The following is a 57,671-nucleotide window of genomic DNA, read 5'->3' on the forward strand; positions in this document are numbered from 1 at the left end:
TTCGACATAGAAGCGTTTTCGAGAAGATTTTCGTTTGCTCTACTTTATATATCGAATAATTTAATTAATTTTTTACATTTATGTTTGAAAATTAGTTCGATTAGACTAGATAACAGACTTTATTCTGGGGGAAACCTCTTATTTTTATTAAAAATTGAAGTAATTTCGAAACGGCCCTGCGCCCATTCCCGCAGAATACGCCCTGCCAACCGATAAGGAGGGGCTATCAATGCTGAGAAAGCGGCTTGGCAAGGTGCTTCATTCGGTCGAATATTCTCTACATAGGAGCCGCGGATATTCAGGCCGGCCATAAGGACAGGCGAAAGCACGGACGATACTCCAGCTAATCTCGTTGAAGGGCTGACCCTTGTGTTCCTGACGTAAAAAAGGACCCGCTCAAGCCGCAATCCGCGGCTGGCGGGTCCTTCTTCATTCTTCATGCCGTCTTCGGTTACTTCAGGGTAAGCTCCAGCAGTCTGGCCGTTATTCCCGGTGGAATCGCGGCCTTAAGCACGCCCTCCTCCGCTCTCCACTCCAGACTGCAGCCGTGCTCACGGGGATAAATGCAGGAGACATCGGCCTCCCGGCCCGCGAGCTCCTTCAGATTAAGCTCGGCGGCAGGCTCATCCCCGCCGGTTCTCCAGACGGCGATGTACCGGCGGTCGCCCCTCGCAAGGCCCAGGCTGATCCAGCCGCTTGCGGCGTCCGCGTCCGGCAGCCCGAGCGGCCAGAACGGCAGCGCTTCGACGATGTCGCTTCGGAGGCGCTTGTACAGATCCAGCGCCTCCTTGACGAGTCCGCGCCGGCGCGGGCTGAGCTCCGCGAGATGGCCGCTCTGGTGGACGCGCAGCAGCAGCGCGTTCACCATGTTGAAGATGACCTCCTCGTCATCTCCTTCCCGCAGGGGATAAGACCACACCGCCGCCTGCTCCGGCGTCAGCGCGGCGGGCGCCCCGGCAGCGATCGAAGCGAAGTTCACATAATTCTCCTGATCGCTTGTCGACTGAATGCTGTGGCGGCTCAGCATCGCGTAGTCCATCCGCATTCCGCCGCTGGAACAGTTCTCGATGACCAGCTCCGGATACCGGGCGAAGACACCGTCAATCCAGCGGAGATAAGCACGGTTATGTTCAAGCAGACCGGCGCCGTAGCTGTCGGCGTTCGATTCCGTGCCGATGCCTGCATTGATGTTGTAATCCATCTTGATATAGCCGACACCGTATTCGTTCACCAGCCGGTCAATCACCGAATCGGCATGCGCGATAACCGCCGGATTGCGGAAATCGAGCTGATACCGGCTCCGGTCCATCACCCGCCGTCCGTGGCGCATGAAGAACCAGCTGTCGTCCGTGTCGGCCAGCTTCGGACTGTTGATGCCCATAACCTCGATCTCCAGCCAGAGGCCGGGGATGAGACCCTTGCTCCGGATGTAATCGAGCACGTATTTGATCCCTTCCGGGAAGCGTTCCTTGGAAGGGAGCCACTCTCCGACGCCGTCCCACCATTCGCCGGGAGCATACCAGCCGGCATCGATACAGAAGTATTCGCAGCCGATATCCGCCGCGGCATCAATGAGCGGCAGCAGCTTCTCCGTCGTGGGGTTGCCCCACAGACAGTTCATATAGTCATTGAAGATGACGCGCAGAAGGCGGTTGTCATCATTCGGTCTGCGGATTACGCGCCGGTAAGCCGTCAGCGCTCCCGCGGCCTCCCGGAAGCCGCCCATTGCCGATCCCACCGCCACAGGCACGGAGACGAACTCTTCGCCGGGCGCAAGATTCAGCCACCAGTGATTGTCATGCTCCGTCGGCCCGCCGGCTAGCAGTGTCAGCTGATCATACTGGTCGGTTAGCTCCCAGTGCCAGGAGCCGTTGTGCTCGATCTGCCAGAAGAGGCTGGAGCCATGCTCCTTGTTGGTCATAACCGCCATCGGCATGAGCTCCGCTGCGGACCAGGAGCCGGTATTGCTGGCAGCGATCCGCTTCGAGCCGCGGTCCGCCAAATGGGACATGCCGAGCTCGGGCAGCGTGTAGGTCTTCCACTGAAGCTCGCTGGACCAGCCGCTGTGGCCGAGCGTCACCTCCATCTTATCGCTGCGGTCGCCTGTCCCTTCCTTGTCCGCACCAGTGAGCGCGAAGGACGAGACGTACTCCACACCAACGGGAGCTTGCCCGCCGTTATGCAGAGTTGTCCAACAGCGGACAATAGAGATGCCGGTAAAGAACTGGATATGCTGAACCGCCCGAAGCCCGGTAACGGGGTCCTTGAGGGTGATTTCAAGCTTGCGGCCCGCTTCTCCCGCCGTGTCGCGGTGTCCGTCATATACCATGCGCAGGCCCGGATACGAAGCGCGGTGCGTACGTCCGTGATATTCCGCCCGGTCCTCGCCGGACAGCTGGACCTCCAGCAGACGGAAGCCCGGTTTATTCTTCTCCTGAATGCTGCCTTCCGTATAAGGAAAGGCGCCGAAATGCAGAAGACGGACATCCCCTTCGTGGATTTCCAGTTCCAGATGCAGCCCGTTCTCGGCAATGCTGATTCGTTCGCTCATGTATGTGACCAACCTTTCGCCATGTGAGTAGTGAATACGCTATCATGTCCGAGTTATTTTACAATAACCCGCTCACCCTGTCATTGTCACCTTTTACTCTATCTTGTCTAATCTTGTTGTGTCGAGCGGTTTATGCCAAAAGCGGGCCGACAGCCGGCGAAGCCGAAGCTTCGCGGTGCGCGCCCGCTTATCCTTAAAGAGGTGATGTGAGATTACCGATTACTGATTTCCGTTTATTGCGCAGAACCAAACTGAATCCATGCCTTCTGGATTTCATCGATCGTCTGGTCCTTCGACTTGCTGCCGCCGATATAGGCCTGCATCAGCTCGCCGAATTTCTGGTGGAACGTGTCGAGCGAGTAGTTAACCGACAGATCGCCGGATTTCTCGGTCTTGAGAATTTCCTCCATCTGCTTCGGCATATCCAGATCCGGCAGCGGAGCGTCCTTGATCGGAGGAATCACCTTTGCTACCCCGGAGAACCAGTTTTTGCCGTAATCAGAAGTATACAGCCAGTTGAAGAACTCGATCGTCTCTTTGGCTACCTTCGAGTCTTTATTGATCCGCAGCGCCTGGTCAGCGCCGGTAATGATGACCGCCTGCTCCGGTTTGTCGCTGACGGGATAACCTGCAATGCCGAGCTCAAAGTCAGGGGTGATCTTCTTGATCGCGTCTTCGTCCCAAGCTCCCTTGCCAGTCATGAAGGCCGCCTTGCCGGAAGCGAAATCGCTGATTTCCGCGTTGCTGTCGCGTTCGAGCGGTTTGTCCGTTCCGTGCTTGACGGTCGTATCGATAAAGTCAAAGAAGTTGTTGTACAGCACCGGATGATCCTTGAAGGTCGTCTTGCCCGCAATGAAGTCGGAGACGAGGGTCTTGGCATCAGTGCCAGCATCCTGCGCCGCAGCGTCCACAAAATGCTGGAAGACATGCTTCCATACCCACCATTCTTTATAGGCATTGGCGAAAGGCGTAATTCCCTTGGCCTCCAGCTTCGTGATGTCCTCGTTCAGCTCTGTCAGTGTCTTCGGAGGATTCTGGATGCCGGCTTCGGTCAGCAGCTTCTTGTTATAGATCAGGACGAACAGGTTGCCTTTGATCGGAAGTCCGAGCACCTTGCCGTCCGAGGAGGTCATATTGGCCCGCACGGCGTCCGTCATGGCGGCCGCGAGCGGCTCATTCGTCAGATCCGCGCTGTATTCCGCGAACGTGTCGATGTCTCCCCCGGCGGTCGTCTGGAACACATCCGGCGTGCTGCCGGCGGCGATGCGGGATTTCAGCACGGTGTTGTAGTCCGCCTGCATGATTTCCAGATTGATGGTCACGTTAGGCTTGACCTTTTTGTATTCGGCAATATAAGCATTGAAAGCGTCTGTGTACTCGGGAGAGGCGGTGAACATGTTAATGGTGACAGGCTTGTCGGAGTCAGCGGAGCTTGCGGCTCCGGAGCCGGCTCCTGCGGTTGCCGAGGCATTCCCGCCGCCCGTGTTGTTCCCTCCGCAGCCAGCCAGAAGGCCGCCTATCAGCAGCACACTGGCGGATAAGGCTATACTTTTCTTCAACATCTTGTTGCCCCCTTTTCCTCATGCATCTTGGTCTTCGAGGTCAATTCTAAATAAATTGCGACAAGATAAGAATGTAGATAAGTGAAGAGATAGGGGTAAAAAAGTGTAATTTTGAAAGCGGTTCATTTTTGTTCAGCCTGCTGAAGAGAGCGGTATTCCGAAGGCGAGCAATCAAAGTAATTGCGGAACGCCTTGCTGAAATAATTTTTGTCCCGATAGCCCAGCATTTCGGAGATTTCCTGGATTTTCAGGTCCGGATCTCCGAGCAGCTCCTTCGCCTTGTCCATTCTCACCTTCTGCACATATTCATGAATGCCGTAGCCGTAACGGGCCTTGAACAGCTTCATCAGATATTCCCTGCTCAAAAAATATTTGTCCGTGAACACGGAAATTTTAATATCTTCATAATAGCGATTGTCCACATAGGATTTGATCTGCTCCAGCACCTCCGGCGCGTTGCCTGAAGAGGTACGGGCTACATCACCATAATGAAGCTCCAGAATCCGGTACAGGAGCGACTCGAATTCCTCAAAAGAAGTATAGTCTCCGCCATAGCTGCCGCCCGCCGCTTCATTCGCGGCCGGACGGGTTCCCCGTTCGGCCGAAGCCCCCAACTCCAGCGCCACATCCTGAAGCAGGATTGTGAATTCCCGGAGCGCGCGGTCGGCGTCTCCCAGGGTGAAGGAGCCGGTCTCGCTCCATTTCCTGAGGTATTCGCCGATGACGCTCTTGGCCTGATTCAGCCCGCCGTTCTCCAGCGCGCCCCGGATCAGCGGCATCCGTGCAGTCAGCGATGGAACATCAGCAGCAGGCTTCCGGTCCGCCGCCGCCAAATTCGATCCCCCGTCCCGTTTCAGCAGATTGATGCCTTCAAGCGCTGCCTTCGCTTCCTCATAGGAAGAGGCAAGCTCCAGACAATCACCGCACGGCCCGCCGAGACCGATGAAGGCCACCGCGCCCAGCAGCTCCTTCAGCGCCGCAGCAGCCTGACTCATGTACCGGCGGGAGTAGTACGCCGCATCGCCCGCGCTGCCGGGAGCCATGGTCAGAATGACCGCGAAATCACGGTCCCCCCGGGTGCCGTGGGCTGCGAAGCTGAACCCCTCAATGCCGTCGTTGCCAATCCCGCCGATAACGTTGGTCACCGCGAAATGCAGCAGATCCCGGTCCCCGTTAAAGCGTACCCGAACAATCGCGTCCAGATTCATGATCCGGACGAGACCGGCGGCATACCGGCTTCCCGGTGTCCGGCCCCCGATCAGCGGGAGCAGGCCTTCATTGGCGGAGGCCTTGAAGGTCCGCCGAATGATCGACAGGTACAGCTTCTCCTTCAGCTTGGGCAGCGACATGTTGAGCGTGATGTTCCGGCTGATGAACTCGCTCTCCTTCCGGCGCTTGGCCTCCAGCACATCGACCGCCTTGCGAAGCGCCGCGTTCAGATCGGTCCGATTGACCGGCTTCAGCAGATAGTCCACCACCTTGGAGCGGATCGCCTGGCGCGTATATTCGAAATCATTATAGCCGCTGATCACGATAATCAGCAGGTCGGGAAACTCCCGCTCGGCGAGCTGCAGCAATTCGGCGCCGCTCAGCTCAGGCATTTTCATATCCACCAGTGCAATGTCGATCTTCCGGCTGCGCAGCATATCAAGCCCGGAGCGGCCGTCCACCGCTTCCAGGACCTGATCCACTCCAAGGCCCTTCCAATCTCCCAGAATTCGGATCGCTTCGCGCAGCGGTTCTTCGTCGTCGATTATCAGCACACTAAGCACGGTTAACCCCTCCCATCGGCAATTTCATGGACATGACGGTTCCGCCCGGTCCGCTCTCGATCTCAAGTCCCGCTTCCTCGCCGTACAGCAGCTTCAGACGCATATCCAGATTGCGGAGTCCGATTCCGCCGCCTGAGCCGTCCGGCTCTATTTCCCCGTGATTCTCCCAGGATTTGCGCAGCGCGCGTCTCACCTGTTCCAGCCGCTCCGGCGGGATGCCGGGGCCGTCGTCATGCACCGAGATGGCGGCTCTGCCGCCTTCGAGTCTTGCCGCAACTGTAATGGTGATCGGACTGGAAATCCGCTCCAGCCCGTGCTTGATTGCATTCTCGACCAGCGTCTGAAGCGCCAGCTTCGGCATGCTGAGCTCCATGAGGCTCTCATCCCAATCATAGGCCACCTGCATTCTGGCGCCGAATCTCGCCTTCTGCAGGGCCAGATAGCGTTCGATATGCTTCAGTTCTTCCCTGGCTGTCACCGTTTCTCTTCCGCTGACACAATAGCGCAGTGTTAAGGCCAGATTATCCACCATTTCGACGATATCCGCGCTGCCGCTCTTCAGCGCACGGGTTGAGATCGCCTGCAGGGCGTTATAGAGAAAATGGGGATTGATCTCCGCTTCGAGCGCTTTCAGAACGGCATTCTTCTCCGCGATCTTCAGCTTGAACCGCTCATTGATCAGCTCATTGGTCTTTTTCACCATTTTGTTGAAGTGCATGGACAGATAAGCGATCTCATCCTTGCCTTTCACCTTCGCCTCCGCATCGAAGCTCCCCTGGCCGAACCGTCTCATCTGTAGAGACAGTTCCTTCAGCGGCCGGGTGATCCGGGTGGAGATAACTCCGGTCAGCACAATGGACATCACGAGAAACAGCACGCCGATATTCAAGCTCCATCTTCGGGTAGTCGTGGCCGCCTCGTAGATCATTTTGTAGGGAATCGGCTTCACCAGCTTCCAGCTCTGAGACCTGCCGGTATTGGCGATGACGAGATATTTCTCGCCGCCATCCTTCAGAACAAAACGCCCTTCTCCCTTGTTCAGCGAGGACAGCAGACCCGATTTCACGCTGTGGTTGTAGAAGCCTTTGTCATCGACGATATACGGAGCATTATCCGGTCCAAGTAACATGAGATGCTCTCCCTCACTAAAGGGAATATCCTTCATGATTTCATTCGCGCCGGATGAATTGAAATAGAGAGACAGCACCGCTTCCGGCTCTCTCGTCACAATGGAGCGGAACAGGCGGTGGTAGCCCATGAAACTCCGGCCGGAATCCACCGGATAATCCGCAGATGACTTTCCGGCCGATATGCCGTCTCCCGCTTCCAGAAGGGATTGGTAAGAACGGTTGGACGAGCTTCCAAGCGCGCTTTTATACCAGGAAAGATTCTCGATGGAAGGATGATCGGCGACTCTCACTGTAATATTATAATTCTCCTTGGTGACCCAGTAATATTTATGTTCCTTGAGAATATAGAGATAAATCGTTTCCAGATCGCTCCGTGAAAAATATAAGTTCTTCAAATAACTCTCCAGATACATCTTGGAGGCGTAGTCCTCCGACTCATGCAGCAGCGCATAGTTGAATTCATCATAGGAAATCTGCGGCAGCGACAGCTGCTCGATTCCTTTCAGATAGCTCTCAAAATTGCGTCCGACCAGCAGCAGATTGTTGCCGGTACTGTCGATACTGCTGTTCACGGATTCCCTTCTCAGCATGCTGTAAGAAATAAAGGTCAGGGAAGATACGACCAGCACAATGATGATGGTGAATGTCAAAATCAGCTTATTCGCCAGCCTGCGGGTTACCGGCTCGAACCAGTCCTCCAGCCTTCGCAGAATTTTACTTCTCACTTGTGAGCCCCTTCTTTCTTCTGCATTCCGTTCACCTTTTTACCCCTAACTGTCCTCTTAAATCCATTTCTGCGGCAGCTAAAGGCACTCTATAATACAGCTATAGTCACCATATAGACTAACCCGAACGGTTAGGCGTGGCAAGATGTAATCGCATTCATTTCACTATTAAAAAGAGGTGCAGCCATGTTCAAATCCTTAGGCAAAAGCTTGCGGGGCAGATCAGAGTTCGGCCTGTTCACACTGCCTGTCCTGATCTGTATCGTCGTCGCCTTCTACATTCCGTTCGCCATGACCATCCGCTATTCCCTGACCAAATGGAACGGTATTTCGAAGCATCCTACCTTTATCGGACTGGATAATTTCAAGCAGATTTTCATGGGGGACTCCAATTTCTCAAGCGCCGCATTGTTCACTGTCAAATACGCCATTCTCTATATCGTGCTGGTCAATGTGCTGGCGATTGCGCTCGCGGTCGTGCTGGATATGAAGCTGAAGACGACCTCCTGGCTGCGGGCCGCTTTCTTTATCCCGTATATTCTTAGTCTGGTTATCGTAGGATTCATCTGGAAATTCATTTTCATGCAGGGCTTCAGCTCTTTTAGCGAAAGTACAGGCTGGGGGATCTTTGATTTAAGCTGGCTGGGGACGCCGGGACTTGCCTTCATCTCTATTCTGCTCGTCTCGATCTGGCAGTCGATCGGGTTCTACCTGGTCATATATATCGCCGGTCTCCAGTCCGTTCCGGATGATCTGAAGGAAGCGGCCACCGTGGACGGCGCTGGTCCTTTCCGGAGATTCTGGAGCATTACACTTCCATTGCTCGCGCCTTCGGTCACCATTTCGGTGTTCATGGCATTAACGAATTCGATCAAGGTATTCGACGTTATTCTGTCCCTTACAGGCGGCGGACCGGGTGGAACGACCTACAGTATCGCCTACGACATCTACCGTGACACGTTCCAGAACAATCTGTACGGCTACGGCACAGCCAAAGCGCTCATTCTGTTCGTGGCGGTGCTCATCGTAACGATGATCCAGTTGGCCTTCTTCAAACGCAGAGAGGTGGAAGCCTGATGAACAAACCCTATACGCCCAGCAGTTCGGCCAAGCTTCTTCAGACGCAAAGAGGTGAGAAAGTGAAGAATAAATCGTATTCGCCGGGCAAAATCGCGCTCGAAGTCGCCATGGTCCTTCTATCTCTCCTGTTCCTGTATCCGTTGTTCCTGACGCTCATCAACTCGCTCAAAAGCTTCAGCGAGGTTATGACGGACGTGATCGCGCTGCCCAAGCATCTGGCATTCGACAATTACTCCTATGTATGGAAGTTCATCAACTATCCGAGACTCTTTCTTAACAATCTGATCATTACGGTGACCGGGCTTGCGGGCATTGTTCTGGTGTCCTCCATCGCAGCCTACAAGCTGGCCCGGACCAAATCCCGGCTCAGCGGCTTCATTTACATCCTGTGCATCATGCCGATGCTGATTCCGTTCCAGTCCATCATGCTGACTGTGCTGCAGCTGGCCAAGAATCTTGGTCTCTCTGAGAGTACATGGGGACTCGGCCTGCTGTACTGGGGCTTCGGAGCGCCGCTTGCCGTCTTTATCTACCATGGATTCGTCAAGGGTATTCCCCGGGAAATTGACGAGAGCGCCACGATGGACGGCGCCTCCGGCTTCCGGCTGTTCTTCAGTGTCATCTTCCCGCTGCTGAAGTCGGTAACCACCACGATTATCATCATTGATGTTATGTGGATCTGGAACGACTTCCTGCTGCCGCTGCTCATGGTCAACGGATCGCCGGATACGAAGACGCTTACACTCGCGGCTTATACCTTTGTCGGCCAGTATACATCCGACTGGCAGTATGCAATGACCGCGATGGTCATGGCGGTGCTGCCTTCCATCGTCGTCTTCATCTTCCTGCAGAAATACATTGTCAAAGGTGTGGTAGCCGGAGCCGTTAAAGGCTGATCGCTCCTTGAAGCACAAAAGTCTCTCAACCGTCAGCCGGTGGAGAGACTTTTGCGTTATCGTATGCGGCCTGCCCGGAACAAGCCGGGAAACCCTGTTTAGAAATCCTGCTTAAAATACCTTCTTGTATTCCCTGTCTTCCTTCAGAATTTCTACCGCTTCCCGGAAACGCTGGGAATGCACGATTTCCCGCTCCCGGAGAAATTTGAGACTGTCCATCAAGTCCACGTCATCGGTCATGTTGATCAGCCACTGATATGTAGCCCGTGCTTTCTCTTCCGCCGCGATGTCCTCGTACAGATCGGCAATCGGGTCGCCTTTGGCCTGGATATAGGCCGCCGTAAAGGGAACTCCCCCCGCATTCTCGTAGAACAGCGCCGAATCATGATTCACGTAATGAGCGCCTAGCCCGGCCTCCTCCAGCTGCTGCGGCGTCGCATCCTTCGTCAGCTTGTAGACCATCGTCGCGATCATCTCTAAATGGGCGAGTTCCTCCGTGGAAATATCGGTGAGCAGCCCGATAATTTTGCCCGGGATCGAATACCGCTGGTTCATATAGCGGAGGGCGGCGGCAAGCTCCCCGTCCGCGCCCCCGTACTGCTCGATCAGAAACTTCGCCATGCGCGTATCGCATTTGCTAACCCGGACCGGATACTGCAGTTTTTTCTCATAGACCCACATGCGTTAACCTCCTTCTTCGTTACAGTCTCTACACCTGCCACGGCCAAGGCGGCTCGTTCCATTCCCACGGACATTTGGAGTAGGCTCGCCCGAAGTTCTGCAGAGGGCCGTACAACTCCTGAAACTGCTTGGCGCACCGCGTGCGTTCCTGAGTCAACTGGTTGAACTGCGTAATAGCCTTGAGATCGGTCGGGTGGGTATCCAGATACAGATTAAGCTCCACCAGGGCAAAATCCAGCGTCTGCAGCTGCTCCAGCATCTCATAAAATCGGGGATCGCAGGGGGTCGGTTCCATGGTTCAGTCGCCTCCTCTCTCTTGCGGGCAGTACGTGCTGGACAGCGCAGGCCACAGCGTACCCACCCTTAGCGCTTCCGGCAGAGAGAACTGCGGAAGATTCGGGGGCTGAAAGCCCAGGAACAGCTGTGGCGGAACGACGTACGTCTTACAGTGTATAGGCGGACAGGGATCGAACGGACCCGCAAATACCGGATAGACACGTTCCTGGGAGTTCGGCGTGTTCGGCATGCTCGGCATGTTCGACATGTTCGGCATGTTCGGCATGCTCGACATGTTCGGCATGCTCGACATGTTCGGCATGCTCGACATGTTCGGCGTGTTCGACATGTTCGGCATGCTAGGCATGCTAGGCATGTTCGACATGTTCGGCATGCTTGACATGTTCGGCATGCCCGGCATACTCGGCATGCTTGACATGTTCGGCATGCTCGGCGATTGCGTAATCATCGGCACTTCCTCCTTCGCTTCCCCGGCCGTGCCGGGTAGGCGAAAGCCGGGTTATCTTCGTATTTAATCTATGACCCTCTTCCCCCAAACAGAATCAGACGCACAAATAAACCCGGCTTTCACGTCATATGACGCGAAAGCCGGGTTTATGTAAATGTTATTCGGGAGTATGAGCGGCGTCCCGGATCTTAGTCGTCCTCTCCTGGCTCCTCTGCAGACTCCTCACCGGATGCAGGCGGCTCCCGGTGAATATTGATGCGGGTAATCCGCAGCCGGGTGGCTTCCTCTACCTCGAAGATGACATGGTCCAGAATCTTGCGTTTGCCCTTGGCCGGATTGCCCTCAAGCTCCTTGAACAGCCAGCCGCCGATGGAATCGACCTCTTCATCCTCAATCTGAATGCCGGTCAGATCGTTGACATCCTCGATCAGCATACGGCCATCCACTGAGTAGGAACCGCCTTCCAGCTTCTCGACGCTTGGGCGCTCATCCTCGAATTCATCATGCAGATCGCCGACGATTTCCTCCAGAATTTCTTCCGCCGTCAGCAGCCCGGCGGTTCCGCCATACTCGTCCACCACGAGCGTCATCTGGGAATGGTTCTTCTGCATCAGCCGAAGCGCATGGCTGATTTCGATGGACTCCGGTACGTTCAGAATCGGGCGTACCAGCGAAGCGAGATCGCTCTGCTGCTGCGGCGAAGCAAGCAGAAAATCGGTGATATGTACGAAACCGATAATCCGGTCCTTGTCCTCAAAAGCTACCGGATAACGCGAATGCTTCGTCTCCGACACGATTCTGAGGTTCTCTTCCACCGGCAAATTCGTGTACAGGCAGTCCATGTCGGTGCGGGGCAGCATCACCTCGCGCGCAAGCAGGTCGGAGAACTCGAAGATATTGTCCATCAGCTTCATTTCATCCTTGTCGATGACCCCGCTCTTGGCGCTCTGGTTCATCAGAATGCGGATTTCCTCCTCGGAATGCGCGGCCTCTGCCTCGCTCGCCGGTTCAACGCCGACCATCCGCAGCAGCCCGTTGGCTGACGCATTCAGCACCCAGATGAACGGAAAGAATACCTTGTAGAAGAACATAAGGGGAGCCGACAGCAGCAGCGCCGCGCCTTCTGTCTTCTGAATGGCCAGCGATTTAGGGGCCAGCTCGCCAAGCACGATATGTAGGAAGGTAATGATACAGAAACCTATAACTACAGAAACGGTAGAAATAAGCGCGTGGTCGGTAACCCCGAGCTTGAACATTAGCGGCTCGACCAGCAGTTCGGATATAGCCGGTTCGCCAACCCAGCCGAGTCCCAGCGAGGCGAGCGTAATGCCGAATTGGGTCGCCGACAGGTAGGCGTCAAGGCGGTGATTCACCTTCAGCGCATAAGCCGCCAGCTTATTCCCTTCGGTCTGAAGCTGGGTCAACCGGGACTGCCTCACTTTCACGAGCGAGAATTCTGCGGCCACAAAGACCCCATTTAAGAAGACGAGCACCAGAACGAGCAGAAGATTGAGTACTAAGCTTCCTATCTCAAATTCCGTATGCACCACGATAACAACGCCTCATTTCTACAAAGTGATCGCTTTTCTCGATTTAAAGTCCAGATTTGGATAGTACATATCTTTCACCAACAGATTAGGCCCGCAGCAACCGGCGGCGTCGCAATGACAGTTCACCGTCTGGTTCAGGTGATGGCGGTCCTGCCATTCTGCAAAAATATCGTCCAGCTTCCGCTCGGCAATATTTCCAAAGGCGGGAATGTCCGCAAAGTCTGTCACGAATACATCTCCGGTAAACAAATTGACGTTGACGCGATTCCGCCCGTCCGGATCGTTCCGGACCGTTACCTTCTTCTCTGATCTCAGGCGCCGAATCAGCTCCAGATCGCGTCCCTCTTCGCTGCACGCGAAGAAAGGCAGCGTCCCGAAGAGCATCCACATTTCCGGGTCGCGGGCGTCCAGCAGTGTGTGGATGGCGGCGGCTGTCTCGGCCAGGGACAGCATCGGCAGCGACGAGGCGAAGCTTGACGCATACATCGGATGAACCTCATGTCTGCGGCAGCCCATGTCGCCGATCAGCCGGTGGATTTCCGGCAGCTTCCGGTGCGTCCGGTAGTTGATCATCGACTCCGCCGAGATGAACATTCCGTCTGCGCTGAGCCGTTCAGCGTTCTCGATCATCGTGTCGTAGAGACGGTAAGCCGCCTCTTTGGCGACGGGATGACCGCTGCCCGCGAAGCCGACTTCGTGAAAATCGTCGCCGTTCACGTAATTGAATGAAATATGCATAACGTCCAGGTAAGGGAGCAGCTTCTCATACCGGGAATAGGGCATCGTCAGATTCGAATTGATCTGTGAACGCAGTCCTCTGCTCTTGGCATATTGAAGCAGCGGAACAATCACCCCGTCGACGGTGGAAGCCCGGAACATCGGCTCACCGCCGGTTATGCTGATTGTCTCCAGGTGCTCCGTCTCATCCAGCCGGTCAAGCATCGTCTTCAGCGGCAGCATTTCTCCTTCCTTCATGGTCAGACTGTCCCCTACCGCACAGTGCTCACAACGCATGTTGCACAGATTGGTGACGGTCATTTCCACGCTGGTCAGCGTATGTCTTCCATACTTGCGCAGAGAGACGATCGGGTCCCACGGATCATAGTCCGGCGACAGCTCGCGGAGCTGAGAGGTTTCGGATTGAATAGCTTTCATAGGCGTAACTCCTTCAGATGCAGTTGCTTATTCACATTATTAACCCAAAAAAGTGCCGGGTTCCTCGGTTTTACTTGATATCATACCACGAACGGCGTGAAAAACCCCAATTTTCCCAGAGAACAACAAAAGCAGCCGGAAGCGGGAACTTCGAAGACCTCTCCGGCGTAGGCTTCATTGTTCACGGTTCCCGCTGCGTGCAGGCAGCTTCCGGCGGTCCTTCCGCGCGGATGTTGTCATTCCCCGCCGCTATTCCATCACTCCGGAAATCACGACGGACAATACTTGACGAAGATCGATTTCATAAGGGACGATCGGCTCGTTATCCGGTCCCGAATTGACCCGCACGACCGGTCTGTGCGGAATGCTGGGGTCGATCTTGACGACGACCCCCCGTTCTCCGGTGCTGAGGTTGACGGTCAGACCGATCGGATAAATCGCCACCCGATCCCGGAATATTTCGAGCTGACTCTGCTCGTAGAGCGTTCCCGAGCCGACATACAGCGCCTCGACCGCCTGATGCGGCAGCATGGCTCTTTTGTAAACCCGGTTGGATGTCATGGCATCATAAGAATCGGCGACCCCGATCCACTTTGCATACTCGTGAATTTCCGGTCCTTTTAGGCCTCTGGGATAGCCCGAGCCGTTAATCCGCTCATGATGCTGCAGGGCGCAGTGGGCGGCAACCAGCGGGATGTTGGGCTCCTCCTTTAAAATGTTGAATCCGATCTCGGTGTGCGCCTTCATATGCCGGAACTCTTCGTCGTTCAGCATCCCCGGCTTCTGGACAATTTTGACCGGAATCTGGGTCTTGCCAATGTCATGAAGCAGCGAGCCAAGACCGAGCGTCCTAAGCTCGTTCCTGCTATAGCCGTGCGCGATGCCGAGAACAAGGGAGTACAGACAGACATTCAGGGAATGGATGTACAGATAATTGTCTGTTGTATGCATGTCGTGAAGCATGATCATGGGATCTTCCTGCAGGGACATGTCGTCCAGGATGGAGTCCATGATTCTGGAGAACTTTTTGTCCAGATGGTAGAATCCTTTCGTGATGCCCGAGCTGTTCGACATCTCCTGAAACTGGCTGCGGATCGCCTTCAGCGCCTGGGTTCGGGTCTCATCATGCAGCATCTCGGGAATCTCGATATCGTCCGTCAATTCATCATGTATGTATACATAACCGATATCCATGGTAGAAAGACGGCTAATCAGGGAAGAGGTAAGCTCCACACCGTCCGCGAGCAGCACCAGGCCTTCGTCGTTATATATTTTTTTGCCCAGCTTCATGCCCTCCTGAAGCCGATTGATAGGTACCAAACGCAAATGGGCTCACTCCTGCCTAACGGTAATAAGGTGCCTAACTGATATCCAACATCTCTTCCTCTACCATACCGTTACTGCCGCATGCGGCAAGGGAGTCGGGTAGGCCCGGCTGGCCGGGCGGCTTGCGGCCGCCGGGACCGGAATCAGCGCATAATGAACAGCCAGAAGAAGGCCGCGAGAAGGAAACGGTAAATGGCAAAATGGGTCAGCCGGATCTTCTGGATAAAGCGCATGAACAGCACCACCACCACATAGGCCACAATGAACGAGAGAACAAATCCGATAGCGAACAAACCGAGTGAATCTCCGGTAATTTCTTTGTAGGAATCCAGCAGTTCATAGCCGGAAGCCGCGCACATGATCGGAATGGCGATGAGGAACGAGAAGTCGGCTGATGCCTTATAGCTGACGCCGCTCAGCATCCCGCCTGAGATGGTCGATCCGGAGCGCGAGAAGCCGGGCCACAGAACGGAGATAATCTGGTAGAGACCGATCGCCAGCGCCTGGCCATAAGACAAGTCATCCATTTCCTGGGCGGTGATGCGGACTTTCCGCTTGTTGACCCACTCTGCCACGATCATCAAAATACCGCCCGCAACAAGCGCCCACACCACAGTGCTTGCGCTGAACAGGCTCTTGATAAAGTCCCGGGCGAAGAACGCTACGGCGAGCGCCGGTACAATCCCGAGCAGCACATGGATGAGGTTAAGCCGGGAACGCGGCACTACGCCTCCTCTATCGCGCGACCGTCCGATCCCCAGCAAATTCAGAATACGAGTACGGTAGACGACCGCGATCGCCAGAATGGCGCCAAGCTGAATCACGATTTCAAAGGTCTTCATCAAATCGTCCTGATCACTGAAGCCCAGAAGCCGCGCAGTCAAGATCATATGACCGGTGGAGGAAACGGGAATAAATTCGGTAATGCCTTCTACAATTGCCAAAATAATAGCTGTAATAGTATCCATAACGGCCTCCTAAACAATTCAATGTAGGGTTACCAGCCTGGCGGCGTATACCGCCGGCCGGCCAGTCAACCGGAACAGAAAGCCGAAACGCTCAGGGCGTTTCAGACTTCCATCTGGGGATACGGCATTCTTCGAGGCTGCCCGGTCTCTGCAGTTCGATCCGAAGCAGATCCCGCAGAAAATAAGGCAAAAGAAACCGCACGTCCTTCCCTTCGGCAATGGATTCGTAGCCAAGCCGGAAGGTGAACATGTCGATCGTTCCGACCGTGTACGCCTCTTCATCCGCAAGCGGCTGCCCTTCGACAAAAACTGCAACATTGTCATCATAAGGCATGGCGGCCGGATCGTACAAGATGCTTATTCCGTCAACCGCTAATCCGCCGAGATATTTGCCGCGAAATCCGTATCCGAAGATGGGCTTCTCCCTGAATTCGGCGCTGAGGCTCTGGCTGAGGGCGGTCTTGATCTCCCTGCCCGTCAGCGTCATGACGCATGTATTGATCGGAGAAGGGCACAGGCTGTGCAGCATGCCGGTTGTAATCTCCCCTTCAGGGAGCGGACCAAGCAGCTGGCCTGAGTTGACCAGGGAGAAGCGCGCGCCTGTAAACCGCCGGATCGCTTGCGCCAACAGATTGGCGAAAGGCGAATCCCCGCCGTTGTCGAGCTCAAGGCTTCGTCCTGTAATGACAACCGTCTCGCTCAGCGCTTCCCTGCCGCGTTCCAGCGACAGCTGCGCCGCTGCCGACACCCTTTCATCCCGGCCGGCGGGATCGACGGCTATGCACGATCCTTCCACATATCGGAAAGGCCCCCCCGGAGCTTCGCGTTCGAACACCAGACGCCCGAGATAGCGGCCGAATTTGCCCGCCCCGCATACGGCCGTTCCGCCGATCATCAGCGGCTCTTCCAGGAGATGATGCGTGTGCCCGCCCAAGATGGCGTGAACCCCCTCCCCCTCAAGCGATTCCGCCAGATGTTTGTCGGCAGGCAAGCCCAAGTGGGACAGGATTACGAGAAGGTCCACCTGGGGGGCGAGCAGACGGCACTGCTCCCGCAAGCATTCCTCCGGCTCCAGGGCGTCCCAGCCGAGCAGCGAATAAAAGGAAGTGAACGGAACGGTGGCGCCCGTCACTCCGATCTTCACCCCATCCCTCTCCAGGATGGCATGCTTCTTCATCCACTTCGGAGGCTCACCCGTGGCGCTCTCCACAAAGTTGCAGCATACAACCGGGCACAGAATTCCCGCATAAACGGCGGCCAGCATTTCGGCGGAGAAGGTAAGGCCTTCATTATTGCCGATCGTAACGGCGTCATAACCGGTAAGATTGATCATATCCATGTTGGCCAGCCCATGGGTTCCTTCAGTTTCCGCCGCGGCCCTATCCATGTGGTCTCCAATGTCGAACAGCACCACAGGACCTCTGGCGTCTTTCCTCTGCTTGTCCACCGCAGAAGCAATCGGGCTCATCCAATCGAAATGGCTATGAATATCATTCGTATGTAGAATCGTAACTCTCCCGGTTTCAAGCCTCATCTTCCAAGCTCCTTCCGGCCTTACCGCTCGTCCCCCAAGGGGGCAGCGGGCTATTTTGTCTATAGTGCCTAGCATAACATTTTCACAGCTATTATGGTATATTGTAGTCATTATGATCATTTCGAGGTGAATCCAAGATGCACATTTCCATTCGACTTTTTGCGGGTCTGGCCGAGGCTATCGGCTCCCAGGCACTCCGCTACGAGGTGGACGAGCACTCCATAACCGCAGGCAGACTTAAAGAGCTGCTGTCCTCCTCGTATCCCGAGGCCGCAGGCCAAATTTCCGTTTCGATGGTAGCGGTCGACCGCGAATACGCGCCCGAAGACACCGCGATCACCGAAGCCTCGGAAGTTGCCCTGATCCCCCCGGTATCCGGCGGCGAGCCCTCCCATACGGAGGGGGCCTCGCCGGAGAATGACTTGTACGTCTTGACGGAGAATCCCCTTCTAGCGGAAGAAACCCTGGAGAAAGTGCTGGACAATAACCACGGCGCTTCCCTGGTATTCGTCGGAACCACCCGCGAAATGACCGGCGAGGAGCGGACCGAGGTTTTATTTTACGAAGCCTATGCCCCTATGGCCCTCGCCAAGCTTGAAGAAATCGGCCGGGAAGTCCGTGAACGCTGGCAGGGCCGATGCGCCATCTCACACCGTATCGGAACAGTTGCCGTCAAGGAAGCCAGTGTGATCATTGCCGTATCCGCCCCGCACCGCGACGCCTGTTACGAAGCCAGCCGCTTCGCCATAGAGGAGCTCAAGCGCATGGTTCCAATCTGGAAGAAGGATATCGACACATCAGGCGGAACCTGGAAAGGCGCCGACGCGAAGTTCAGCGGGCTGTGGCCTAATCCAAAGAGCTGATTTGCAATAGGGCATCCTCCCGATTTATTGTTAGTCCATATTAATATGACAGGCAGAGGTGGCATTAATTTTGAGAGTGCACGTCACGGATCTTAAGCCCGGCGACTGTTTAAAGAACGATACGTTCAACAGCAAGGGTCTTCATGTATTATCCAAAGGAACTCAGCTGAAGCTTGAGGACATCAGCAGGCTGTTCCAGCACGGTGTGGATTATGTGGACATTGAAGGTCCTGCGGAGCAGGCCGCTTTATCTCCATCGATCATCCGCAGCGTTGCCGCCAATTTTGACCAGACCATCCAGGGCTTTGAATCCCTCTATATGGAAGCTCTGGCCAAAGGCAATTTCAACCAAACGATGGTTGACGATATTTTGCAGCCGCTCCTCAGCTCGCTAGACCAGCATAAAGACGTGGTTACACTGCTTCTGCTGCTGGACCGTGACGATGAATATACATACACCCATTCCCTTCAGGTCGGCATGCTAAGTTATTATATTGCATCATGGCTTGGATATTCCAAGAATGAATGCTACCAGATATCGCGGGCAGGCTATTTGCTGGATATTGGCAAGTGCCGGATTCCAGCCGACATTCTGAACAAGCCATCCAAGCTTACACCCGAGGAGTTCGAAGAGATCAAGCGGCATACGACTTACGGCTACGAAATTATCCGGAGCTCCATGTCCGACCACAGCACAGCGCTTGTCGCCCTTCAGCATCACGAACGCGAAGACGGCTCCGGCTATCCCGCCAAGCTTCTCAAGAGTGAAATTCATCCCTATGCCCAAATCGCAGCGATCGCCGACGTCTACAGCGCGATGACTACCGCCCGCGTCTATCAGTCGAGGCAGGAATTAATCACCGTTCTGAGGGAGCTTCACAACTTAAGCTTCGGCAAGCTGAACGCCAAATCCGTACAAGCCTTTATCCAGCATCTGATGCCTAATTTTATCGGCAAAAAAGTGCTCCTCAGCACCGGCGACATGGGCATCATTATTCTGAACAATCCGGTCGACGTCTTTCGGCCCCTTGTACAGAGCGGCAGCAGCTTCATCGATCTGTCGCGCGAACGGCATATCTCCATTATTGAAATATACATGGAATAGCGCATGGACCAATCGAAAGCGGGTATCCCGAAATCATCAATGATGACTTCCGGGATACCCGCTTTGCCTTTGTCTGCCCCGACTTAAGTGCCTTGCCCGGGCAGCCCCTTCTATTATATAGAAGGAAGCCGTCAGGCACACACTTACAAAAACCGGAACTGCGCTTCGATCAAACCGTTGTATATGCCTCCCCGCTCCGTCAGAACGTGATGGTTACCGGTTTCTTTGATTTCCCCGTGATCGAGAACGACGATATTGTCCGCATGGCGGATTGTCGATAAGCGGTGCGCCACAATAAAGGAGGTTCGCCCCTGCAGCAGCACCTTCAGCGCTTCCTGGATCTTCAGCTCCGTCTCGGTATCGATGCTGGCCGTCGCTTCATCCAGAATCAGAATGCGAGGGTTCGCAAGCAGCGCTCTTGCGAAGGATAACAGCTGGCGCTGACCCATGGACAGCGCGCTCCCGCGCTCCTCCACCTCGGTGTCGTAGCCGGCCTTTAGCTTCACGATAAACTCATGTGCGCCGACAGCCTTCGCTGCTTCCTCCACCTCCCGGTCAGTGGCCTCCAGCCGTCCGAATCGGATATTGTCCCGAATTGTACCCGAGAAGATGAACGTGTCCTGGAGCACGATTCCGATCTGGCTGCGCAAGCTTATAAGTGTAACATTCCGGATATCCATGCCGTCAATGGTGATTCGGCCTCCCGAGATATCGTAGAACCGGCTAATCAGGTTGATAATGGTGCTCTTGCCTGAGCCCGTATGACCGACAAGGGCAATCGACTGACCAGCTTGAACGTCCAGATTGATTCCCTTAAGGGCTGGACGGCCCGGCTCATATTCGAAGCTGACATTCTCAAAACGGATATCCCCGTGGATCGTCGGAATCGGCTTGGCGCCCGGTTTGTCCTTAACCAATGGCTCTTCGTCCAGATATTCGAAAATGCGCTCGGAGGAAGCCATAGCCACCAGCAACTGGTTGTAAGTCTGCCCCAGCCGGTTGATCGGGTCCCAGAAGTTGCTGACATAGGTGCTGAAAGCCACCAGTACGCCGACCGTCAGGTTTCCGGTCTGAATGAGATGGGCCCCGAGCCAGAACAGGATCAGCGTTCCTAGCCCTCCTGTGATCTCGATGATCGGTCCGAATCCTTGATTGAGCGCCGATGCCTTGTCCCAGGACTTCTTGCTGTCTTTGTTCATGGCATCGAAGTAGAGCATATTCTCTTGCTCCTGGGTATAGGCCTGGGTTACCCGTATCCCCTGGATAGACTCATTCAAATGGGAATTGATCCGTGAAGTCTTGATCCGGACCTGCTGCCAGGCCAGCCGGATGGTCTTTCTGAGCTTGGTGGATACGAGGAACATGATCGGCACCGTGATGATCACGGCGAGTCCCAGCTTCCAGTTAAGCAGCAGGAGAATAATAATGATCCCCGCCAACTGAACGCAGTCAATTACCGAATTGACGACTCCGTTCGTGAACAGATCCTGCAGGGAATTGATATCGTTCGTTACCCGCACCAGCACCGAACCGGCAGGCCGCTTGTCGAAGAAGTTAAAGCTCAGCTTCTGGATATGCTTGAACAAATCCGCCCGCAGATCGTAGATGACCCGCTGCCCCATCAGGTTGGTGTACTTGATTCGGAATACGCCGGCAACCCATTGGATAAGAAACAGAAGAATGACCGCCACCGTAATTCCGTACAGCATGGTCAGGCTTGGGCCGCCTGTCTTGGGTGCAATTGCCTTGTCGATCGCAAGGCTCGTCAGAAATGGAACGGCCAGCTTCGTTATGGTTCCCAGCACCATCATCAGCAGAATAATCGGCATAATCTGTTTCGCATACGGTCTCATATAACCGAACAGCCTGCTGAACTGCTTCCAGTCGAATGCTTTGTCGATGGCATCGTCATCTTTATAGACGAATCTTTCGTCCAGTTTGGGCTCTATGGGTTCAGGGCGCTTGCCATTCTTGCTCTGTACCGTTAAATGGCTCATATCAGTTCTCACCCCCGGCCTGTCGCTTGAGATAATCGGCGTATTGAATCCGGTATACGTCGCGGTAAGGACCGGGAACCGAGATCAATTCCTCATGTGTGCCGCGCTGCGCCACACTTCCTTCATCCATGACAAGAATGAGATCCGCATGCCGCAGCGAGGAAATCCGGTGGGCGATAATCAGCGTCGTCCGGTCCCGCATGACCTCCTGGAAGCCCGTCTGGATTTCATGCTCCGTCTCCATATCAACCGCGCTCGTAGCGTCGTCCAGTACAAGAATCCGCGGGTTCTTCAGCAGCGCTCTCGCAATCGCGACACGCTGCTTCTGGCCGCCTGACAGACCAAGGCCACGCTCTCCGACAATCGTCTCGTAGCCTTCCGGCATTTCCATGATGAATTCATGCGCTTTGGCCAGCTTGGCCGCGCGGATGATCTCTTCCATAGAGACATCCTTCAGCCCGTATGAAATATTGTTACGGATGGAGGAAGAGAACAGGAATGTTTCCTGGAATACGGCGGCGATCTGCCCGCGCAGCTCTCTGACGCCAATATCTCTTATATCTGCGCCGTCGAGACGAATGCGGCCATCATTCACGTCATACGCCCGCATCAGCAGCTGAATAACCGTCGATTTCCCTGACCCGGTTCCTCCCAGAAATCCGATAACCGAGCCTGGCTTGGCTTCAAAGCTCAAATCGGTAACAGCCGGGAGCTTGTTGCCATATGCAAAGGTCACATGATCAAAAACAATATGCCCTTTTACCCCTTCGGTCGGCAGCTCCACCGTCTCCGGTTTATCCTGCACATCGATATGATGATTGAGCACCTCCAGAACCCGCTCTCCGGAAGCCTTCGACTGGGTGTAGTTGTTAATATGGAAGCCGAGCCCCCAGACCGGACCGATAATGTACCAGATCAGACTGAAAAAGGCGACAAGTTCACCAAGCGACATGACTTCCTTGATGACCAGCGTTCCGCCGACGCCGAGCAGGATGGCGATACAAGCGCATGCCAGGAATTCCATAATCGGAAAGAAACGGCTCCACAGGCCTGCGGCTTCAAGCTGGTTATCCTTATAGCGGTTGTTGCGCCCCGAGAATTTCTCTACCTCATAAGGTTCCCGGGCAAAAGATTTGACCGTCCGCACACCCGTTACATTCTCCTGCACGACGGTCGTCAACGCGCCGAGTGCGAGACGCATCTCCTGAAACGCGGGATGAATCCGGGACTCGAATTTAAAAGCCACCGCAGCCAGCAGCGGCATTGTGATCAACGTAATCAGCGTGAGCTGCCAATTCAGCGAGAACATGACGATGGAGCCGAACAACACCATGAAGAAGACATTCAGCAGCTGGGCGAATCCGAAGCCGATGAACAAACGGATCGCTTCAAGGTCTCCGGTCAGCCGGGACATCAGATCTCCTGTCCTCGCGGTATCATAATAATGAAATGACAAATACTGCAGCTTCTCATAGCAGGCGTTGCGCAGTCGGTAAGCCAGAAAATTGCCGAGCCTTCCTCCGAAGAATCCGTGTCCGAACTGCAGACATGCCTTTACGACTACGACCCCCAAAACAGTCAGGGCCAGAGCGGGAACCTGATCGAATTTCATGGGGACAATTACCTCATCGATCAGCTTCCTGAGCAGGTTGGGTGTAATCAATCCCACTGCGGTTGCGGCGGCCAGGCATATAATCGAAATATACAAATAGTGCAGCCTCTCCCGGTAAAAGCCCCGCAGTTGCCTAAGAACTTCCATTTCTCTCCTCCTTTATTTCACATTTTCTTGAAATTTAGCGCTTTCTTTTTATGGTGACTTTAAGCAGTTTAACATCGCTCTAATCCTGGAGCAAAGCGCAAAAACAATCAAAAATCACGTGATTCAAGGAATTACCGTTCAAAGGATTTCCTGGGCCCGGCACATTCATAGATTTCTTCCTTTTCCTCTGGATTACTGAACAATCCTCATCCTGTACAAAAGCGGATCTGCCAGTCTGTCCAAAAAACAAGAAGCAGGCTGTCCGCATTCCCCAATCCGGGAAGCTGCCTGCTTCTCTCAATCTCCGTTATGAATGATTTTGTTATAAATGACTACATAGAAGGACGCGGATTCTCAAGCGCAATCTGCCAAATCACACCATATCGATCCTTGAGCTGGCCGAATAAGTCCCCCCAGAACTGTACCTTAAGACTCTCGATTACCTCGCCCCCAGCCGAAAGACGTTCAAATGCAGCATAAGCCTCTTCTTCTGTCTCGAAAGACAGATAGAAAAAAGCGCCATTTCCCCGCTGAACCGGCTCTCCTAACGAGTCACACGCATGGAAGAGCACACCGCCCGCCGTAAAACTCATATGCATGATTTTATTCTTGTCTTTCTCCGGCGTCTCACCCCAGGGACCCGCTTCATATGTCACCATGTTCAGTATTTCTCCACCCAATGCTTCGGTATAAAATTCTGCCTGACTTCTAGCATCCTCACAATTCAAGTAGATAACCAGCTTCGCCAATGCGTTTCAGCATCCTTTCACAGTGGATTAGGATTTCCTTTTCCAGTATATATTAGAACACACGTTCGTGTAAAGCTATAATCTGAGAAACATCTTTCTCGTAGAGATTAGCGCCACACTGCTCTTTTTGCATGGAATGGGTTGCCGATCGGGCTCATCAGCCGCTTCTAATAAACCCTAAGCGTTCGAACTGTACGAAATTCTTGATTTCCCGCACATAAAAACAGCAGCCCGCTTGAGTATGACTCCTAACGGACTGCCTATCCTATCGATCATTCGTTGCTAACGTAACGGCTCCATAATAATCTTGGCCAATTCTGCCGCATGCGGCTCTTCCTCAATACAACTAAAATGATTGCCTTCGATGTCTATAACTTTGAGGTCGCCAATGCAGATGTCCTGCCAGAACTCGAGAGTCATTTGCTCCGCGCCCGGCAAAAAGCTGAACGGCTCCTTCGCCAGCAAGAAGCGGATATCGCCAACATAAGGCGGCGGTGTATACTGAGCGGCCTTGAAGCTCTGGCGGTACAGTCTAAAGAGCCCTTCGGCCATTTCAACCGGCATCCGCTCCCCGGTAGTACGCGCGATGGCATCGACATATGCGGTGAACCTGTCTCTCAGGCTGAGAGCGGACAATGTACGGAAGAGCCGTCCTGTCCTCTCCAGTTCATCATCACCGTCCAGGCGGCAAGCGGAGCCCTCCGGGACAGCCCGATTATTATGCTCATAGATGTGCAGCAGCCCGCGTGCAAGCTCTTCCGGATGAAGATCTCCCATACCTGCTTCGGTTATTGAAATATTCAAATTCGGCACGAACAGGGATTCAATGACAAGCTCATCATCTATAGCAATCCGCACGGGATGGCTGTCGATCAGCACGAGGTCGGCTATATGCACCCCTCTCTCTACCAGACGCCGCGCCACTTCGACGGCAATCAATCCGCCAAGGCAGTAACCGATAAGCTGCATCTCCTTATGTCCGGTATCCATCAGCCGTCCGACATAGTCTTCTGCGATCTGCTCGATAAGCCCGGATGGCTCCTGCGCGCAAAATTGTTCCGTGTCCGCGACAGTGATGCCGATAATCGGCCCGGCCTCCTGCGACTCCATATGACCCAGCAGCAACCGGAAGCAGTTCATGGTCCCGAGCCCGGCGTGAAAAACAACCCGCAGCGGACCCGTGTCCCCGCCTCCATATGAGGTCAATACCGCATTGCCGGCATGTCCCTTGTCAGCGGAAGAGCCTATCTCCGGTTGACCGGACGAACCTGCTGCCGGGCCGCGCTGATTCCGGTCATGATCCGGCAAGCCGTCTCTTCCCCCGCTGCTCTCACGGATAAACACGGCAAGCTCAGCGATCGTCGGGTAATTAAGCATTTGCCGAAGCAGCGTGTCGAACGGAATATCGGCATACTGCCCGGAAGCCGCCAGATAATCGCGCAGCTTGCCCGCCACCTGTGCCATAATGAGCGAATCGGCGCCGCATTTGTAGAAATTCTGCGTCCTTCCGATCCCCTCCAGACCGAGTGAATTCGCCCAGAGCGCAGACAGCTGCAGCTCCAGCTCGCCTTCGCCTTGCTCCTGCGCTTCTGGAATGTCCTGGTCTGCTGCCGCCCTGGGGCGCCAGGACGCCAGCTCGCGCCGATTCACCTTCCCGTTGCCTGTTAATGGCAGGCTATCGGCGATGAGCAGATGGGACGGAAGCATCGCTGCCGGAAGCCGCTGCGCCAGAAAATCGTTCAGCTCCTCAGCCGAGACGGCAGCCCTGTCCGACTTGAAGCGCCGGGCGTACAAATGGAAGCCGAGCACTTCAAGAGGATGCCCCTCCTCCGGCAGCATCAGCACCGGCTCATCCCCATGCTTCTCCAGCAGACCCAGCCATTCGCCGCGGTCCAGGTAGGATGAACGCTCACGCAGCCCGTCGCCAGGCTCCATCATCATGAAGCCCTGCGAGGCCAGAATCCAGGCATGCTCGCCTGTCGGCTCGGTAAAGACGAACCAGCCCCCTGGTCGTATCAGCTCTGCAATCCGGTTCATGCTGGCGGGAATATCCCTGGCATTCTCCAGCACGCCTGCCGCAAGCACGACATCGAAGCTGTTCGGGGAGAACCCCTGCTCCAGGGAGTCCCGATCAATGTCTAGCAAACCGAAACGCATACTCGCCCGGCCGCCGAAGCGAGCTTTGGCGCCGGGAATAAAGAAGGAAGACACGTCCGTAAATGAATACTCCAGCGGAACGCCTTCCAGGGCGGCGAGCGCATGCGCCGTCGTCGCTCCCGTTCCGGCTCCAATCTCCAGTACCCGCAGCATGTCGCCAGGATGCTCCCGGGCGATCCGCTTAAGCAGCGCGCTGATTCCGCGATTGAGATAGCTTGCCATAAAATGATCCACGTACAGGGAACGGACATAATCAAGCTTGCCTTCCGGGAACAGCAGCGCAACCGGATCTTGCTGCCCGAGCAGCAGCTCCGGCAATCGCTCTGCGCAGCTCCGCACATAGGCGATAAAATCGGCCGAGCTAAGCTTGTTCGTCCATGCCGTCTCCACCTGCTGCCATTTCTCCGTCAACATTGCCAATTCAGGCTTATGCGCACTGCTGTAACGCTGGTCATCATGCTGTGCAAGCAATCCGGCTTCCGTCAGACGAGCCGCCCAACGCCGCACAAGCCAATGATGAGCGGGGACGATTTCGGCTTCTATCAGCCACATCTCCAGATCTGCCGGCCCATCTTCAGCAAACAGGCCAAGCTCATGAAGCGTCGCCAGCATCGAGGCGTATACGGCCTCATCCAGCTTGTTCACCGCCTCTTCCAGCTCGCTTCGATCCGGTACCCGATCGCCGGATTCCGCCAAGTCGGCAATCCCTGTGGTCAGCCTGTCATCAGCAGGATGTCTGAACCCCGGATCTTCCACCTGCATCCGGGTCAGCTCGATGACAGCGAGCAGCGATTTATCTTCTGCCGCACCATCGGCAACGACAGCAGCCGCAGCTACGGCAGGATGCTTGAGCAACGTCGCCTCGATTTCGCCCAGCTCGATCCGGTGTCCCCTTATTTTCACCTGATGGTCCTCGCGCCCAAGAAACTCCAGTTCGCCCCCTGGCATATAGCGACCCAGATCACCGGTGCGGTATAACCTTTGACCGTCCTCCAGACGGATGAAGCGGCTTGCTGTTTTTTCGCTGTCTCCCAGATAGCCTTGGGCCAGGCCATGACCGCCGATATACAGCTCACCTGTCACCCAAACCGGACAGTCCCGCATCCGCTTATCCAGAACCCTGTAGCTTTGGTTCGCCAGCGGCTTCCCGTACGGAATGCTCTGCCATTCAGGCTTGAGGCCTTGATACACATGGCAGTTTGACCAAATCGCCGCCTCCGTTGCCCCTCCAAGCGCCACCGTCTGTACGGAAGGCAGTCGCCGTCCAATTAGATCCGGAAGTGTGAGCGGAATCCAGTCGCCGGACAGCAGTGCCAGCCGCAGGTCCGGAAGCACGAGGCCAGGCTCGGACTGCAAATAATCCATCAGCATTTGCATTGGTGCGGGTGCCGAATTCCAGATCGTAACCCCATGTCGCGCCATACATTGCGCCCACTGCGAGGGATCGGCCAGGCTGTCATCCGGCGGGTACACCAGCGTGCCGCCCACAGACAGAGGACCGAACAGGTCGTAGACGGACAAGTCAAAGCTGAGCTGCGCCAGGGCAAGCACCCGGTCGTTCTCATTGACGGCAAAGCGGCGGTTGATGTCCAAGATTGTATTGGCGGCGGCACGGTGACTGACCACAACCCCCTTCGGCTCTCCGGTGGAGCCGGATGTATAGATGACATAAGCAGGCAGGTCGGGATCGAGGCCCGTGTGAACAAGGTCAGGCAGAGCCATGCTCGGAAGAGGAACCACCTGATCAGCCTTAATGACGGACCGTCCCGCCGGCCATAGCAGGCTGCTGCGCGAATCCGCCAGAATGAACCGGATGCCGGCCTGCTCCAGCATCATCCGACGGCGCAGCTCCGGCTGCTTCCGGTCAATCGGCACATAGACTGCTCCCGCCGACAGCACCCCGAGCACAGCAGCGGCCTGGTGGACGCTTTTTTCCATACAAATCGCTACATGTTCACCCGCAGCGCAGCCGGATGCCTTCAGCTGCCGGGCCACCGCTGCCGCACGCTCCGCCAGCTCCAGATAAGTCACCTCCGCTTCGCTGTCGATGACAGCTATGCGGTCCGGCATCCTCCAAGCCAGTTCCAGTACTGCCTCATGAAGCTGCCGCTCCGGCAGCGGCTGCCGTGTATCGTTCGTCCGGTGCCGCTCTTCGAGATGCCGCCGAGGCAGTTCAACCGCGTCAACAACATGCAGCAGCCGCTCTTCATGTGCGAGTTCCCGCAGCAGCCCGGCGAAGCTGTCGAACATATCGTCGATCATGCCCTCAGGGAACACGCCCTCGCGCACATCCCAGTTGACCTGCAAGCCTCGCATGCTGTCCATCGCCTGGCAGTCAAGAAGCACCTGCGGTGTCTGACTGATGCTGCTGCCACCGATTACGCCTTCAAGCCGTCCTTCGCCGCCTGCATCCACCAGGCCGATCGAGCTTGTGAACACGTACGGCATCAGAGCTGCATCCCTCCCCCGCTCACGGGCGATATCACGCATAACCTCGATGCCTGAGAACAGACGGTGATCCAAATCCTCGAACAGGCGCTTTTGCAGCGCTTTGGCCTGCTCAATGAACAGCCTGTTCCCACTCCGTTCAACCGCAAGCAGATTCACCGAGGTGAAATCGCCGACGATATGCTGTAGATCCGGATGCAGCGGCAGCCGGTTAAGCATCGTCAAATTGAGACAAAACGAAGAGCTGCGGCCCCAGCGCTCCAGCACTGCCGCATAGGCGGTCAAGACAAGGACAGTCGGTGTCAGTCCCTGCCTCTGCGCCATCCCCTTAAGCGCCTCCCATTCCTGCGGCTCCAGTTGGAGAAGCCGGCGGCGGAACCGGGCTTCTGCCTCATTCTTCTGCTGCCTGGCAAGCGGTAAATCGGGTGCTGCCGGAAGAGTTTCCACACGTCCCAGCCAGTAATCCCGATCCGCCGCATATGCCGGAGTATCGCGCAAACTGCGCTCGGCAAGCACATAATCGCGGAAGCTCAGCTCAAGCTCGGGGAGAACTCCCCGTGACGGTTCCTTTTTACCCGGTGCAGCATTACTCCCGCCTTGTTCCGCTTCCTTGTACAGCAGCTCAAATTCCTTCAGCAGCAGCCAGATGCTTGTCCAATCCGCTATGAGAAAATCCAGGGATACATGCATAATCGTGCTATCAGCCGTCTTCGTCACACATACATCGAACAAAGGCCACTTTGCCGTATCATACATCCGGTGCCCCATATCCTGACGGAGTTCATCCAGCCGCCCGGCAGCCAGAACCTGATCCCGGGAACTAATATCAATGTACGGCACTTTAAGCCTTGGCACGTCCTCGTTCACGCGCTGCTGGCCGCTGCCGTCAATCGTCATCCGCAGCATGTCGTGGCGAAGCACCAGCCGATTCCATGCCTCCTCCGTACACTTGCCATCAAGCTGCGGATAGCCGATTTCCAGATAAATGTGGCAGGCGACACCCCCATAGCCGAACAGGTTCTGACGGCCAAGCAGATAAGCCGATTGCACATCGGTAAGTGGAAAAGGATCAAAGCGCGCCGCCCGGTCAGGGGCGATGGCCTTCGAAATCGCTGCGCCGGATTGTTCCGCAAGCGGGTCTTGTCCGGCTGCGTTTTCGGCCCGCAGGGCCTTCAGCAGCTCCGGCTTATATTGCTTGAACAGGTTCATATGCGCTTCCGTCAGTTGACCTCTGGGGGCCCGGAACCGCAAACTGCCGTTTTCCTCCCATACCGCCACTCCGTCCCGGCGAAGCTGCATCAGCCACTCGGTCGGCTTGAACATCATTTGCTGCGACATTACAGTACCCTCCTTCTTCTAACCGATTCGCACTACACGCCGGTCACTTGCACCGCCGGCTTGAATACGGCGCCATGCAGCCGGCTGCCTTCCAGCGAAGCCTGAAGCCCGGCAAGGCCAACCTCCAGCACCTTTGTCTGCGGCGCATTTACCAGTCGGAGCCAGCGGTCTTCTTCGACAAGCAGCCTCATAGCGGACCGATGCTCGGCTGCGATGCCCATCCTGACCCATTCGATACCGGTCGCCCCGTTGGAATGGCGGATTTTCTCCGGCCGCTGAGGCGGATCATAGAGCGAGACGACAAAGGGCAGACCCAGCGGCTCCGTCGCGAACAGGCTGTAGCTCACCTTGACGTTATCGGGGCGCGTTCGGCTGCCATGAATCAACCGCGAGGTTTTGAGACCCGAGCGCCGCAGCGATTGGCGAATTGCCGCAAGCTGCTCGACACGCCCTACGCTTCCGGCATCCCCGTGTACGGTGGCAGAGTCATCCGGCTCCAGGGCCACATCACACCAGCCTTCCTGCACCTTTGCCCAGTAAGCCCAGCGTCTGCCGGCGGCGCGTCCGAACAGCAGACCGAGTGGCGGGATAAAGAAAGTCAGTGATTTCGGAATTTGAAACAGCTCGATGAACGGCCCTTCCTCGAACCAGATGAAGGCGTTAAGCGCACGCTTTGGCGCACTGCCCCACTGGACCGTGAAGCCCAGCGCTTCGTAATTCCTTACAACATCAGCTACATTGTCCACTCTGCATAAAATATGGCTGCATTTCAGCATGGCTTCCCTTCCTCACGATGAAAAGTTTTTGTCCGAGCGGTGCAAGCGCATGATCGCTGTCAGGCAGCACTTTTACCAGGGGCGCTCCCGCCTTGCGCATTACCTCAAGCCACTGCTCAACGGACATAAACGTCGAGTCCGAGTTTTGGCGATCATCCTCCGGCCTGGTCATCATAAATGCTTGCGAGATAAGCATTTCCGTATATTCGCGGGTTGGTTCGGTTATTAGCATCCAGCCGTCATTCGCCAGGCATCCCATCATTTCCCGAACGACAGCGTCGGTATCGCGGGCATTGTTGAGCATGCCTGCCGCTATGACGACATCATAGCTTGATGGGTCCAGTCCCTGGGCGGTTAAGCTCTGATCGATATCGGCGACCTGATAGTCCATCCATGGACAATCGGCATACCGCTCACGCGCCGCTGAGATGAAAAACCGTGAGATGTCCGTAAACATGTACTTAACCTGCACGCCCTCAGCCGCAGCAGATTGAAGCACGCGCACAACTTCGTCGGTGGTTGCGCCGGTTCCCGCACCCAGCTCCAGAATCCGCAGTGCAGGCGGGGCAGCCTGTCCCGGTGCAGAAAATGCGTGCCTCCGCTTCAGACCGGCCATACGCAAAACCGCCTCTGCCACCGACTTGTTCAAATACCGTGCCATCACCGTGTCACGGTAAAGCGCCCCTGCTATATCCATCCGCCCTTCCGGGAACAGCAGCTGGGCGGCCTGCTGCTCATCCCGCAGCAGCTCCGGCAGCCGATCCGCATTCGCAGTCAAATAATCGATGATGCTGCGCGGGCCAAGCTTATTCTCCCATGCGTTTCTTGCGGCTTCCCAGCATTTGCTTACGTATGCCTTCTCTATCCTGGCAGCACTTGCATAGCTGTTCCATCGCTGCTGCAAGTAGCCCCTGCTTGTGAGCAGCCGCAGCCAGCGCCGGAGAAGATGGCGATGGCGGGGCGCCGCTCTGGCCGCTTCGCAGATATCGTCTTCGTGCCGGAATACGCCCTCTTCCGGCAATGCCCCGAGCGTCTGCAGCACATGCAACATCGACAGCAATGCCGCGCGGTCCAGCCGCTCCACACAGTCGCTGACCTGCTGTGCAGTCAAATGGCTGATTTCCGCCTCCGCCCCAGCAGCGCAGGCGATTATCGCGCTTATTGCCTCGCTTGTCTCGTTCGTTTCATTTCCCTTCTCCGCCTTGCTTGTCAAATTCGCGCTGATTGCCTTCTCCGCCTCGCCTGTCTCCTCCGCTTCCCCGGCGGCCTGCTGCGTCGCTTCCCTGCCCGCCAGCGCTGCCATATGGGCATTTAGCCCGGCCTCCTGTTCCAGGGCCTCCGGTTCCCAGCCCTCATCTCCCCCGGCCTGAACGAGCTTCGCCGCCTCCTTCAGGATGCTGGCAGGCAGCGGCTGATAGGCGAGCTGCGGCCGCAGCGCCTGATATCCGAGCGCTCGGGTCAGCTCCTGCCATTGGCGGGAACACAGCAGCTCCTGCTGGGCTCTCGTATCCGAGGTCTCCGCTCCGAGCAGCCTGTCCCGCATGGCGAGCAAATCTTGGCCGATCGCCCCCGTCCATTGGCGCAGCAGAACGTCCCGGTAGGTGTCCGCATTCGGACTGCCGAGAATCTCGGCGCTGCGCTCTTCCATCCGGGCTTCCTTCAGCAGCTCCGCCGGCAGATCAGGCACATCCGGCACATGCAGCCGGGGATGCCATAGCACAGGGCCATGAGTGTCCACCAGCGACAGCCTGCCTGCTGCCGTGCCGATTGTTAGGCTATGCAGCAGATGCAAATGATTGTCCGAGTCGTAGGGGTCCACCTCGTTATGCGCCCGGAGCGTAAACGGAACGCCGCCCAGCAGCCCGCTGACCAGTTGGAACGGTCCTTCGTCCTCTACAATATAGTTGATTTTCCAGGGACGTATCGACGGCACCGCCTCCATCAAAATATGCATCAGCGGATAAGAGACCTGTGTTGCGCAGGCAGCATCAATGTACAGTAGCTGCTGATTCGCAAGCAGCGTCCGGGCGCAGGCTGTGAAACTCCTCACAGCGGGTAAATGCGCGTACAGCTCGCCGATGGCGTAATGAACGCCTCGCCGCCTCGCCACTTTCATGCAGGCCGCCATATCCTGATGATGCACCGGATGCTCCTGCAGCACGGAAATGCCGCTCTCCAGCAGCGCAAGCGCAAGCTCCGTCCCGTCTCCGCCCATCACCCCGGAGCGCAGTACGACGCATGCCAGATCAATATCGCCCGGTAGCTGATCCAGCTGCGTATACAGCGGCACGCCATGACGAGCTGCGCATTGCCGTGAGCGCTCGCTGCCTTTTGCTAGCAGACCGGCCAGTTCGAACCTCTCCGGCAGCGCCTTGACCGCCTCCAGATAAAACTGTCCAAACCTTGAACCGCATACTAGCGTTCGGATCGTTCCGTTATGCCCCTTGTCGCTCATCCTTGTCTCGCCCCCGTTTCACTGACGGAGCAGGTGAACCCTGCATTGTGCCGACGAAGCGCCTCAATCATCTTCGCCGGGTCTACGCCCTCCGAAGCGAGATAGCAGCCGGGCACCGCTCCGCCGTCCTTCAGCACCAGCAGGGCTGCATGAGCCGCAACAATGCCGGACAGCCGATTCCAGTCGCCGCGGTACAGCAGCTGCCCCATAAGAGCAAGCCGCCGTCCTTCCCTCGTCCCTTCGGCCAGCAGTTCGAACTGCGCATACCCGCCGTCCGCATCTGCGCCTGCGGCGTATTGCTCGGCCAGCAGCCGGGCAGAAGCGATTTTCTGCTCCTCCGTCTTGTACTGCTGCAGCGCTTTGATCGTCATGAACTTGCCAAGCACCGACATATCCGAATAAGTATTATAGAAGCAGGCGTAGCCCAGCCCATTGCGCCGTGCCATCTCCAGGAACTCGAAGCTCAGCACCGGATAGGCGTCACGCTTGCCCGCAGGTGCCGTGAAGGTGTAGGTCTGCCGGGATGAGCCGTTGATTCTATGCGCTTGTCCGTCGAGGCAGCAGGCCATGCCGTGTCCGGCGTCCTCGCCGATGCTGCACACGATATCATAAGCCGCATTGAGCGAAAATTCGCCCGAGCCTGCAAAGAACAGCTCCAGCCGCTCCACCTCGTCAAAATAGGCTTGCGCGGCATACACCGGCAGCATCTCCGACAGGCCGGGGTAAATCCCGGCCGATACGATAAACGTCAGGCCCTTGGCGGCCATCTCGGGCAAATGCTTCTTGAGCTGCCGGTACAGTTGCTCGTCCCCGGCCGCGTCCACATAATGCGCGGACTGCCGCAGCGCGGCAAGAGCTACACGGTCCAAGATGATCTTCGCCGGACCGGCGCAATTGACGACAATATCGCATTCGGCGCAGAAGGCAAGCAGCGCTTCCTCGTCGAATACATCCACTTCCATACACTGAATGGATTGCCCCAGCTCCCGGAACGGTCTGTAACGGTTCTCCGCATCCCTTCCGCCCAGCACAATCCGGCAGCCTGAGGCAGCCAACAGCACCTCCGCCGCCCCCTGCCCCACTTTACCGGTAGCTCCAAGCAAGCCGATCGTTACGGTCATCGCCCTCTCCTCCTCTCTGCTAAATAACGCCTTCTTCATATTCAATCTTGTCCGCGGCTTCATGCAGGGCCTCAATCAGCTCTGCAAGACCGCCAAGCGTCGGCGCGGCGAACAATTGCTGCAGGGTCATTTCAATGCCAAGCCGCTCCTTCATTGCGTTGACACACTGGATTGCACGCAGGGAATCTCCGCCCATATGGAAGAAGCTGTCCTCCAGACCGGGCTCCCCGCACCCAAGCACCTCTTGCCACAGCGCCGCAAGCTGCCGCTGCAGCTCTGTAACGGGCAGAACGCCCGCCTTCGCCGCAGGTCGTTCCATACGTAGACCGAGAGCGGCAAGCGCTTTGCGGTCCACTTTGCCGTTCGCGGATAACGGCAGCTCGTCCAGCAGCATAAGGGCGGCCGGCACCATATAATCCGGCAGCCTGCGGCGCAGGACATCACCCAGCCGCTCCGGCACCAGATGCGCCGCCGTCTCCGGCGCCTGTGCAATGAACAGCTGCTGTCCATAAATTTCGGAGGCAAGCTCGGCCTCCGGACTGCCGCCGACGAGCCGGTATCCGGCCTCTTGCAGCAGTTCCTTCCACCGCTCGCCCGGCAGGAGCGGAAGCTGTCTGTGCTGCCGCTCATCCTCAAACCGGCTGAAGCCATCTTCGAAGAAGCCGGCTGTCGTCAACAGCAAGGTGCTGTCCTCTACAGCTTCCGTGAACAGCAGAATGCCGCCTGGCGCCAGCAGCTGCCGCAGATGCTTCAGCATCGCCCCGATCTTGACGGCGCGGTGCAGCGTGTTGTCCGCTACGACAACATCGTACAGATGCGGCTCGCAGCCTTGCGTCTGTGGATTCTCATTCATATCGAACCGCATATATTCCAGCAGATCGGCCTGACTATGCCCTGCTCTTGCACGCTCGATGAAGAAATCGGACTCATCCGAATACATATAATGATGTCCGCGTCCCGCAGGAAGCAGCGGTGCCAGGATATCGGCAAAGCCCCCGGAGCGGGTTCCGATTTCGAGCACACGCAGCGGCTTGTCCGGGTGATGGGCGTGAATGATTGTGCGGAACAGCGCCTGCAGCAGCTCGTTGTAGAACGGAGCCGCTGCGTTATACGGATGAAGCGCCTCTGGCGTCAGAAATGTATCCTTCTCCAAAAAAAGCTCCAACGGCTCGATGCCGCCTTGCAGCAAGCCGGTAATGGAAGCGCGGGATTCCCGGAACAGTCTGTGTACCTGTTCGATCTTCATCGCAAGCCCAGGATGCCGCTCCAGTACTTCCGCCGCCCGTCCGGCCGGCATCTCCCGGGACAGCGGCCGGATGGCTGTATACATGTCACTCGGCTCGCGCTCCAGCCAGCCGTCCTCCACGAGCGCAGCCAGCCAGTGGAGCAGCAGCGTCTCATAACGCGGCTGCACCTTCATGCGCCGCATCAGTTCATGCTGCGAGCAGCGCTCCCCTTCCCGCGTATACAAGCCGCAGCCAATGAAAGCATCCCGGATGGCGCAGATGCTGGCGCTCTCAAGCTCATACCGGTATGCGGCGATCGCCTCTGGATCGGCAGCAGACAGCAGTCGCTTCATGGTCAGCTGCTCCGCCGCTTCCAGCTCCTGGCGGCAACGCCGCAGCGTCTCAGCATCGGCGCTCTTCAGTTCGAACAGCTCCAGCTCCGGATTCGAATCCAGGACGTCTTTCCCCATTTGCTCAAGATTCCCGATTTGCCCGATTTGCCCAACTTGCTCAATTCGCTCAATCTGTCCAATTTGTTCAACCTGCCCAACAACATAGCCCGTCAGCCGCTGCTCTCCCGCCTCTTCACCGGCGACCAGCACGACGGCCTCCTTCACACCTGGGAGCTGCTTCATTGCCGCTTCAATCTCGCCAAGCTCGATGCGATGCCCCCGTATTTTCACCTGATAATCCTCGCGCCCGAGAAACTCAAGACAGCCGTCCGGCAAATAGCGTCCCTTGTCGCCCGTAGAATATAGGCGCTCTCCTGTGCGAGGGTGAAGGATGAACCGCTCCCTTGTCTTGTCCTCGTCCCGCCAGTAGCCCCGGGCAAGCCCGGTTCCGCCGATGTACAATCCCCCGGGTACCCAGACGGGACAATCTTCCAGCAGTTCATTCAGCACGTAATAGCGCTGATTGGCTAATGGATAGCCATAAGGGATGCTTTTCCATTCAGACTTAATATCTTCAATAACAAAACAGTTGGACCAAATGGAAGCCTCGGTTGCTCCGCCAAGCCCTGCCACCTGCGCGTTCCGGAAAAGTCCCCGGATTCGTTCCGGCAGATCCAGCGGAATCCAGTCGCCGCTGAGCAGAACGAGGCGCAGAGCCTGGGGAAGCTGCTGATCCGGCTTGCGGGCAGTATCTTTCGCCCCTCCGCAAGCATGCTCCAGCAGCATCTGCATGAAGGCCGGGACCGTGTTCCACAACGTTACCTGCTCCTGCTCCATCCAGGCGAGCCAGCGGGCCGGATCTCTCAAGCTCTCTGCCTCCGGCAATATAATTGCCGCTCCCGCCGCCAGCAGACCGAACACGTCATACACCGACAGATCGAAATTCAGACTGGACAAGGACAGCACCCGGTCCCCGCATCCCACCCCGAATCTGCGGTTAATATCCAGCACCGTGTTGACCGCGCCGCGATGGTCGATTATGACCCCCTTCGGCTTGCCCGTCGATCCCGACGTATAGATGACGTAAGCCAGATTTTCCGGCCTGGACGCAGACCCCGGCGCAGTTTTTGCATGCTCGCCCGGCGTTATCCGGTCCGCCTGAAGCCGCTCAATACCCTCCGGCCACGCAAGCCCGCCGTCAATCCACGATTGGGTGAGCGCAACTTTAACCCCGCCATCTTCCAATATTTCATGCAGACGAGCCTTGGGATAGGATGGGTCAAGAGGCAGATAAGCCGCCCCCGCCTTCAAAATGCCAAGCGCCGCCGCCACCTGCTCCCAGCCCTTCTCCATCACGATCGCTACAAGCGTGTCAGGCAACACGTTCCGTTCGCGCAGCAGCGCCGCAATCTCATCCGACAGGCGGTCCAGCTCGCCGTAGGTCAGGATGCGTCCCGAAGCGATGACGGCGAGCTGTTCCGGCCGCAATGCAGCCTGCCGTGTGAACAGCCCGTCCAGTGTATCGGGCGATAGCGGCGCCGCCGTCTCATTCGCCCTGCGCCTTGCCTCAAGCCGCGGAAGGTCGATCAGGCTCGCACGAACCGCCTGCCATGAACGCTCATCCTCCGCCAGCCTCAGAAGCAGCTTGCAATAGGCTTCGAACATATCCTCCAGCATCCCTTCCGGGAACAATCCCTCTACCGTATCCCAAATGAGGAGCAGCTCGCCGTCCTGCTCGACAACCTGATGATCGAGCCACACCTGAGGTGTTTGGGTAATGTTGTACACCAGCTTGCCAAGCCATCGATCGCCTTCCCCATCCTCATTCCAGTTGTCAACGCCAAGCGCGCTGGTGAAGACGATCGGCATGCTGCCGCCCGTATGAGCTCCGCTGCGTCTCGCCAGCTCGCGCTGAACCTGAACCCCTCCAACAAGAGGATGATCCAGATCGTCCCACAGCCGCTGCTGCACGTTACGCGCCCGCTCCAGGAACGTGCAGCCGGATGCCATATCAACGGCAAGCAGCGTAAGCGACGTGAAATCGCCGACGAGTTCGCCGACTTGCGGATGAAGCGGGAGGCGGTTGAATTGAGTCAGATTGATTGTAAAAGCGGTGTTCCTGCTCCAGGCCGCCAGTGTCTCGGCATATGCTGCCAGCAGCAGCCCGGACGGAGACAGCCCGGCCCTGGCCGCTTCCTTGCGGAGCTTGTCCCATGTCTCGCGCTCCAGCCGGACATCTTGCCGGCAGAAACGCTGCCGTGTGATGGATTCCGGACTTTGCGCCAGCACCAGATCGGGAGCGGGAGGCAGATCGTCCAGACGATCCAGCCAATACTGAAGATCGCGCTTATAACGTTCGGTCGCTTTGAGCTGCTCCTGCGCCAGCACATAATCGCGGAAAGACAGTTCCAGCTCCGGCAGAGACCCTCCCGGATTGCGGTACAACCGCCCCCATTCGCTCAACTGATGAAACATGCTCCAGCCGTCAAAGAGCAAATTGTCGAAGCTGATCTGCAATCGCACCCGGTCGCCTGGCAGCAGTGCGGCACGAACCTCGAACAGCGGCCAGCTATCGGCGGCGAGCACCTGATGCGACATTTCCTCCCGTACGGCCATAAGTCGCATCTCCGTCTCTTCCGCGCTCCGCTCCCGCCAGTCCGCGACCCGAATCCGGTAGTCGGGCACATCCTGCAAGATTTGCTGCTCCTGCCCGCCGGGAAGCACGATCGCTCGCATCATGCCATGCTGCCTGATCAGGGTCTGCCACGCCTGCTCTACCCGCATAATATCCAGTCCGATGCCTTCGATTTCAAAATAGCAATGCGTTGATACATTCCCCAGCGCATACACACCTTCCCGGCCCAGCCAATAGGCTTGCTGGATATCCGTTAGCGGGAAAGGAAGATGCTCTTGCCCGGCTGCCGGCACCAGCTGTGGTAAACCGGCGGAATCGCCGTAGTGCCCCCCGGCCTCAAGCAGCGCTTCAACGCGCTCCGCCAGTCCGGCAATCGTCGGCGCTTCGAACAGGCTCCCAAGCGGGAGCTGTATGTTCAGCCGTTCGCGCACGCGGGAGATCAGCTTCACCGCCAGTAGCGAATCACCCCCAAGCGAGAAGAAGTTATCGCTTGCCCCAATATCCGTATTGCCCAGAATGCTGAACCAGATATCGGCAAGCTCGCGCTCTACCGGTGTGCGCGGCAGCGTCTCCGTTACCGCCTGACCAGTCTTCTGCCAGTTTACGGGAGACGGCAGCGCCCGGCGATTCACCTTGCCGTTGCCGTTTAGCGGCAGCCGTTCCAGCGGGAACAGGACAGCAGGCAGCATATAGTCCGGAAGTCTGCTGCTCAAATAATCAGCCAACCGCTGCGGATTAAAGCGCCTTATGCGAGCTGGAGCCTGCGCGGCAATAACATGCATCCCGTAAACATCCGCCGGTTCATCCGGCCCGGGGAACAACGCAGCCGCCGTGTATTCCTTACCAGCAAGCAGCTGCTTCCACTGCTCTGCCGCAAGGAGAGGCTGCTTCGTCATCTGCCGCGCATCCTGAAAGCGCGTGAAGCCATCCTCCAGAAAGGCCGTTGTGATCTGCTGCAGCCGACTGTTTCGGGTCATCTCAAGCGCCAGCAGCAGCCCTCCGGGAGCAAGCAGCGACCGGACATTGGCAAGGGAGGATTCGATATTGCGGGCACGGTGCAGCGAATCCGAGGCAAGCACAATATCGTAGCTGTGCGCGGCGAATCCCTGCTCCATCGGCGAACGGTCAAGATCAAGCAGCTGACAGGTAACATGGGCGCCAATGGCTCCAAGCCTCTTCTCCGTTCCACGGAGAAAATGTGCCGATGTATCCGTCAACGTATACGACGCTTCATCCTCCCCCCGCCGCTCAAGGCAGGAGAGCATCGTCCGCGTCAAGCTGCTGCTGCGCGCCCCGATTTCAATTATGCGCAGCCGTCCCTGGCTGGCCTTCTGCCGTACAGCAGAGTCAATCAACAGCCCAGCAAGCCCGAGACGCATGTTCATTCCCGGCATTGCCTCCATGAGCCGCTCTGGCGACAGATCGGCATCCTTCGGGAAGAACACCTCCAGCGGATCGGTCTTGCCCTGCAGCAGATCGGCGCTGCTGCGGCCGACCTCTTGCAAATACGCTGCAATAGCCTGCGCCGGACTACCGGCACACTCCGAGTCCGCTTCCGCCGCTACGGCCGCAGCCCGGGCAAGCCCGAATACACCAGGCGCATGCTGACGCACACAGCCTCCCGCTCCCAGCTCCTCCAGCCAGCGCTCCATCATGGCGCGGTATCGCGGCTGAATCTGCCCGTGATGGATGAGATCATCCAGCGTATATACCTCATCCCCACGGTTAAAAATGCCCAGCTTCTGAAGTGCCAGCAGCATATGCCGAGCGCTCAATTGTTCGGTCAGCTCCCGGAATCGGGCATATTCATCCGGCGCAACCGCCTCCGGCAGACTCTGGAAAGTCCGCTGACGGCCCGCCTCTAGTACAGACGACCACAGCGCTTGCGCTTGCTCGTCGCTGACGGATTCCTCATCCATGAGGAAGTGCCCGCCTCCTGTATCCGGGACAACGTAACCAATGAGACGCTTTGATCCGGGCAGATGCTCTGCCGCCGTCACAACGGCGTCAGACACGCCGGGATGTCCTTTCAGCGCCGTTTCAATTTCGCCCAGCTCGATGCGGTGGCCGCGTATTTTAACCTGATCATCCCTGCGGCCCAGAAACTCGATAATCTTTCCCGGCCAGTACCGCCCCAAATCCCCCGTCCGGTACCAGCGCGAGCCATTCCACATCACAAAACGCCCAGCGGTCAGCTCCGGATCGCCACGATAGCCTTGTGCGACACCGGCTCCACCGATCCACAATTCTCCGCTCACCCAATCGGGACAGTCCCTTCCCTTGTTATCCACTACCCGGTACAATTGATTGGAGAGCGGCCGTCCATACGGAATCGAAGTCCAGCTGTCAGGCAGCGGCAAGCTTACGTCATAATAATTGGACCAGATCGACGCCTCCGTCGCCCCGCCCATTGCCACTACCCCGCTGTTATCCGCAGTCTTCTGCAAGCGTTCCGGCAAATCCAGACTGATCCAGTCGCCGGAGAGCATCGCAAGGCGAAGCGAAGGGAGTGTCCGCCCTGAGCTGTCCGCAGCTGCAAGCAGCATATCCAGCAGCACCGGTACCGAATTCCACAGCGTTATTTCATAGCGCAGACACTGCTCCAGCCAATAATCCGCATCACGGCGTCTCTCCTCCGGAATCAGGACAAGCGAGCCGCCAGCGCCGAGCAGTCCGAACAGATCATAGACGGATAAATCGAAATCCAGGGCGGATACCGCAAGCATTTTATCGCTGGAGCTTACATCGTAGCGCTGATTGATGTCGGCAATCGTATTCCACGCAGCAGCATGACTAATTTCAACCCCCTTAGGTTCGCCCGTTGACCCCGAGGTAAAAATAATATAGGCCAGCTGCGCCGCATCGACTTCAATCGGCTCCGTCAGCGGAGCGGCGGCGAGCGCATCCTCCATTTCCAGCACTTCCTCCACGCCGTGCCATCCGGCTGCTGAATTCTCGTCGCTTGAGCTGGCTAGAACGCAGCGAATCCCCGCCTTGCGATGAATCGCTTGCCGTCTGGCAGACGGCTGCGAGATGCCAACAGGCACGTAGCAGGCTCCTGCTGCCAGAATCCCAAGCACCGCAGCAACCTGCCCGAGTCCGCGCGGCAGCGTGACGGCAACCGCATCCCCTCTTTGTACCCCTTTTTCCAGCAAAAAGGCGGCAACCCGCAGCGCCTGCCGGGACAATTCACCATAGGACCACATCATTCCCGAGGCGCTATCAATGATCGCCGGCTGTTCCGGCTGCATAGCGGCCATGCGGAAAAATGGCGTGTGCAAGGGAGCTGCCGGCTCCATACGCTGTGCTGTTTGGTCAGTTTCTATCCGCCTAACTGCTTGGCTGTCCTCTATTGGCCGAACCGCCTGGCTTGCGTCCATAGCCCGGTCCGCTTCGCTTGGCCCCATACACCGGGTCGCTTGGCTTGCGTCCACAAGACCGGTTGTTCCATTTCCATCCTCAACTTCCGCCGCCCGGTCTGCCCGTTCTGTCTCCCACAGCACATCGACCGAATCGGACCAGTCATTGGAGCGCCCGGTAAGCCAGACCATCAGAGTACCCAGCGCGCCGAACATATCGTCAAGAAGTCCTTCGGGGAATAGCTCATCGACGGAATCCCATGATAGAAGCAGCCCGCCATCCATTTCGTAGATCTGAAAATCGAGCCACACCTGAGGAGTCTGCGAAATCATATAGCCCAGCTTGCCGAGCGTATTCAGACATTCCCCGTTAAGCAGCGGCGTGCCCAAGTTGCAGGCAAACACGACCGGAGCGAAATCCCTCTCGCCCGGATGAAGGCGCGCTAACTCCCGCTGCAGCTGAACACCGGAATAGGCGGCATGCGCCACATCCTCATGGAAACGGGACTGAATATCCTTCACTCGCTGTACAAAAGGCTGCGAGGTCTCGCAGTCAACGGACAGCAGCAGCAAATTTGTGAAATCTGCCACGACTTCATCAATGCCCGGCTCGCCGCTCTGCCGATCGAACAGCGGAATATTCACGAGAAACCGGGATTGGGTGCTGAACCGGTCCAGCACTTCTGCATAGGCGGCAAGCAGCACCATCGCCGGTGTAACTCCACTCGCAGCCGCCCGTTTTTGCAGCAGCTCCCACTTCTCCGGCTCCACAATGAATGAACGTCTGGAGAAGACAGGCTGCTTCACCGTCTCCGGTCTGACCCTTAACGGCAAGCCCGGAGCAGATGGCAGCCCGGGAAGGCGCTGCTGCCAGTACTCCGCCGCTCTTTCTAACTCCGCAGCGCGGCGGGCTTCTTCCCTCCCGAGATAGGCGGCGAAGCTCCAGTTCTTCGGCGCAGCAGGCTCAACGCCCCGCGCATAAGCCGCGGCCAAATCCCGCAGCACAATATGCAGGCTCTGCACATCGGCTGAGAGCAAATCAATATCGAAGTGGAGGCGGGAGCGGCCTTCCGTCAGCAGACTTAACGCCAATCCGGCTACCTGGCCCTTCTCCACTTCAAGGCGCCGATGCGACAGCTGTTTCCGTATCCCGGACAGCTCCCGCTGGCGTTCATCCTCCGGACAGTGCCGCAGATCATACACAGTCAGCGATCCCGCACAGGCTTGCTCCATCAGCTCTTGCCGTCCATCCGGCAAATACCGGGTGCGAAGGCTGCCGTGATGGTCCTGCACCTGCCACCACGCCCGTTCCAGACGGTCTGCCTCAAGGCCATTCCCGTCCAGCTCCAGATAGGCATGACAGCCAACGCCGCCGAGCGGCTGATCATCGCGCCTGCCGATCCAGTACGCATGCTGTACATCTGTCAGCGGAAACGGCTCATTTGTTGGCACAGGCTCACCCGGCCCATTATGATTATCTGCGTTGTTATCCGTATCAATTGCTTGATTATCACGGTTGAGTAAAGCCCACCAGTCGCAAAATCGGGGCGAAGCAATCAGCTCGGCGAAGGTGACGGAACCCCCCATACGCCGCCAATTGCTGACCATTCGCATCATTTGCAGTGAATCCAGTCCCAGTTCGATCAAATTTTGCCCATCTTCAAAATCGAGAGACTCCGGCAGCATGCTTTGAACTTGCCGCCGCATCTCCTCATAGCTCAAGGAAGATTCGGAGGCATTCGCCAAGTCCGGTTTCAGCTTCCCGTTCATACTGGATTCCCCCTTTCTTCATCAAGACAAGTCCAATCATTGACGCGCGGTTTCCTGTTCGGCGCTGGAAGCAACCAGTCTTGCCGAGAAGCTGCTCAGCTTCTCCCTTGTCTCCTCCAGCTCGCGGGCCGGCAGTGACATGCCGACAACACCGGCTCCGGCCTGGAGCCATGCGGCTCCATCCTGCTGGAAGATCGTCCGCAGTACGAGAGCGGCATCCAGCGCCCCGCTGCTGTCCACGGTCAGAACGGAGCCGCTGTACAGATTCCGGGGCTGATCTTCGATCAGGCCGATCGCCTCGATCGCTTCCCTTTTGGGGATGCCGGAGGCGGTCACCGCCGGGAACAACACCCGTAACGCGTGCCAGGCGCTGCAGCCATCCTTCAGCTTGCCTCTCAGCCGGGAGCCCAGATGCTGCACCGTTCCCCGGTTCATAACGGACATGAAGTCACTGACCACAATGGTGCCGCTATCGCATACCTGCTCTAGTTCCTCGAACGCCAGCTTGACGGATACAGCATGCTCCGCAATCTCCTTCGGATCATTGATTAACTCGGTTCTCAGCCTGTTCTCTTCGTACTTGCTGCTGCCGGCGGAGCGCGTACCCGCCAGCGGAAGTGTACTAATCCAGCCGTGAGCGTCAACCTCGACGACGGTCTCCGGGCTGAATCCGGCCGCTTGCAAGCCGCCCAGATTCAGGAGATACGATCGCGCCGGATTGTTGGCCCGCCGGCCCGCCACATAACTCGCAACCATGTCAAGCTCGCGGTTAAGCGGAATCCTCCGGGACAGGATTACCTTCTGATAACGGCGCTGCCGGATATCCTCCACGGCTTGTCCCACCTTGCCGAGATAGGCTTCGGCACCACTGGTGGCTGCTTCCGGACAAGCCGCTCCGGCCCGATCCAACCTGCACGCAAGCTGCTGTGCTAATCTCCCGTTCAGCAGCGATTCAACGATCTGCTTCAGCATGTCAAGCTGTTCCCGGGCAACAGCCCGGAGCAGCATTTCACCGCCGCGGAAGCGCACTTCGGCCTCGGGGATGCACAGCTTCAGCAGACATGGATTTTCGTTAAGAAGCGGCAAGCCCTGATAGTACCGGGCCAGTGAGAAATTCGCAATGCCGTAGGCTCGCCAGTCCGGGAGCGGGACCCCGCTCAATGCTTGCTGAAGCCCCTCACTCAAGTCGAGATTCGGCAGCCGCAGCGTATGCGATCCCGTCTGCAGAGTAATGAAATCACTGTCGGCAGTCAGCATGGTATGAATGCCGAGGCCGATCGAAAGCTCGTCCCGGTTCTCATAGAGTACATATTGATCATACAGACCGCAATCGATGAGCTGTGCCGCCACCAGATGAACATCGCCTGCAAAGGCAATCGTTGTCTCCCAATAACGCATCTCTACGCCGTCCACTTCTGCTGCTGCCACGGATTGCAGTGAGGAAGCCATCTGTCTGAGTTTGGTTTTATCCACTTTACCGACACTGGTCAGCGGCCAGCCGGCAACGAACATTATTTGATCCGGCATTTTGTAGCGGGCTATCCCCTTCTCCCGCAAGAAACGGTGCAGATCAAGCAGGCCCGGCTCCTGAGAGTCCGTGATAACGCAAGCACAGCTTCGCTCCCCGAGCCGCTTGTCGGGCAGGCCCACGATAACGATGTCCTTCACACTCGGATGCTGAAGCAGCAGGGACTCGATTTCGGCCGGATCGATTTTTTCCCCTGCACGGTTAATCTGCTCTTTGATCCGCCCGCCGATTTGAATATGGCCTGCGGGTGTCCATCTGGCAAGATCTCCGGAACAGTAATAGCCCTCTGCCGTAAAGGACTTGCGGTTCTGTTCGGGTGCCCTATAGTAGCCGGTAATCGTATAGGGCCCGCGGACCATCAGCTCCCCGAACTGCCCCGGGGCAGCCTCGGACCCGTGCTCATCGACAATTCGGATCTCGTCCTGCTCCGACAGCGGCTTGCCCTGGCTGCTCCATATCGCCATATCATCATCATCCAGCGCCGTACAGCAGATCAACCCTTCCGCCATGCCAAACACCTGCTGCAGCCGGCAGCCCAGCTCCGGCATAATCCGCCGCGCAAGCGACTCCTCAAGCATCGCCCCCCCGACCTGCACCACCTCCAGACTGGAAAGGTCACTTGCCTTGTTCCACTCCAGCTCCTCAAGCCACAATTTAACGAGGGCGGGCACAAGTGATGTAATCGTGACGCGCTCACGCTCAATCAGCGGAAAAGCTTCATCACAGCTAGTAGTCGCACACATGACCACTTTGCCGCCAGTGGCAAAGATGCCCATAATGCCGGGGCAGCACAGCGGAAAATTGTGGGCGACCGGCAGCACCGCCAGATAAATGCTATGCTCGCTCAATCCGGCCCGCCTCGCGGCAGCCTCGGCATTATAGAAATAATCGGCATGACTTCGCGGAATGAGCTTGGGTGTGCCGGTCGTACCGCCGGACAGCAGCAGGAGCGCTATATCCGAAGGCTCCGGTCCGCTCAGCTCCATCGGCGGCCTGATCACATCGGCGAGGCGGATAGCCTCCGCGCTGTTCCCGTCAACAATCAGATTTCTGACGCAAGCATGGCTGCTCAGCAGCTTACGGGCCATCGCAGCATAATCGAAGCCCATCCATGTATCCGGCACGATATAGGCAACCGGCTGCGCGAGGCTGAAAATCCCGTCCAGCTCCCCTTCCCTATGGGCAGGCAGCGCAAGTACAGGCAGAGCGCCGATTCGAAACAAGGCGAAGCAGCTGGCCACGAACGATATACGATTCGGAAGCTGGATGACAACGTTGTCGCCCTTTCCGATGCCCAGTTGGGCAAAACCGGCCGCCAGCTCATCTACCCGGCGATCCAGCTCCCTGTAGGATATCCTCTTGTCGCCCTCTACTATAGCAGTGCTGCCGCCATATCGGTTGGCCCATACTCTCAAATGCTGTCCGAGCGTTAATGGCTGATACAGACCCAGCCACTCCTTCCGGGAAGCGTGATTGCCCAGCTCTTTGTTACTGTTCAACATGGTTCTCCTCCTCGCTTCTCATCCATGTATTATTGCAGCACAACACTCTGATCAGGAAACGGCTTCTGCCGCTTGCGCAGTGCGGTGAACGCTCTGCTGACGAGCAAGACCGTCCACAGTACGATTACAGCGTCGATAGCCAAAGACCCGTAATACACGCCCGCCACTCCCATCACCCGGGGCAACAGCAGCATGACCGGCACATAGAACACAAGCTGTCTTGCCATGCCGATCAGAGCAGCCGGTTTCCCCTGGTCGATCGACGGAAACAGCGTCATGGCCATGAAAATGGCTGACAGCAGCGGCAGAACAGCCATGTACAACCGGAAATACAGCAGTTGCTCGGCGCCTAAAGACTGCTCCGGCATCATGAGGTGGAGAATAAACTGCGGCGAGGCCATCGACAAGATCCAGAAGGGAAGCGTCAGCACCATCGAGGCGAACGTGAAAATTTTATAAGACCGGATAACCCGCTCCCACCGCCCGGCTCCATAGTTGATGCCAATGACCGGCTGCAGCGCCCGCATTAAGCCAAAGATTGGTGTCAGCAAAAAAGTGAATACACGATAGACGACGCCGTAGAAGGCGATATCCTGCACAGTGCCATGGCGAGCCAGCGCGTTGAATACGACAATTCCCTGCACCAGACTCATCACGACCATAATCAGCGAGGAGAAGCCAAGGCTCAATATGGATTTGATGATGGAAGCTTCCCAATACAAAAGAGAGGCTTTCGTCTTGAATGAGGAGAAGCCCCGGCTGAAATAGATCCAGCCAAGCAGCGAGTAGACGAGCATTCCGGCATTCGTAGCCCAGGCTGCACCTTCAATACCTAGCCCCATTCGGGCAACCAGCACATAGTTAAAAAGAACATCGGCGGCAAGACCGATCCCCATAACCAGTGCGGCTGTCTTCATTTTGCCTTCGGCTCTCACAATCATGTTCGTGGCCAGCCCGTAAATCCAGAACAAGGCGCCGAGGACGGTAATACGGAAATAATGTTCGCCCAGAACCAGCGCATCGCCTTCTCCGCCCATCAGCCGGATCAGCTGATTGGAGAATAATAATCCGAAGGCCATGTACACAACCGTAATCAGGAGCGTGAGACTGTTCACATGACCCAGCAGCTTCTCCTGCTTCGCTTTGTCCTTGCTCCCGATGGCGATGCTGAGCACAGCCCCCGCCCCTACGCCGATCAGCGAGCCGATCCCATTGGTAATCTGGGTGAGCGGATAGGCTACCGACACACCGGCTAGCGCCGTCTCCCCGATGTAGCGTCCAACAAACACCGCGGCGATGACGGCATTCAGACCATACAGCACCATCGCTATGATGGCCGGCCAAGACAGCCGCAGCATAACGCTCCACAAATTTCCATCCACAATGAATTGCTGCTCTGATTTCTCGCTGTTGCTCATACCGCTCACACTCTCGCCTCCTTGGGCGCTGCTATTTTCCACCCGCTCGTTCGGCTCTGGGTATTCCATAGCTTGGCGTACAGCCCGCAGGTCTGAAGCAATTCGTCATGCCGTCCCTGGCTGACCACCCTGCCTTTATCCAGCACGATGATGTTGTCCGAACGAATAACCGTCTTCAGCCGATGGGCAATCATGATGACGGTACGCCCCTTCACTAACCGGTTGATCGCCCGCTGCATGTCTGCTTCGTTCTCCGGATCAAGCGAAGAGGTTGCCTCATCAAGCAGAACAACCGGCGCATCCTTCAGAATCGCCCGGGCAATTGAAATCCGCTGCTTCTCGCCGCCGGACAGTGTAGATCCGCCTTCGCCTACCGGCGTGTCGTAGCCGAGCGGCAGCTTCATAATAAACTCATGGCAGCATGCCTCCCGCGCGGCCGCCTCGATTTCCTGTTGCGTAGCGCCCTCTCGGCCATAGCGGATATTGTTTCGGATCGTGTCCTGGAACAGGTAGACATCCTGAAATACCATGGATATTTTTCTCATGAGCTGCTCGGGTTCCACCTTGCCCTGATCCACACCGCCGAACCATATCGTTCCGCTCTGCGGATCGTAAAAGCGGGTAATCAGTCGCAGCATCGTGCTCTTGCCGCTGCCCGACGGTCCTACAATGGACGTAAGCGTCCCTTCCTTCATGTCCACGGACACATCATTCAACACGGTGCTCTTGTCGTACCCAAAGGTAACATGCTCAAAGCGAATATGATGGCCCGTTCCGGTCAGCTTCTCTCCGCCCATCACCGGCTGCTCCAGCAAGCTGACGATGCGTTCGCCCGCCATGGCATCATACTTGAAGGCAGGCAGGCGCATGATGGCAACCGACAGCGGATCGAAGACCCGGGTTCCAACGAGCAGGAACATTGCGAACAGGGGCACGGTCAAATCGCCGCCTACAATGAGATACACCCCGATTATGGTGATCAGCGACAGACCGGTTTCCAGAAATGCGATAGCAACCAGAAAGAACGGACCAAGCGCCCCCTCCAGCTTGATGCTTTCCCTCATATAGTGATGGAAGGCCTGCTCCAGCCTTTTGAAATTCGTACCGCGCAGGTTGTAAGCCTTGATCACCTTCATGCCGAGCAAGTACTCATGCAGCCGGTTGGACTGTGTAATGCGCGCATCCGAATGGCTCTGTCCGAGCTTGCGCTCCAGCCGGCCGACGCTCCACAGAATGAGAAGCGTAACTGGAAAGCCCGCCAGCATCGCCACCGTCAAGCGCCAGTCGATAAATACTAGCCCCGCAAACGCCATCAGCGGAATGACGAGGCCGCTGACGAGCTGCGGAAGCACATGCGTCGCCGCATTTTCCGTCTGGGTGAAATCATTCATCATCGTATGTCCGAGCTCGCCCGCATCCTTTTTCAGCAAGAAGCCCATGGGCAGCTTGCGGATATGCTCGGCAAGCCGGGTACGGCCGTCAGCCGACGCTTCATACGCTCCGCGGAAGACCGTCCGGTAAGCCTGCCGCTCGGCAGCAAACACAAGCGACAGGAACAGCACCATGCCGCCCCATGCCAGCCACAGCGACTTCATGGGAAGGCTGCTGTCTCCTTCGGCAAAGCTCGTATAGATCATGCTGACGGCAAGCGTCATGCAGCCGAAGGGGAACAGATTGGCCATGTTGGCAAGTATAGCCCAGATAATGGGTTTCAACATTTTCCGGGGATTGCCGGCCGTAATGGCATGCAGCCGCTTAATCATGTCGTATGCGCCTCCTCTCTGTGCCGCGCCTCGCCGATTTCCCAGCCCGCAGCCATTGTATAGGCATTCCACATATTGAGGTACAGGCCGCCGCGGGCCAGCAGCTCCGGATGTGTCCCGGCGTCATTGATTTCCCCGTCCTTCAGCACGATAATCCGGTTCGCTTCGGTAATCGTCGTCAATCGGTGCGCTATGATAAGCACGGTCTTCCCGGCAATGAGCTGCTGGAGAGCCATCTGCATCTGGTATTCATTTTCCGGGTCCGCATAGGCCGTTGCTTCATCCAGCACCAGAATAGGCGCATTTTTCAAAATTGCCCGCGCAACCGACACCCTCTGCTCCTCGCCGCCAGACAAATAGACACCGCCTTCCCCGATCTGCGTATCGTAGCCTTCCGGCATCTGCACGATGAAGTCATGGCATTGAGCCGCCCGCGCAGCCGCAAATACCTCTTCCTGCGTTGCCGACGGCCGTCCGGCCAAAATATTGTTGTACAGCGTATCCGCGAACAGAAAAGTGTCCTGAAAGACAAACGACAGGGTATCCATCAGCTTCTCGGTTGAAATAAAGCGCACATCCACTCCACCGATTGAGATGCCGCCCTGCTGCACATCCCAGAAACGCGGGATCAGCTGGGCCACCGTTGACTTGCCGGAGCCGGACGGGCCAACAAGCGCGGTTATTTCCCCCTGTCGCGCCGTAAAGCTAAGTCCCTTCAGCACATTTCTGCCATTCATCCCTTCGTATGAGAAGGTTACATCCCGAAATTCCACATCATAGGAGGATGGTGTTAGTGGAGTGTGCGGCTCGGCTATGGGCTCTTCCGCAAAAATGCCGTCAATGCGTCTGACCCCCTCGATAATAACGTTCATCGTGGACGCCATATTATTCAGCTTGAAGACCGGAGCGGAGATGCCCGGCGCCATAACAAGAAACAGCATCAGCGTGGCCGCAAAGGCAACACTGTCCGGCTGCCCCTCAATGAGGAACAGACCAACCGGCAGAATGAAGGTAGCCAGCGACAGTACGATCACCTTGAACGACACGTAGCCATTTTGAAACTGGTCGGTGTATTGAAGGCTGAAATCCCGGTAGCGGATAATATCCTCATGGAATTTCCGGAATGAGCGGACCGTCTGCCCGAAAATCTTGATGGACGGCATCCCCTTCACATACTGGATCGAGGACGCATTGATATTTTCCAGCGAGTCAAAATACTCCTTCAGCCCTTTCTTCGCCTTCTCTCCCGACATCATGGAGTATTGCGCTGCAAAGCCGACAACCATCGGAATGGTGCAAGCCAGGGCGAACCATACGTTCAGGGAGAACATAATGATAACAATCGCCACGATCATCACGGCGGTGCTGATCAGATCGGGCAGCTGATGGGCGATGAACAGCTCGATTTTCTCGACGTCCTGCTCGACATTCTTCTTCACTTTCCCGCTCGCGTTCTTGCTGAAATAGCCGAGAGGCAGCCGGCCGATATGCTCGGACAGCTTCACCCGGATGCTGTACAAAATGCGGAAAGCGGCGATGTGCGACAGCATTCCTCCGACATACATGAAGAAGTAGCCGAGCAGCATGCCGATTCCTCCCCAAATTACCCAGCGTATCATAAACGGTCCATCCACTTTCGAAATATCCGCCGCATGGCGAAGCAGCTCGCTCATCACCATGTACACGGAAGCGTAGGGCACCAGCATCATCATGACACTGACCGCCGACAAGATGCCGGACCAGAGCAGAAGTGATTTTTTCTCACCGGCCAATTCCAGCAATCTGGGTATCCCTTGCTTGGTTCGATTGTTCAATGCGGTCTTCCCCCTTTCGCGTCAATTCAACTACATGGTCACAGGCAAGCCGGGTCAATATCGGATCATGCGTGATCAGGATGACCGTCTTGCCCGCCCATGCCAGCTTCCTGACCCACTCGACCACATGAAGAACGCCTTCTCCGTCAAGTCCGCTGGTCGGCTCATCCAGGATGATAAGCTCCGCGTCCGAGCAATAGGCCGCCGCCATCGTCACCCGTTGTTTCTCGCCGCCGGACAGAGAGGCCGGATGCCGGCCTTGCAGCGCACTCAGGCCGAAAGCCTCCATTGCTTCGAAGGCTTTGCGGCGCAGCGTCTCATCAATATGGCGGCCCAGCACCAGCTCATTGCCTACGCTGTCGGCATATAGCTGGTAATCGGCATCCTGCATGACCAGGTAGCTCATGGCGCGCCTTTGGCTGGCCGATAATACGGCGCCGTCCTGAACAATCTTTCCGCTCCGCTGACGCAGCAGGCCGCTCAAAATTTTGCCAAGTGTTGTTTTCCCCGCCCCGTTCTCGCCCGTCAACGCGGTTACAGTCCCTTTGGGAAGTGCCAGATCAACACCGGTCAGCCCTTCGGCGCTGCGTTTGTGCCTATAGCCAAGTCCATGCCCTGCAAAGACAGGCGACAGAGGGTCGGCCTGCTCCGTTCGGCCGGTGATGTAGTCCTTCACCATATCGGGGTGGCGCAAGCCATACGGTCTCACCTCGGCATAAGACAGCGCCGCGAACTGCTCCTTCGACCATTGCCGTGAAATCCTTCCCTGCTCCATACAGACGAAGCTGTCGGCGATCGGAAGTAGAGCATGCAAGCGATGCTCGCTGATGACGAGCGTAGTCCCCTCCCGCTTGAGCCTGCCAAGGATCTCGACGATAGACTTCGTCGCCTGCTCATCCAGATTGGCCGTCGGCTCATCCAGGATAAGCAGCGGAGGCGCCAGTATGGAAGCTGCGGCGATCGCAACCCGCTGCTTCTGACCGCTGGAGAGGCGGGCCAGCTTACGATCCAGCAAATGCGCAATGCCCAGCATTTCCGCTTGCCGCTCAATGCGCTCCAGAATGAATTCTGCCGGAAGCCCGAGATTTTCCGCGGAAAAGGCGAGTTCATCCCGGACATTATCCATAAAGAACTGGCTGCGCGGGTCCTGGAACACAACGCCCAGCTTACGCGTCCGCTCCTCGGGCGGCAGCTCCGCCGGGTTCTTCCCGTCCACGAGCACCTCCCCCATGATCTTTCCCGGATAGCAATTGGGCGCAAGACCGTTGATCAGCCTGAGGATCGTGCTCTTGCCGCAGCCCGAGCGGCCGCATAGCACGACGCACTGCCCCGGCGGAACCTTCAGGGAAATATTCCGCACGCCCGGCTCCGCCTGAGCCTCATCTCCATCATGGCCGTATCGAAACGTCACATCGTTCAGAGCAATCATAGAACACTCCCCCCTCCCGTAACTGTCATCACGCCGAGCAGAGCGTAAACCGCAACAGCCGCAGCATCCATTCCACGCAGCTTGGCCAGATGAATGGTCGAACGATGGTTCCGGCTTTCGATCCCCCGCAATTCGGCAGAGGAAGCAAGCTCGGAAGACAGCTTCAGACATCTCACCATCAATGGCACGAAATAGCACTCATAGATAACTGCCGGCCGCCTCAGAACGCTGTGCCAGCGCGGAAAAATGCCCCTCGCTCTGATTCCGTCTCGAATGGATAATATTTCCATAAGCAGCACCGGGAAGAAGCGGATCAGGATACACAGCATTACCGTAATAGGCTTGGGCAGCCTGGCCCGTTCAAATGCATACATAATGCGGCTGGGAGACGTCTGTACCAGCACCGCGCCGATCATGGCAACCGGCATCATTCTGGAGAAGGTATAGAGAATGAGTCCGAAGCCAGCGGAATGTCCCGCCAGCACTTCGGTCAAAGCCAGTATTGCGATGTATGCCAGGACAAAATAGAACGCCTTCCGCAGCATGCCGTGACAGATCAGATACAACGCGCTGAGTCCGACCAAAGCATGCAGCTGCCAGGAATCGGTTGCCAAAATCAGAAGGACTGTGGCAACAATCAACACGACGACATGCGTTCGCGGATCGAGCTGCATCAGACCAGTCTCGCTTTTTTAACATGCTTGCGGAGCATCAGGCGGCCAAGCAGGCAACCTCCCACAGCCCCGGCAAGCGTAATGGAGCACATAATCAGAACCATGCTCGGCGTCTCGTAATAATAGAGCATGTCTGCCAGCGCCTCCGGTGAATAGCTCTTCTCAAGCCCGCTGACATATTGATCTCTAAAGAATATCAGCGGCACAACGCCGCACATCGAATAGCCGACATAGAACAGACTATAGCCTGCTGCATTGCGCACCGGCCGCCTGTAGCTGTCCCCTCCCCACATGACCAGTTCGCATAGCAGGCCGACCACTGCAAATACAAGCAAATAGTAGACAAGTCCGAACGCTACAAAGAAAAGGCCGGTTAACAATGAGCTGAAAAATAAAACGCCCCGTTTGCCGATTTTGTTCGCCATCACCATATAGACCGGGCCATTGATCAGCGCTACGATTCCAGCTCCCATCAAGTAGTTCAACGGATAGGCAAACATTCCGTTAATCGTCATCACAATCAGCATCACAACATTAAAAATCGCCAGAGTAATGAAATCCCTCATTTTCCACCTGTTGCCTTCAATTGCTCCCTTAACTCCCAGACTTGTCTGCATAATTACTCCCCCTTTTTTGGTTGTACAGAACGTAAAAAGCCTTTATAATCGTAATTATTACGATTATGTGTATTCGTTGATAACTTACATCTCTTCCAGTATTATTATATTTGATGATTATGATTATCATTATCAACAATGACTTTTCTGCTTTTTACTTTAATTTCTAGCCGTATGCCCGGTCAATACAATCGCCCGACTTTCGTCCTTTCCCGTTATGCTTTCGTCCGATCTTGTTAAAGAAGGTGATTGAACACAATGAGTGATATAATCGACGAGGTATTTATGCCCTGCCTGGCGGAGACCGGCTTCTATCTGGATACAACCTGTGAGCTATGCTGCAAGGAAGGGCTTTGTTACTCGCTGGACCCGGACAAGGGAAGCGGCTATTTTTGGGCTTATTGCCATCACAGACTGTTCTCTGTGTTTGTGCAGGATTTTGTCTTCCATGAAGATCTTTATTTGCAGTACCGGCAGCCGGAGTATATCTGCATCAGCTGCTATGACTCGGTATGCGGCGAAGAACTGGAGCCGGTTGGCAGCCAGCTGACATGCAATTACGTGAAAGGGCATGCCAGCGGCAGCAAGCTCTATAAGGCCGTCTATCGCAAAAACGTCCCTATTCGCTCAGTCGGAATTGTCATCATTCCCGATTACTATGAAAACTACATAAACACGAAATATCCGGGAGAATACAGAGATTTGCGTACGGCTTTCAGCAGTGTGAACGGGCTGACGGATTTCCCTGAGCTCATGCTCCTTTTTCGCCAGATTCGAAACTACCGCGGCTCGGGGATATCGGCCAAATTGTATTATGAAGGGAAGGTTGCGGAGGCACTGGCGCTCGTAGTCGAGCGGACGATACAGAATAACCCGTTGAATGCACTGTCCAGTCTGTCCGTGCAGGATATCAATAATTTGTCAGAGGTTATGTCCTACATCAATGGGCATTTTGCGTCGGATATTCAATTAAGCCAGCTGGCGAGGATCGCCTGTATGGGGAAGACCAAGCTTAAAGCGACGTTCAAGCAGGCCAATCATTGTACAATAACCGAGTTTATTCAAAAGACAAGAATGAATCATGCCGGTCATTTGTTGACCAGCACAGATCTGAAAATCAGTCAAATCTCCCAAATGGTTGGCTACAAAAATACTAGCCGGTTTTGTGAACTTTTTCGCAAAAGCACCGATCTTACTCCGATGGATTACCGCAAAAGAACCCGGACTGCTGCACTAATGAACATATCTGGAGGGATTCAATGATGACTTTCGCCAACAAAACCGCTTCACCCTGGCTCTTGTCCGAGCCGAGCCATCGGGACGTCCTGCGTATATTTTGCTTGCCCTATGCGGGCGGGGGCGCCTCGATGTACCGGGGCTGGGAGCAGAGCTTGCCTGCCGGAACAGGCTGGTATCCCATTCAGCTGCCAGGAAGGGAGAATCGGATGGCAGAGCCGTCCAGAACGGATATGAGCGCATTGGTTGAAGACATTGCCACGGCAATTGCACCTTATTTGCAGCCCCCTTTTATTCTGCTTGGGCACAGCCTGGGCGCCCGGGTTGCCTTCGAGCTTGCCCGGCAGCTCCGGCGAAGCTCGAAGCCCCAGCCTTGCAGGCTTGTCGTCTCCGGCAGCCGTGCTCCGCACATCCCCGAGCCGAGGCCTCTCCACAAGCTGCCGGATGAAGCCTTTGTGCAGGAGCTGCGCCGCTTCTCCGGTACGCCGGAGGCAATTCTCCAGAACAAGGAGCTTATGGACCTGTTTCTCCCAATATTACGCGCTGACTTCACGCTGGATGAGACATATGTATATTCCGAAGAAAATGAGCTGGGCTGCGCGATTTCAGCTTTTGCCGGTACAAGTGATCCGGAGGCAAACCGGGAAGAAATGAAGGCGTGGAGCGGTTGTACCAACGGAGCGTTTACCCTTGAAATGATTGAAGGCGGCCATTTTTTTGTCAAGACGAATACAGCTCCCCTGTTGAACTCGCTTGCCTCAATCGTTAGGGAGCATATGGAACGGAGAGCATAACTTTGCCGGTGAACGGCAGTCCACAACCGGTGTGAAATCGAGCAGGAGGCACAGCAAAATGCCCATACAGCCGGTCAGGCGACCGCCGCATAGGCGCATTGAGTCATATCTTATTTCAGCGTTACCGCGAGATAAGCGAGCAGGGGAGGCTCATCTTCAGCACATAGCATGGAATACCCAAAGTGCTCCACTAATCGTACCTCCTGCAAAAAAATACGTGTTCCTCGCGTCTTGGGCATTTATGCGGCAAGATCACTAAGGACACGTATTTTTATCTTACTCAGAGGATTGATGACGCAGCAATTACTTATTACTACGAATTTGCTCCGTTATCGCTTAAGCTTTGAAAATTTGATCGATTTCCTGAATTTCTTCAGCCGTCAGCTTAACATCCAGGGTCTTCAGATTATTCAGCACCTGGTCGGCCCGTTTAGCTCCCGGAATCACGGCGTCGATAGCGTCGTTGGCCAAGTACCAGGCCAGAACGACGTGAGCAACTTCAGTGCCCTTGGCGTCCGCGATCCGGCGCACACGCTCCACCTTCTCCAGATTTTGCACAAAGGCTTCGCCCTGGAAATGAGGAATCCCTGCACGCAGATCATTGAAACTCGAATCCTTAGTATATTTACCGGCCAGCAAGCCGGAAGCCAGCGGGAAGTATGGAATAAAGGAAATCTGATTCTGAATCGTATACGGGAAATAGCTTTGCTCGGCAGCACGGTCCAGCAAATTGTATTCGCCCTGGAGCACATCGACATAGCCGTCTTTGTTCGCCTCTTTAAGCTGTTCCAGCGAGAAGTTCGATACCCCGATAGAGCGGATTTTCCCTTCATCCTTTAACTGCTTCAACGCACCAACGGCCTCAGCCTTCGGGGTGTCCTCATCCGGGAAGTGAATGTACATCAGGTCAATATAATCGGTTTGCAGACGCTTTAGGCTCTTCTCAACTTCCTCGCGCAAAAATGCCGGGGAATTATCAAGAATAACTTTTCCGTCAACAATTTTATGAGCTGCCTTGGTGGCGATAACGAGGTCGGAGCGGTTGCCCGTCTCTTTTATCACCTCGCCGAT

The 57,671-nt window shown here is 56.3% G+C and carries 35 protein-coding genes (1 of these 35 running past the window's edge); 7 read left to right on the forward strand and 28 right to left on the reverse strand.

Features of this window, described 5'->3' with window-relative positions:
* Positions 1-451: 451 nt before the first annotated feature.
* The 4 genes from KIH86_RS06875 to KIH86_RS06890 all read right to left on the reverse strand — a co-directional run bounded on the left by KIH86_RS06875 (position 452) and on the right by KIH86_RS06890 (position 7,740).
* Complete coding sequence (locus KIH86_RS06875) at positions 452-2,551, reverse strand: alpha-galactosidase (protein WP_223084855.1); 2,100 nt, start codon at positions 2,549-2,551, stop codon at positions 452-454.
* A 233-nt stretch (positions 2,552-2,784) separates the two neighbouring features.
* Positions 2,785-4,113 (reverse strand): extracellular solute-binding protein, encoded by a 1,329-nt coding sequence (locus KIH86_RS06880; RefSeq protein WP_223084857.1) that lies wholly within the window; start codon positions 4,111-4,113, stop codon positions 2,785-2,787.
* A gap of 122 nt (positions 4,114-4,235) precedes the next feature.
* Positions 4,236-5,885 (reverse strand): helix-turn-helix domain-containing protein, encoded by a 1,650-nt coding sequence (locus KIH86_RS06885; protein ID WP_223084859.1) that lies wholly within the window; start codon positions 5,883-5,885, stop codon positions 4,236-4,238.
* Positions 5,878-7,740 carry a sensor histidine kinase gene (locus KIH86_RS06890; RefSeq protein WP_235775296.1) on the reverse strand — a complete coding sequence of 621 codons (1,863 nt, stop codon included), beginning with the start codon at positions 7,738-7,740 and terminating at the stop codon, positions 5,878-5,880. Before KIH86_RS06890 ends, KIH86_RS06885 begins: the two co-directional genes overlap by 8 nt.
* A gap of 186 nt (positions 7,741-7,926) precedes the next feature.
* Here KIH86_RS06890 and KIH86_RS06895 point away from each other — a divergent pair, with 186 nt between their 5' ends.
* Both KIH86_RS06895 and KIH86_RS06900 read left to right on the forward strand, forming a co-directional pair.
* The gene (locus KIH86_RS06895; RefSeq protein WP_223084861.1) at positions 7,927-8,817 is read left to right on the forward strand and encodes a carbohydrate ABC transporter permease; all 891 of its coding nucleotides are present in this window, start codon (positions 7,927-7,929) and stop codon (positions 8,815-8,817) included.
* A gap of 110 nt (positions 8,818-8,927) precedes the next feature.
* A complete protein-coding gene (locus tag KIH86_RS06900) occupies positions 8,928-9,716 on the forward strand; it encodes a carbohydrate ABC transporter permease (RefSeq protein WP_223086039.1) in 789 nt (262 codons plus the stop codon).
* Positions 9,717-9,827: 111 nt separating this feature from the next.
* Here the strand turns inward: KIH86_RS06900 and KIH86_RS06905 are convergent, their stop codons facing one another.
* The 3 genes from KIH86_RS06905 to KIH86_RS06915 are packed head-to-tail and all read right to left on the reverse strand — an operon-like array spanning position 9,828 to position 10,932.
* On the reverse strand, positions 9,828-10,397 hold the full coding sequence (locus KIH86_RS06905) for a manganese catalase family protein (RefSeq protein WP_223084862.1): 570 nt from the start codon (positions 10,395-10,397) through the stop codon (positions 9,828-9,830).
* Positions 10,398-10,425: 28 nt separating this feature from the next.
* The gene (locus tag KIH86_RS06910) at positions 10,426-10,692 is read right to left on the reverse strand and encodes a spore coat protein CotJB (protein WP_223084864.1); all 267 of its coding nucleotides are present in this window, start codon (positions 10,690-10,692) and stop codon (positions 10,426-10,428) included.
* A gap of 3 nt (positions 10,693-10,695) precedes the next feature.
* Positions 10,696-10,932 (reverse strand): spore coat associated protein CotJA, encoded by a 237-nt coding sequence (locus KIH86_RS06915; protein WP_322098660.1) that lies wholly within the window; start codon positions 10,930-10,932, stop codon positions 10,696-10,698.
* On the opposite strand from KIH86_RS06915, the gene KIH86_RS06920 reads away from it, so the two are divergent.
* Positions 10,913-11,209, forward strand: a complete 297-nt coding sequence (locus KIH86_RS06920; protein ID WP_223084868.1) for a hypothetical protein — start codon at positions 10,913-10,915, stop codon at positions 11,207-11,209. The two genes, KIH86_RS06915 and KIH86_RS06920, sit on opposite strands and share 20 nt — an antisense overlap.
* Positions 11,210-11,330: 121 nt before the next feature.
* Here KIH86_RS06920 and KIH86_RS06925 read toward each other — a convergent pair whose 3' ends face one another.
* From KIH86_RS06925 to KIH86_RS06945, 5 genes are all read right to left on the reverse strand, one after another.
* Positions 11,331-12,689, reverse strand: coding sequence for a hemolysin family protein (locus KIH86_RS06925; protein WP_407672249.1), 1,359 nt, complete (start codon positions 12,687-12,689; stop codon positions 11,331-11,333).
* Between the two features lie 21 nt (positions 12,690-12,710).
* Positions 12,711-13,847, reverse strand: a complete 1,137-nt coding sequence (yfkAB, locus tag KIH86_RS06930) for a radical SAM/CxCxxxxC motif protein YfkAB (protein WP_223084869.1) — start codon at positions 13,845-13,847, stop codon at positions 12,711-12,713.
* Positions 13,848-14,096: 249 nt separating this feature from the next.
* Entirely contained in the window at positions 14,097-15,173 is a 1,077-nt protein-coding gene (locus KIH86_RS06935; RefSeq protein ID WP_235775297.1) for an HD-GYP domain-containing protein, read from the reverse strand.
* 143 nt (positions 15,174-15,316) lie between these two features.
* Positions 15,317-16,141 carry an undecaprenyl-diphosphate phosphatase gene (locus KIH86_RS06940; RefSeq protein WP_223084874.1) on the reverse strand — a complete coding sequence of 275 codons (825 nt, stop codon included), beginning with the start codon at positions 16,139-16,141 and terminating at the stop codon, positions 15,317-15,319.
* 91 nt (positions 16,142-16,232) lie between these two features.
* The gene (locus KIH86_RS06945; RefSeq protein ID WP_223084875.1) at positions 16,233-17,675 is read right to left on the reverse strand and encodes a bifunctional metallophosphatase/5'-nucleotidase; all 1,443 of its coding nucleotides are present in this window, start codon (positions 17,673-17,675) and stop codon (positions 16,233-16,235) included.
* A gap of 137 nt (positions 17,676-17,812) precedes the next feature.
* Between KIH86_RS06945 and moaD the strand changes: the two genes are divergently transcribed.
* Positions 17,813-18,538, forward strand: a complete 726-nt coding sequence (gene moaD, locus KIH86_RS06950) for a molybdopterin converting factor subunit 1 (RefSeq protein WP_223084876.1) — start codon at positions 17,813-17,815, stop codon at positions 18,536-18,538.
* A gap of 70 nt (positions 18,539-18,608) precedes the next feature.
* Entirely contained in the window at positions 18,609-19,643 is a 1,035-nt protein-coding gene (locus KIH86_RS06955) for an HD-GYP domain-containing protein (protein ID WP_223084877.1), read from the forward strand.
* Positions 19,644-19,786: 143 nt separating this feature from the next.
* On the opposite strand, the gene KIH86_RS06960 is transcribed toward KIH86_RS06955, so the two are convergent.
* From KIH86_RS06960 to KIH86_RS07030, 15 genes are all read right to left on the reverse strand, one after another.
* A complete protein-coding gene (locus tag KIH86_RS06960; protein ID WP_223084878.1) occupies positions 19,787-21,640 on the reverse strand; it encodes an ABC transporter ATP-binding protein in 1,854 nt (617 codons plus the stop codon).
* 1 nt (position 21,641) lies between these two features.
* The gene (locus KIH86_RS06965; RefSeq protein WP_223084879.1) at positions 21,642-23,399 is read right to left on the reverse strand and encodes an ABC transporter ATP-binding protein; all 1,758 of its coding nucleotides are present in this window, start codon (positions 23,397-23,399) and stop codon (positions 21,642-21,644) included.
* A 332-nt stretch (positions 23,400-23,731) separates the two neighbouring features.
* The gene (locus KIH86_RS06970) at positions 23,732-24,148 is read right to left on the reverse strand and encodes a VOC family protein (protein ID WP_223084880.1); all 417 of its coding nucleotides are present in this window, start codon (positions 24,146-24,148) and stop codon (positions 23,732-23,734) included.
* A gap of 282 nt (positions 24,149-24,430) precedes the next feature.
* The gene (locus KIH86_RS06975; protein WP_223084881.1) at positions 24,431-30,091 is read right to left on the reverse strand and encodes a non-ribosomal peptide synthetase; all 5,661 of its coding nucleotides are present in this window, start codon (positions 30,089-30,091) and stop codon (positions 24,431-24,433) included.
* 32 nt (positions 30,092-30,123) lie between these two features.
* Entirely contained in the window at positions 30,124-30,837 is a 714-nt protein-coding gene (locus KIH86_RS06980; RefSeq protein ID WP_223110350.1) for a VOC family protein, read from the reverse strand.
* A complete protein-coding gene (locus KIH86_RS06985; protein WP_223084884.1) occupies positions 30,821-33,322 on the reverse strand; it encodes a bifunctional Gfo/Idh/MocA family oxidoreductase/class I SAM-dependent methyltransferase in 2,502 nt (833 codons plus the stop codon). The genes KIH86_RS06980 and KIH86_RS06985 overlap by 17 nt, the downstream gene beginning before the upstream one ends.
* Positions 33,319-34,443: a saccharopine dehydrogenase family protein gene (locus KIH86_RS06990; RefSeq protein WP_223084886.1), complete on the reverse strand. Its 1,125-nt coding sequence runs from the start codon at positions 34,441-34,443 to the stop codon at positions 33,319-33,321. Before KIH86_RS06990 ends, KIH86_RS06985 begins: the two co-directional genes overlap by 4 nt.
* A 19-nt stretch (positions 34,444-34,462) precedes the next feature.
* On the reverse strand, positions 34,463-43,825 hold the full coding sequence (locus KIH86_RS06995; protein ID WP_223084888.1) for a non-ribosomal peptide synthetase: 9,363 nt from the start codon (positions 43,823-43,825) through the stop codon (positions 34,463-34,465).
* Positions 43,826-43,861: 36 nt separating this feature from the next.
* Positions 43,862-46,855 carry a salicylate synthase gene (locus KIH86_RS29955; RefSeq protein WP_223084889.1) on the reverse strand — a complete coding sequence of 998 codons (2,994 nt, stop codon included), beginning with the start codon at positions 46,853-46,855 and terminating at the stop codon, positions 43,862-43,864.
* A gap of 29 nt (positions 46,856-46,884) precedes the next feature.
* Positions 46,885-48,273 (reverse strand): MATE family efflux transporter, encoded by a 1,389-nt coding sequence (locus tag KIH86_RS07005; protein ID WP_235775303.1) that lies wholly within the window; start codon positions 48,271-48,273, stop codon positions 46,885-46,887.
* A 5-nt stretch (positions 48,274-48,278) separates the two neighbouring features.
* Positions 48,279-50,036 carry an ABC transporter ATP-binding protein gene (locus KIH86_RS07010; protein WP_223084894.1) on the reverse strand — a complete coding sequence of 586 codons (1,758 nt, stop codon included), beginning with the start codon at positions 50,034-50,036 and terminating at the stop codon, positions 48,279-48,281.
* Positions 50,033-51,742 carry an ABC transporter ATP-binding protein gene (locus KIH86_RS07015; RefSeq protein WP_407672250.1) on the reverse strand — a complete coding sequence of 570 codons (1,710 nt, stop codon included), beginning with the start codon at positions 51,740-51,742 and terminating at the stop codon, positions 50,033-50,035. The genes KIH86_RS07010 and KIH86_RS07015 overlap by 4 nt, the downstream gene beginning before the upstream one ends.
* A 55-nt stretch (positions 51,743-51,797) precedes the next feature.
* Positions 51,798-53,279: an ABC transporter ATP-binding protein gene (locus KIH86_RS07020; protein ID WP_223084897.1), complete on the reverse strand. Its 1,482-nt coding sequence runs from the start codon at positions 53,277-53,279 to the stop codon at positions 51,798-51,800.
* Entirely contained in the window at positions 53,276-53,953 is a 678-nt protein-coding gene (locus KIH86_RS07025) for an energy-coupling factor transporter transmembrane component T (protein WP_235775298.1), read from the reverse strand. Before KIH86_RS07025 ends, KIH86_RS07020 begins: the two co-directional genes overlap by 4 nt.
* Positions 53,953-54,570 (reverse strand): MptD family putative ECF transporter S component, encoded by a 618-nt coding sequence (locus KIH86_RS07030; RefSeq protein ID WP_223084898.1) that lies wholly within the window; start codon positions 54,568-54,570, stop codon positions 53,953-53,955. Before KIH86_RS07030 ends, KIH86_RS07025 begins: the two co-directional genes overlap by 1 nt.
* Positions 54,571-54,828: 258 nt before the next feature.
* On the opposite strand from KIH86_RS07030, the gene KIH86_RS07035 reads away from it, so the two are divergent.
* Both KIH86_RS07035 and KIH86_RS07040 read left to right on the forward strand, forming a co-directional pair.
* Positions 54,829-55,833, forward strand: a complete 1,005-nt coding sequence (locus tag KIH86_RS07035) for a helix-turn-helix domain-containing protein (protein ID WP_223084900.1) — start codon at positions 54,829-54,831, stop codon at positions 55,831-55,833.
* Positions 55,833-56,600: a thioesterase II family protein gene (locus KIH86_RS07040; protein WP_223086043.1), complete on the forward strand. Its 768-nt coding sequence runs from the start codon at positions 55,833-55,835 to the stop codon at positions 56,598-56,600. The genes KIH86_RS07035 and KIH86_RS07040 overlap by 1 nt, the downstream gene beginning before the upstream one ends.
* A 336-nt stretch (positions 56,601-56,936) precedes the next feature.
* On the opposite strand, the gene KIH86_RS07045 is transcribed toward KIH86_RS07040, so the two are convergent.
* A protein-coding gene (locus KIH86_RS07045) for an aldo/keto reductase (RefSeq protein WP_223084901.1) crosses the window boundary here: on the reverse strand, positions 56,937-57,671 show its 3' portion. 201 nt of this gene lie beyond the right edge of the window; the window shows 735 of its 936 coding nt (coding positions 202-936); its start codon lies beyond the right edge, outside the window — the gene reads right to left on this strand; it ends in the stop codon at positions 56,937-56,939.

This window comes from Paenibacillus sinensis, assembly GCF_019904155.1.
GTDB classification, from domain to species: domain Bacteria; phylum Bacillota; class Bacilli; order Paenibacillales; family Paenibacillaceae; genus Paenibacillus_AQ; species Paenibacillus_AQ sinensis.

Bases quoted from the DNA above. Each gene is read 5' to 3' on its own strand.
- KIH86_RS06905 (WP_223084862.1), bottom strand. From the start codon at position 10,397: ATGTGGGTCTATGAGAAAAAACTGCAGTATCCGGTCCGGGTTAGCAAA.
- KIH86_RS06945 (WP_223084875.1), bottom strand. From the start codon at position 17,675: ATGAGGCTTGAAACCGGGAGAGTTACGATTCTACATACGAATGATATT.
- KIH86_RS06915 (WP_322098660.1), bottom strand. From the start codon at position 10,932: ATGCCGAGCATGCCGAACACGCCGAACTCCCAGGAACGTGTCTATCCG.
- KIH86_RS07040 (WP_223086043.1), top strand. From the start codon at position 55,833: ATGACTTTCGCCAACAAAACCGCTTCACCCTGGCTCTTGTCCGAGCCG.
- KIH86_RS07035 (WP_223084900.1), top strand. From the start codon at position 54,829: ATGAGTGATATAATCGACGAGGTATTTATGCCCTGCCTGGCGGAGACC.
- KIH86_RS07010 (WP_223084894.1), bottom strand. From the start codon at position 50,036: ATGATTAAGCGGCTGCATGCCATTACGGCCGGCAATCCCCGGAAAATG.
- KIH86_RS06995 (WP_223084888.1), bottom strand. From the start codon at position 43,825: ATGAACGGGAAGCTGAAACCGGACTTGGCGAATGCCTCCGAATCTTCC.
- moaD (WP_223084876.1), top strand. From the start codon at position 17,813: ATGCACATTTCCATTCGACTTTTTGCGGGTCTGGCCGAGGCTATCGGC.
- KIH86_RS07005 (WP_235775303.1), bottom strand. From the start codon at position 48,273: ATGAGCAACAGCGAGAAATCAGAGCAGCAATTCATTGTGGATGGAAAT.
- KIH86_RS06895 (WP_223084861.1), top strand. From the start codon at position 7,927: ATGTTCAAATCCTTAGGCAAAAGCTTGCGGGGCAGATCAGAGTTCGGC.
- KIH86_RS07025 (WP_235775298.1), bottom strand. From the start codon at position 53,953: ATGCAGCTCGATCCGCGAACGCATGTCGTCGTGTTGATTGTTGCCACA.
- KIH86_RS06880 (WP_223084857.1), bottom strand. From the start codon at position 4,113: ATGTTGAAGAAAAGTATAGCCTTATCCGCCAGTGTGCTGCTGATAGGC.
- KIH86_RS07030 (WP_223084898.1), bottom strand. From the start codon at position 54,570: ATGCAGACAAGTCTGGGAGTTAAGGGAGCAATTGAAGGCAACAGGTGG.
- KIH86_RS06985 (WP_223084884.1), bottom strand. From the start codon at position 33,322: ATGAGCGACAAGGGGCATAACGGAACGATCCGAACGCTAGTATGCGGT.
- KIH86_RS06990 (WP_223084886.1), bottom strand. From the start codon at position 34,443: ATGACCGTAACGATCGGCTTGCTTGGAGCTACCGGTAAAGTGGGGCAG.
- KIH86_RS06910 (WP_223084864.1), bottom strand. From the start codon at position 10,692: ATGGAACCGACCCCCTGCGATCCCCGATTTTATGAGATGCTGGAGCAG.
- yfkAB (WP_223084869.1), bottom strand. From the start codon at position 13,847: ATGAAAGCTATTCAATCCGAAACCTCTCAGCTCCGCGAGCTGTCGCCG.
- KIH86_RS06875 (WP_223084855.1), bottom strand. From the start codon at position 2,551: ATGAGCGAACGAATCAGCATTGCCGAGAACGGGCTGCATCTGGAACTG.
- KIH86_RS06960 (WP_223084878.1), bottom strand. From the start codon at position 21,640: ATGAGCCATTTAACGGTACAGAGCAAGAATGGCAAGCGCCCTGAACCC.
- KIH86_RS06975 (WP_223084881.1), bottom strand. From the start codon at position 30,091: ATGTCGCAGCAAATGATGTTCAAGCCGACCGAGTGGCTGATGCAGCTT.
- KIH86_RS07020 (WP_223084897.1), bottom strand. From the start codon at position 53,279: ATGATTGCTCTGAACGATGTGACGTTTCGATACGGCCATGATGGAGAT.
- KIH86_RS06940 (WP_223084874.1), bottom strand. From the start codon at position 16,141: ATGGATACTATTACAGCTATTATTTTGGCAATTGTAGAAGGCATTACC.
- KIH86_RS07015 (WP_407672250.1), bottom strand. From the start codon at position 51,742: ATGCTGGTGCCCTACGCTTCCGTGTACATGGTGATGAGCGAGCTGCTT.
- KIH86_RS06900 (WP_223086039.1), top strand. From the start codon at position 8,928: ATGGTCCTTCTATCTCTCCTGTTCCTGTATCCGTTGTTCCTGACGCTC.
- KIH86_RS06965 (WP_223084879.1), bottom strand. From the start codon at position 23,399: ATGGAAGTTCTTAGGCAACTGCGGGGCTTTTACCGGGAGAGGCTGCAC.
- KIH86_RS29955 (WP_223084889.1), bottom strand. From the start codon at position 46,855: ATGTTGAACAGTAACAAAGAGCTGGGCAATCACGCTTCCCGGAAGGAG.